Below are 57,056 nucleotides of genomic sequence, written 5' to 3'. Positions count from 1 at the left end.
GCCGGGGGGGATCATCCATACTTCTCTTTTTTTGCCTCGGAAAGTGCCCCAGTCTTGTTGAGCCGAGCGGTCCCGTCCATACAACCAACGACTGGTAAGGCTTCCTACCATCCCAGCCAGCAATTCCTCAGATGACAAAGTTGTGCTGGCCGCGCCGCAGTAATGCGGTCGAAAGCCGACCGATCCTCAGACGAGGATCAGGTCGTTTTCAAGTAGGGCCACTGTGGTGTTCTCAACCGTCAGGTGGCCATCGTCTCCGAAGTCGAAGACCACGTGCGCGCCAAGTTGGGCAGCGTAATCAAAGGCCTCCCCCACCGCGAAGGCAAAGTTATCAAGCGCGATTTTGTCGATGGTGCTTTCAAAATCCTTCACGACATCGGTGCCCTCGCCGCGGTCGAAGTGGAATTCATCCGCCCCTGCCCCGCCGTAAAGCACATCAACACCAGGCCCGTCGCCGCCGTCCAGAAAATCATCGCCCGATCCGCCGTAAAGCGTGTCCGCTCCAGCCCGACCATACAGCCTGTCATCACCACCGTAGCCGCGCAGCATATTGGCATCAGCGGAACCAAGAAGCATGTCGTTGCCTGTGCGCGATCCTGCAGCACTTTCAAAATTGCGGATGGTATCGTTCACGGCCCATGAGCCGCTGACCTGATCGGCCTCCAGATCAATCCGCACGCCATTGGAGCTGTCGTAATAGCTGATGTAATCCGTGCCCGCGCCGCCATCGAAGGATTCGACACCGCCGCCCACGCGCACGTAATCGTTGCCATCGCCCAATTCGACCTTATCGGCGCCGGCACCTGCATAGACCTTATCGTTGCCGCCATATGTGCGAATGACGTTGGCGCCGGATGTGCCGGTAATATGATCCGATCCTGTGCGGGAACCACCAACGCTTTCAAAGCCCGTTACGGTATCGTTGCTGGCCCAAGACCCGCTTGCTGTGCCTTTTTCAAGGTTCAGCTTAACGCCGTTGGAGCTATCGAAATAGCTGATGTAGTCGTTGCCCGCGCCGCCCGAGAAGTTTTCGACGCCGCCGCCCACGCGCACGTAATCGTCGCCGCTGCCAAGGAATACATCGTCCTGTCCCTTGCCGGAAAAGACGCGATCGTTTCCGGCGCCGCCATATAATCTGTCATCGCCGTCGCCGCCATGCAGTTTGTCTGTGCCAGCGCCGCCGAACAGGCTGTCGTTATCCGCCTCACCATGCAGGCTATCGTCGCCAAAGCCGCCATACATGCTATCGGCACCGTCACCGCCGAAAAGGCTATCGGCATCACTGACGATGATCGCCTCACCCACGGGCACGACGGTTGCGCCGTTCATCACTGACAAATCCTTGGTCGCGCCATTGCCGCCAAGGACACGGATTTCCGACACGTGAAGATATTGCCCCGCGTTGACCACGCGGACCTCGCTGAGGGTGATGCCGTCCGGCACTTCGAAAAGATGGGCGCTTTGCCAGCTTGCGCCGGTAATCGGAGCGGACTGTGCGGCAAGAGTGCCGTCAGCGTCATAAAATTCGACAACAACACCGTCGAGCCGGAAGGAACTGCTCGCACGGTTGATCACCTCGACCAGTTGGGCCTCAACCGCCGTATCAAAGGCAATCGACAGATATTCCTGCGCGTCGTTCCACGTGTGGTTGAAAGTATCCACGTTGCCATCAATGGCGAAATCGGCTGTGTAGCTGCCATACTGGCTGGATTGTGTGGCCGTGACATTTGTCGGATCGGTTGCGACAAAATCAATCAACCCGCCCGCGCCGATATCAATGATCTGAGTTGCGGACTGATCTGTCACGGACCAGTGATGCACAGGCGCGGGCCCCGCTGGTGCCGAGAACGCATCTTGGGCAATCGCTGCATCGCTGCGCTGTCCGTCAAAGATACGCATATCACCGATGACGCCTTGGAACGTCTGACGGATATCAAAGCCGCCGCCCAGATTGTCCTGATCCTGCCCAAAGACAAGCGTGCCGCCTGTGCCGATCACGGCACCTGCCTGAAGCGTGCCTGTCCAAGCAACTGCGCCGTCGATATGCACGCGTAGCTGACCCGTGGCAGCCTCCCATCCGACGCTGAGCCGGTGGCTGTTGCCGTCGATGAGCGACAGAGTTTCGATGTCGGTATCGATAATTTCGCCGTTGATCTCGATCCGAAGCATGCCGTCATTGCGGCCCTGCACCAGAAACGTATCGGCGTTGCCTGCTGTTGCATAAGACACGAAAGTCGTTTCGCGCGAGGACATGCGGGTGATGTCCACCATCATGTCAATCGTGAACGCAGGCTGGCTGAGTGCGGTCAACCCTTCGGCCGCAAGATACTGGTCAAACTGGACGGGATCGTTGTTCATCAACACGCCGGTAAAGGCACGCGGATCGGGTGTTGCATCATAGCTGTCAGACCCGCCGATCATCACATCGTCGCCAAGCCCGCCAAAAAGCACATTGTTGGCCGCGTTGCCGCGCAAGGTATCGTTGTGGTCAGACCCGACACCGTTTTCAACCACAGCCCCGTAAGCAATCGACACGTTGTAAACCCGACCATTGGTAGAGCTGAACGCCCCTTCACGCAGGTCCAGATCAACCGCCACGCCAGAGCCGGACAGATCAAGCGTATCGTTGCCAGCCGCATCCCAGATGCTGAAGGCCATGTCGATATTGGACCGTTCGCTGCCTGATCCATTGGTGCGGGTCGAATCGAAATCGTAGGCATTCCCAGCCGTGGCATTAAAGCCGTAGGTGTCATCGCCCGTCCGCGTGGATGTGTTGACGCCATATTCGATCTGGATCGCAAGGATATCGTGCAGGCCCAAGGTCGACAGCTGGCCGAACGATGCGCCGGTGTTGCTTTCGGACCAATAGCTCATGTTGGAGTACTGGCCGCTGTCGTTCCAGTATTCGGCATTATCGACGTAGTTGGACCCACCACCGTTATAGGCTCCGGGATGGTTGAGGCCGAGGGCATGGCCGATCTCGTGCAGCATCAGGTTCTGGTTATAGGTCCCCGGCTCCATCTCCGGCTCCCATCCGACACGGGACACGACAACCTCTTGCCCATTCCAGTAGCCGCCACCGTTCTGACCATCGCGGTATTTGAAGGTGATATCGGGATCATCCAGCGGATCGGCGACCTCATTAAAGACAAGAAGGCCAACCTCTGCATACTGATCAAGGATTTTGCGGGTGTTAATCTGGTTGATCTCTTCAAACGCATTGATCGGGTCGTCAGCGGCTGATCCATCGTAGAAGTAATACGTCACAGCGGTTTTACCGTCGATGATATTACCGTCGTCGGCCCATGTTGATCCCTGACGGGCAAGGTGCTGGGCGGTTTCATACGCGCTCCAGATCGGCTTGTCGTAGGGGTTCAGCGTTTCGTCATCTGACGAAACAGGCGGCTCCATGATAGTTCCGGTGTCTTCCCATTCGCGCGCAAGCGATTCCATGCAAAACTGGCAGCAGCATTGGTCCGTGTCCCAGTGGCTATCAACAACCGTCATATCTTCACCATTCCATTACAGGTTCCGAAAACCGCTATGTACGAATGATGCCAACAACGTGGCAAAGACGGGTCAACACTGCCGCAATCTTGGAAAATTTCATTGTACTTCAAGCCTCTATTTCGGGATTCGCAACAGAACCGCGTCATAGAGATGACTTATTCAAATTCGGGAACAATCGACCAGCCGAAACCATGTGGCGCGGCGTTCGGGCATGACACCGCCGACGAACGACAGATTTCCGCCTAATCGCCTGCCATCTGCGCCAAGGCTTTGGCAAAGAAATCCACATCGCCAAAGTTGCCTGACTTCAGCGCCAGCGCCACATCAAAGCCTGCAATCCTGACCATCGGCACACCCGCCGCGATCCGTGGTCCAATGTCGAGCGCGCGGGCATCCAAGGCTGTCACAACCGCGCCAGAGGTTTCACCGCCTGCGACAACGATCCGCCCGAACCCCGCGTCGACCAAGGCCCGCGCCACGTCTGCGAAAAGTGTTTCGATGGCGCGCGCGGCGGTGTCACTGCCGTGTTTCGCTTGGGCTGCGGCCACGTCATCGGGATCGGCAGATGAATAAACCAGCGGCGCCACGCTTTGCACTAAAATCCAGTTCACGACGGTCTGCGGCGTGATATCGCCCGCGACAATGGCATCCACGGTCACTTCGAGCGCTGGCGCATCTTTGCGAAATGCCGCGACCTGTGCGCGGGTCGCGCGACTGCATGATCCCGACAGGACCACACCGCGTGTTGTCACAGGTGTCCAATGCGGCATGGACGGCGTTGCGCCAAAGTTGGCCGGTAGCCCCAATGCAATGCCGGACCCACCGCAGAGCAGCGGCAGCCCAAGGGCCGCCAGACCGATTGTGCGCAGATCATCGTCGCGGATCGCATCCACGATGACGTGGCCCCTGTCGGGCAAAGCATCACGGATGGCATCCGCACCACTCCACACAGTCGGCGCCGCGATATGCGTCACTGGCCTGTGCGATTGCGCTGCCAGCACGCGACGCAGGTCGGCGTCTGTCATGGGCGTCAGCGGATGGTCTTGCATGCCGCTTTCGTTCAGCGGCACATCCCCGACGAACAACTGCCCCATGTAGACCGACCGACCGTTTTCGGGAAACGCCGGACACACGATCACAGGTCCCGCACCCAACCTGTCGGCAAGCGCATCCAGCACCGGCCCGATATTGCCCTGCGGCGTTGAATCAAAGGTTGAGCACACCTTGAAGATGATCTGTTTCGCCCCTTGGCCAATAAGCCAGTCACACGCGGCTACGGATTGCGCGATGGCATCTGCAACTGGCGCGGTGCGCGATTTGAGAGCCACAACACCTGCATCAACGTCCGACCGCCCTGCATCAGGCACGCCACTGAATTGCGCGACGGTCATGCCCGCCTCGGCAATGGTCAGCGCGATGTCGGATGCGCCGGTGAAATCATCCGCGATGACGCCCAGCTTCATGTGACAGGCCCCACATCAAGACGCGAGATATGGCTGGCAGGCCCTTGCGGAAAGCGCGACCTGACAAGTGGATCATGCCCCGGAACAATCAGCGAGGGCGCGCTTGCCAGCCGCTCAAGCGTGTCAAAGCCGTCAAGCATGTCCTGCAAATCAACGACAATCGGAAACGGTTTGCGGGCCTCTACATTTTCGTAGAAATGCGCCGCGTCAGAGGCCAACACCAGCCAGCCGACAGACGTCATGACCCGCACACATTGCAGCCCGCGCGAATGGCCACCGATGCGGTGCAGCGTGACGCCCTCTGCAATCTGGCTGTCGCCATCGTGAAAGAGCACCTTGCCTGCGTATAACCGTTTGATCGCCTCGCAGACGTGGTCGGCGGTGAACGGCATTTTCAACGTGTCGTGGCACATGCATGGCCCTGTCGCATAAGCCATCTCGGCGGCCTGAAGGTGCAATGTCGCATTGGGAAAGTGGTGCAGCCCGCCCGCGTGATCATAGTGCAGATGGGTCACGATCAGTTGGTCAATATCCTGCGGCGCAATCCCAAGCGGGGCCAGTGCCGGACCGGGCTCCAGCAGAATCGGACGATCGCGGGCCTTTGCCTCGGCGTGATCATAGCCGGTATCGACCAAAATAGTCTGATCCCCACGCCGCAGCACCCACATGAAATAGTCCATCGGGTGTGGCGCGTCGTGATTGTCGTCAAAAATAAAGCTGTCCGCCCGCACCCGTGCGTTGCGATCCGCGTATTTGACCGCAAAAACCTCCCACGGGGTCATGCGATCACCCGCGTAAAGGTTGCCACGTCCTTTTTCAGGATCATCGGGGCGACCATTTGATCAAAGGACTTGAAGTGCGCGCTGTCCAGATGGGCCGCGAAAGCCGCGGGATCGTCGTAAACCTCGTAAAGAAACACCTGCGCGGGGGTATCATCGTTAAAGCAGACATCAAACCGCTGGCACCCCTGCTCAACGCGCAGGGACGTTGCCGCGTTTTCGATCATGGCAGCGTGAAAGGCATCCACCTGATCGGCAGCAATGTCGAACCGGACTGTAACAGCAAACATGGCAGTGTCCTTTCTGAGAGCACCTTTCAGCCCAGCCAAATGCCAGATCGGGTTTGGCGCAACATCTAAATGCAGGATCGGGGTATCTTCGCGCCCGCATTAATGTATACGTTATTGCGAAAGTGGCTCAGATGCAAGGGATCGCGCAGATGCAAGACTACCAGATAGCTGTGTTTCACGGGGATGGAATCGGGCCTGAGATTATGGCCCCGACACTGGATATCCTGCGCGCTATGGCGCAGCGGTCAGACAGCTATCATCTGGCGTTCACCGATGCGCCTGCGGGTGCTGCGCATTACGCCCGCACAGGCGATGCCTTGCCCGCCGCGTCGATGGACACCGCACGGCGCGCTGATGCGATCCTTCTGTCTGCCATGGGGTTGCCCGATGTGCGCTATGCCGATGGCACCGAGATTTCCCCGCAGATTGATCTGCGCAAAGCATTGACCCTATTTGCGGGCGTGCGGCCCGTGACTGTGCGGGCCGGTCAGCCAACGCCGCTGAAACTGCCCGCGGGCAAGGACATCAACTTTGTCCTGATCCGCGAAAGCACCGAGGGCCTTTTCTTTACGCAAGGCACCGGCGAGGTCACCGAGACCGAGGCGCGCGAAACACTGCGGATCACCCGCGACATTTCGGAAAAGCTGTTCCGGTTTGCGTTTGATATGGCGCGCACCCGTAAAGAGGCTGGCGACGGACCGGGACGCGTCACTTGCGTCGACAAGGCCAACGTGTTTCGCGCCTTTGCCTTCTTTCGCGAGATTTTCGACGAAGAGGCCGCAAGAAACCCCGACCTGACAGCCGATCACGCCTATGTTGACGCCACCGCCCTGTGGATGGTGCAAAAGCCGTGGAACTTTGACGTGATGGTCACGGAAAACATGTTTGGCGACATTCTGTCCGATCTTGGCGCGGGCTTGATGGGCGGGCTGGGCCTTGCCCCCTCTGCCGATATCGGGCTCGACAATGCGGTTTTCCAACCCTGCCACGGCTCTGCCCCCGATATCGCGGGGCAAGGGCTGGCGAACCCCTTTGCGATGATCCTATCAGCCGCGATGATGCTGGAGTGGCTTGGTCTGCGCCATGATAACGCCGCGATGGTGGCGGACGGGCGGCGGTTGCGTGAAACCGTCGACCGCATCGTGGCGGCGGGCACGCATCTGACCCGTGACTTGGGCGGCACCGCCACGACAGCAGAGGCGGCACAGGCGGTGCAAGACGCCCTTGATCGCGCATGACTTTGCGCGTTGCCTGTGTGGGTGCGGGCTATTTCGCCCGTTTCCACTACGACAGTTGGGCGCGGATGGCGCGGGCTACATGCGTCGCCGCTTGTGACCATGATTTGTCCAAGGCGCGCGCGACGCGTCTGCCAGCCTACGATGATCTGGCACAGATGTTGGCGGACCAGACACCCGATATTCTTGATATCATCCTGCCCCCTGACGGCCACCGCGCCGCGATCACGACAGCCCTGCAAGCCGGTGTGCAAACGCTGATCTGTCAAAAGCCGTTCGGCACCTCGCTGGTTGAGGCCCAACAACTGACCACGCTTGCCGAAGATGCGGGTGCCACGCTGGTGATCCACGAAAACTTCCGCTTCATGCCGTGGTATCGTGCCATGAAGGCCGACATTGATGCGGGTCTGATCGGTGAGGTGCACCAGATCACCTTTCGGCTCCGCCCCGGCGATGGTCAGGGGCCGGATGCCTATCTGGATCGGCAGCCGTATTTCCAGTCGATGCCGCAACTGCTGATCCACGAGACAGGCGTGCATTGGGTGGACACGTTTCGCTATCTGCTTGGCGATCCCACAGCCGTTTACGCCGACTTGCGCCGGATGAACCCCGCCATTCAGGGCGAGGACGCTGGGTTTGTTATCTTTGACTTTGCAAACGGCACGCGCGGGCTTTTTGACGGGAACCGACTGCTGGATCATGCCGCGGATAACAAGCGCCGCACGATGGGCGAGGCCATGATCGAAGGCACCGCTGGAACGCTCACGCTTTATGGTGACGGGTTGGTGACCTTCAGGGCATTTGGCGCGCTAGCCGAGGAAACACGCCTGCCGCCTGATACCCATGACGGCTTTGGTGGCGATTGCGTGCATCACCTGCAAAGCCATGTGGTCGCAGGACTGCTGGACGGCACGCCGCTGGAAAACATGGCCCGCGACTATCTGAAGGTCCGCGAGATTGAAGACGCGATTTATCGCTCAGACGCGGAAGGGCGCAAGATCACGCTTTAGGCGTCGCGCACGACCAACTGACGCTGCTGGCCCAGACCATCAATCGACAACTCCATCACGTCGCCCTCTTTGAGGTAGACCGGCGTTGGTTTCATCCCCATGCCGACCCCCGGAGGGGTGCCGGTGCTGATCACGTCGCCCGGATGAAGTGTCATCAGCTGAGACAGATGCGAGATAATCTGCGCCACGGTAAAGATCATCGTGCCGGTGTTTCCGGTCTGCATCCGCGTGCCGTTCACATCAAGTGACATATCAAGGTTCTGCGGGTCGGCGATGTCATCGCGCGTAACAAGCCACGGGCCTGTGGGGCCAAAGGTGTCGCAGGATTTGCCCTTGGTCCATTGGCCGGAAAGCTGCGTTTGAAACTGACGCTCTGACACGTCATTCACGATGCAATAGCCCGCGACGTGGTTCAGCGCGTCAGCCTCGTCCACGTATTTTGCCGCCGTGCCGATCACCACGCCAAGTTCAACTTCCCAATCGGTATTGGTCGAATTGCGCGGCAGGCTGACGTTGTCATTGGGGCCGACGATCGCTGAATTGGCCTTGAAAAACAGGATCGGATGATCGGGCTCGGCCATGCCAGCCTCTGCCGCGTGGTCGGAATAGTTCAGACCGATGCACAGAAACTTGCCGATATTGCCGACACAGGCGCCAAGGCGGGGATTTCCCGCAACCTCTGGCAACGTGTCGGGGTCAATTGCGCGCAAGCGGTCCAGCACGTCATCGCCAAGTGCTGTGCCGTTGATATCGCCCACATGCCCCGTCAGATCACGCAGCGCGCCGCTAGCGTCGATCATACCGGGCTTTTCCTGACCTGCTTCACCGTATCTGACCAGTTTCATTGCATCGCTCCTAGTGGCTGTCGCGCGGTGTGAATTTGCGCGAAATGTCCTGATATTTTTCCGCGCCTTTCAGCGTCATCCCTTCGTCAAACCGTCCGACCAGATTGCGGAAGTATTCCTGCCACGGCGTCTGGTTTTCGGGGAAGGCATATCCGCCTGCCGCTTCCAGCTTGGTCGCGCGGTCAGCCAGTTCATCGAGCGGGACCAGCATATCGGCGGTGCATTTGCGCAGATCAATGCGCACGCGGTCGCCGTTTTGCAAAAGCGCAAGACCGCCGCCGTCTGCGGCCTCGGGTGCGGCATTGAGGATCGACGGGCTGCCGGATGTGCCGGATTGCCGCCCGTCACCGATGCAAGGCAGCGCCTTGATACCTTTTTTGATCAGATAGGATGGCGGGCGCATGTTCACGACCTCCGCGCCGCCCGGATAGCCTTTTGGCCCTGCGCCGCGCATGAACAGGATGCAGTTTTCGTCGATGCCTTCCGCCTCATCATCAATCCGGTGGTGGAAATCCTCTGGCCCGTCAAAGACCACGGCGCGGCCTTCCCACGCATCAGGATCGTCTGGGTTGGACAGGTAGCGGTCACGGAATTCCGCGCTGATCACGCTGGTTTTCATGATCGCGCTGTCGAAAAGGTTGCCAGACAGATTGATGAAACCCGCCTGCTCTAGCAACGGGGCATCGACCGTCTTGATGACGTCGGTATTGGTCGAGCGGCGCGCCGCACAGTTGGCCCCCATGCCCTGCCCGTTCACGGTGATCGCGTCGGGGTGCGGCAAGCGGCCCGCTGCAATCAATTCGGCGACCACGGCAGGCACACCGCCCGCCTGCTGATAATCCTCGCCCAGATATTTGCCCGCCGGTTGCAGGTTCACAAGCAGCGGGACGTCATGGCCAATCTTCTGCCAGTCATCATTTGTCAGTTCCACGCCCAGATGCCGGGCAATGCCATTCAGGTGAATGGGCGCGTTGGTGGAGCCGCCGATCGCGGAGTTGATCACAATGGCGTTCTCGAACGCTTCGCGTGTCATCACATCGGACGGGCGCAGGTCTTCCCAGACCATCTCGACGATGCGCTTGCCTGTTTCATAACTGATCTGGCCACGTTCACGGTAAGGCGCGGGGATGGCAGCGGCACCGGGCAGTTGCATGCCCAGCGCTTCGGCCAGTGAATTCATCGTGGTGGCTGTGCCCATCGTGTTACAATAGCCAACAGACGGGGCAGAGGCGGCGGCGATTTCCATAAATTCGTCGGTGTCAATATTGCCAGCCGCCAGTTCCTCGCGTGCTTTCCAGATCACCGTGCCGGAGCCTGCCCGCTCGCCCTTCCACCAGCCGTTCAGCATCGGGCCGACAGACAGCGCAATCGCGGGGATGTTGACCGTCGCCGCCGCCATCAGCAGCGCGGGCGTGGTTTTATCGCAGCCGATGTTCAGCACAACACCGTCCAATGGGTAGCCGAACAACGTTTCGACCAGCGACAGATAGGCCAAGTTGCGGTCCAGCGATGCCGTGGGGCGTTTGCCGGTTTCCTGAATGGGATGCACGGGCACTTCGATGGGTGTGCCACCTGCCGCGATAATCCCGTCGCGCACGCGCTTGGTCAGTTCAAGATGGTGCCGGTTACAGGGCGACAGATCGCTGCCGGTTTGCGCGATGGCGATAATCGGTTTGCCTGATTGCAGCTCTTCGCGGGTTAGGCCGTAGTTCAGGTAGCGTTCAAGATAAAGCGCCGTCATCTCGGCGTTGTCTTTGTTCATGAACCAGTCGCGTGAGCGCAGGTCGTCGATACCGATCTTTTTGGTCATGCTGTCGCACCTTTCGTCAATGGTCAGTCCGTTTGTTTGGGAAAAGAGAAGTCCGGCAACTGGCCAAATGCCATGCGCAGCGCCTCTCCCCAGCCGTTGGAAACGGTCAGATAATATGGATCATCATCTGTGATCCGGCCCTGTCGGCCAATCACGAATTTATCGCGTTCGTAAGTTACATAATCAAGCGGCAGGCCCACGGACAGGTTGGATTTGATCGTGCTGTCAAAGCTGACCAGCAGCAGTTTGATCGCCTCTTCAAAACCCATCTCGGGGTCATAGGCCCGCACAAGGATCGGCTTGCCGTATTTGGCCTCGCCGATCTGGAAAAACGGATTGTCGTCGCTGGCTTCGATGAAGTTGCCCTCGGGGTAGATCATAAACAGCCGTGGTGGACTGCCTGCGATCTGACCACCCAGAAGAATGGTCGCGCCAAAGGCTGAGGCATCCTGCCCGCCGTCTGCGTTGGCGTTGATCACCTCTTTAAGTGTCTCGCCCACTTCGCGTGCGATCTGGAACATGGATGGCACGGTCAGGATCGACGGATCACGGTCTTCGCGTGCTTTTGTGCGTTCATCCAGTAGACCGATCACAGCTTGCGTTGTGGCCAGATTACCTGCGGTCATCATGGTGATGACGCGATCCCCAGGGATTTCCCAAGTGTGCATTTTCTTGGCGGTGGCGATATTATCCAGACCCGCGTTCGTGCGCGTGTCCGACATGAATACCAGCCCTGTGTTCAGGCGCATGCCTACACAATATGTCATTTTGTTTTTGATCCTACGCGGACGCCTGCGGGGTCATTCCCGGGCGCTCCGCCTTAGACAGACCTACTGCTGCTGGACCTGCAATTCAACGTGCAGTTTTTCATTTCCCTGACCAAATCGCATCCCCGATATTGGTGCGGCCTGATTGTAATCCAAGCCGGTGGCAACCCGCACGTAGCGATCATCGGGGGAATAGCCATTTGACACATCAAACCCGACCCAGCCCAGTTCGGGCAGATGCGCCTCTGCCCATGCGTGCGTTGCGGTTTGATCAATCCGGTCGTTCATCATCAGATAGCCGCTGACGTATCGCGCGGGACAGCCAAGTGCGCGTGCGGCGGCGATAAACACATGGGCATGGTCCTGACAGACACCGTGGCCTGCCGCGATCACATCTTCTGCGCCCAGATCGGATTCAGTCTGATCTGTTGAAAACGGGATTTGCCCGCGGATTTGGTCTGACAAATCGTGCAGACATTGCAGATCGGGGTCGCGCCCCTCGAATGGCACGACCAGCTTACTGATACCCCGCCCCGCAGCGGTCAGCGGCGTTGTGCGCCGAAACAGCCAGAGCGGCACGTGCCCGCCCTGCTTGCCCACGACCCCCGCCTTGTTTTCGACATCGACGATACCCTCGCAGGTCACGGTGATCTGTGTGCCACCGGGAACGACGCTGACCAAATCGACGGCGTTGGCGTGTTCGTCCTCAAAGGCCAGTTCATGTTTGCCGCCGTCAACAGTGACAGCCCAGTTCACAATCTCCTGCCCCGCGCGGGACTTTGGCCGCAGACGCAGTTGTTGCAGCGCATAGCTGACCGGTTGGTCATAGGAATAGACAGTTTGGTGCCGGATGTTCAGACGCATATTCTACTCCACAAACCTGTAATCGCGTTCGATCTGCACACCCAGATTGAAGCTTGCTTGCAAGAACGCCGTGATGAACTCGTGCAGGCCTTGTTCAAATATCTGTTCAATCGATTGGCCCATGAAGGTGTCGCAAATCTCGTGGGCCGTGTCATGGCATGGCATGCGTTCGCCGTAGTCCTGCTCAAGATGGCGCATGTTGTCAGCGATCTTGTTATAGCAAAACGCGAGGCTGCGTGGCAGGCGGCGGTCAAGGATCAGGAACTGCGCAATGTCGCGCGGGTCATAGTCGCCCTCGTGCAGGGTCTGATAGGCCCGCGTGGCCGAGTTGGCGCGCAAGATCGCCTCCCACTGCATATTGTCCGAGATTGACCCCACGTGGGCCACGGATGGCAACAGGATATGATATTTCGCGTCCAAAATCCGTGCCACGCTGTCAGCGCGTTCGTAAAATGTGCCGATACGGGCAAAGTTATAGTTGTCATTGCGCAGCATTGATCCGTGCAACGCGCCACGCACGTAAGCCGCACGTTGTCTTACGATTTGCAGCACCTCTGGCAGGTCGGCGGGTGCAATTGTTTGCTTGGACAGCGCATCAAGTGTCATCCAACATTCGTTGACCGCTTCCCACACCTCTCGGGTCAGGGCAGTGCGCACCAGTTTCGCATTCATCCGCGCGGCTTCGACGGCGCAGATCACACTGCTTGGGTTGTTGCGGTCGCGCAGCATAAAGTCGCACACATCGCGCCCGCGCAGTTTGTCATAGGTGGCGTGATATCCCGGCGCCTGCCCCGTCACTTTCAGGATCGAGGACCATTCGCTATCGGCTTGCGAGCTACGCGTGAGTGAAATCCGCAAACCCGCGTCAATCATCCGCGCGGTGTTCTCGGTCCGCTCCATGTAGCGCATCATCCAGTAAAGGCCGCCTGCTGTTTTTCCTAACATGGCTTAATCCTCCAGCACCCAAGTGTCCTTGGTGCCGCCTCCCTGACTGGAATTGACGACAAGCGATCCTTCGGTCAGCGCAACGCGCGTCAGACCGCCCGGCGTGATGTTCACACCCTTGGGCGAGAAAAGCGCGAAGGGGCGCAGATCAACGTGGCGCGGGGCCAGACCCGCCTTGGTCAGGATGGGCACTGTGGACAGCGCGAGTGTCGGTTGCGCGATATAGCCGTCGGGCTTGGCCACCAGTTTGGCGCGGAAATCCGCGATTTCCTTCTTGCTGGCCGCAGGACCAACCAACATGCCATAGCCGCCCGATCCGTGCACTTCCTTCACGACCAGATCGGCCAGATTATCCAGCACGTATTTCAATGCGTCAGGGTCTGAACACCGGTGGGTCGGCACATTTTTCAGTGTCGCCTCTTCGCCGGTGTAGAACTTCACGATGTCGGGCATGTAGGAATAGATCGCCTTGTCGTCGGCAATTCCGGTGCCCGGCGCATTGGCAATCGTGATGCCGCCTGCGCGATAAACATCCATGATGCCAGGCACGCCCAACATGCTGTCGGGATTGAAATTCAGCGGATCAAGGTAATCGTCATCGACGCGGCGGTAAAGCACATCGATCGCCTTGTACCCGCGCGTGGTTCGCATGCCGATCCGCCCGTCAACGACGCGTAGATCGCTGCCCTCGACCAGTTCGACACCCATCTGGTCAGCCAGAAAAGCGTGCTCGTAATAGGCGGAATTGTGGATGCCGGGTGTGAGGACGGCCACAGTCGCCTTACCGTCACAAGCAGGCGGCGCACAGGCAGCCAGCGAGCGGCGCAATTCGCGCGGATAGTTCGACACGCCGCGCACTTTGATGTCCGAAAAGAGTTCGGGGAACATGTGCAGCATCGTTTCACGATTTTCCAGCATGTAGGACACGCCGGAAGGTGTGCGGGCGTTATCCTCAAGCACGAAAAACTCGTCCTCTCCGGTGCGCACAAGGTCCGTGCCGGTGATATGGGTGTAGATGCCACCGGGCGGTGACACGCCGATCATCTGCTGCAAGAACGCATCGTTCTTGGCGATCATTTCGGCGGGGACAATGCCTGCGCGGATGATTTCTTGCCGGTGATAAATGTCATAGAGGAACGCGTTCAGCGCACGGACACGCTGTTCGATGCCAGCCGACAGCTTGGTCCATTCGCGCGCGGTGATAATCCGCGGGATCAGATCAAAGGGGATCAATCGCTCTGCGGCGTCCGCCTCTCCGTAAACATTAAAGGTGATGCCTGTCAGCCGGAACAGCGCCTCGGCCTGTTCTGACTTGCTGCGCAGGCGGGCCACGTCTTCGTTTTGAAACCAGGCGTGATAGTCTGAAAATGGTGGGCGCGGATGATCCGACATGCCGAACATTTCGTCGAAAAATTGAGTTTGTTTGTTCATTCACTGACCGTAACGGGTCTGTGCTGAATTGCAACGCGATTGAATTCTTCCAGACTAAACGCCTGTCGTGAAAGCACAAAATACGATCACAACGCCCGACTTGCACACAGTTTGCGCACGGTGCACCGTAGCCTGAACGCACATCAGCAAAGGAGCGTCACATGCCACTTAAAACCAGCGCCGCCGCGATGGTGGCCAGCGCCCGCGCCCGTATCACAGAAGTCGCAACAGCGGACGCGATTGCGATGGTGGACGATCCTGATGTGGTCATTGTCGACCTGCGCGACCCACGAGAGCGCGACCGGACCGGCACGATCCCCGGCGCGTTTCACTGTCCGCGCGGGATGGTGGAATTCTGGGTCGATCCCGAAAGCCCGTATTTCAAACCGATCTTTGGAGAAGACAAGACATTCCTGTTTCACTGCGCCTCTGGCTGGCGGTCGGCGCTGACCGTGGCCACGTTGCAGGACATGGGATTTGCCGCGTCACACCTCAAAGACGGGTTTGGCAGTTGGGAAAAGGCAGGCGGACCGATCGTGCCGGTGCCGACCAAATCCTAGCGGATACGCCCCTGCCCGTGTTGCAGGATCGCCGCGTCGCTTGCGCCCAGCATGGGTCGCGCAAAGCCGCCATAGGCCTGCGGATCGCCACGCAAATCGGGCATCCGGCGCAATAGCCTGTCCTGCTCATCGGGTTGCAAACTGGCCAAAGCCGCACTTGCGGGATGGAAGCTTTCGGTGGCGACGCCATTTGCGAAAACGATCTCGTGGCGCGGCAACATCATGTGAATATAGGTGACCTGACGGCGGCTGTGATCGCGCATAATGGTCCGGTCATTGACCAGATCGCGCGCGGCGACCAGCACTTCGTCATGGTTAAACAAGGTGCGCGCCTTTGGGCCACGCAGCACCACACGATGATCCGGCGACACCAAGAGGCCTGCATCCGGCACATCCCGATCCAGCGCACCGGCCCGCAAACGCACCGGGGCCAGATCAGGCACCGCCCGCAATCGCGCACCAGACAACTGCTTTTGCCCCAGCCACAGGATTTCGGCGGCGCCGTTGTCTTGCGTTTGGACCAGATCACCCTCAAGCAAGCTGGCAACATCGCGCGGACCGTCCGGCGTCAGGATCATGGTGCCGGGGGTAAAGCAGATCACACCGCCGGGGGCGGCATCTGGCTCGCGCAAGAGCGACGCTGATGCATCCACCCGCACGATCCACAGATCGGTTGCGCGGGGCGGGATATCGCCCGCAAACATGAGCAGCGGTTTGCGCCCTGCCCCCATGCCCACAAGCGTCACAACCCAGATCCGCAGGCCATCGGTCACGGTGAAGTTCTGTGAAAACAACGGATCAACCGGTTCAGGCTGATCCAAGGCAGATGCATCCGCATCCACAGCCCGTAGCAGGCGGCGCACACTTTGTGCGGCACGGCGGCGTATATCAGCCTCGCCCTTGGCCACTCCGAGTGGCAGAACACCTGCCGGGCCGTCCACGCGCACAGCCTCGCCTGTCCAGCGCCAGTTTCCGCCAGCCGCAAGGTCACGCAATGGACCGGAGCGTTGCCCGTCCAGTTCTGTCTGTGACCATGCAATGACGAACGTGCCGCGAAAGCCCGCCTTCATGCCTCACCTCTGCCTCAAGTTGCCGCGTCATTGGTGCGCAGCGTTATTGACGCCAGCTTAGTGGCAAAGCCGTCTTCCGATCAAGCACAGTCAAGCGGTGCAGCCGGAAAGATCGTCAGAAGTTGAAATTAAGCCGCAGTGACCCCACGACCTGCCCTTCGGGCTGACCTTCAAATTCGGGGCTGAGGTATGTCGCGCCATAGAAGACGGCGGCACTGGGCGAGAATTTGTATTCCACCCCGCCGCGTGCGCGAAACCGCATGTCCTCAAGACCCGCGACACGATCTGCGGGCAGAAAGATGCTGTCGACGACATGGGCCATATCGGCCCCTGCGGTCAGCGCCCAGCCTGTGCCCGCATGCTCGGTTGCGCTGTGCAAATGACCAGTCACCACGTCGCGCAACATCAGATCATTGTGGCCAAAACCGCTAAAGCGCAGATCGCTGCCGATGCGCACAAGTGTCTCTGCCCCCGCATCAAGGGACAGAAAGTTCCGCGCTGACAGACGATCCGACACATGCACTTTGGTCGCGGTTTCAGCGTGCAAGTTCAACGCAAACGCATCACCCAGTTGCTGATCGACAAAAGGCGGCTGCGGCAGGCTGTAACGGTCATGGAAATCGCGCTGAATGTCGGACAGGCCGGTTTGCGGGCCGATCGCCGTCACCTCTGCGCCGAAGGTGTAAAGGCGGTCATTCTCTTGCCAATGGGTCAAGACCCCAAGCGACACGGCACCCGCATAGGGCCTGTCGCCGGGAAAATCCGAACCGCCTGATGGTGCGAAGATGTCAGTGCGCAAGCGGAACTCAAGAATATCGCCAAAGGCCCGTGGTGCCGCCGTATAAGGGCCCGATCCGCGCACATGCGAATAGGTGAAACTGCCCGTGCGCCAGCGGTCACCGCGATCACCGAGAAAATCGTTGGTGAACATGCTGCTGTCGCCCAGATGATCCCGCCCTTGCGCAAAGGCAGGTGCGGCCATCACGGCCGAAAGGCCCAAAGCCATGAACAAGGCGCGCATGAAGGTCCCCTTTGCAACAACGTGTCACGGCCATGATTAATCCTGCACCGCGTTTGCCGCTACAGCTTTGCAGCCGTGGCGTTGATATATCGTGTAGCCGTTCAGGAAATGTCACACCCTGCTTGCGGTTGCGGGGCAAAACAGGTCATCTGACCGCAAGGCAGGTGGGTGATGGCAACGCAAAGAATTCTGGTCGCGGGTGCGGGGATCGTCGGAGTGTCGACAGCGCTTTATCTGCAGCGCGACGGCTTTGATGTTTCTCTGATCGACAAGGTCGGACCAGCGGCGGCGGCGTCTTATGGCAATGCGGGTGTGCTGGCCTCTGGCGCGATTGTGCCTGTTGCGGTGCCGGGCCTGCTGCGCAAGGCGCCACGGATGCTGCTGGACCGTGACGAGCCGTTGTTTCTGCGCTGGTCCTATCTGCCCAAGCTGGCCCGTTTCCTGATCCCGTTTCTGCGCAACGGTCAAGCGGCCAAGGCTATCGCGGGCGATTTACACACCTTGCTGCATGACGCTGTTGACCAACATAAAGCGTTGGCGGCAGGCACGCCGGCTGCGGATTTCATCACGCAAGATGACTGGATTTACGGGTACGCCGATAAAAAGGCCTTTGAGAAAGACAGCTTTGGCTGGTCCGTCCGGCGCGCCCATGGTGTGCCATTCGCGGAGATGACCGCCCAAGAGGTCGCCGCGGCTGAACCCGCTTTGGCAGGGCAATTCGGGTACGGTGTGCGGATGCTGAACCACGGACGTATCACTGATCCGGGCGCGTATGTGACGGCCCTTGCAGATGCGTTTGTCGCCGCTGGCGGAACGCTGAAACAGGCCAACATAACCGATGTCATGCTGCGCGACGGTTACTGCGACGGTCTTGTCGCGGATGGTGCGACGCTGACCGCGGAACAATACATCGTCACGCTTGGCGCGTGGTCAGGCGCGCTGGCGCAAAAGCTGGGCATCACCGTGCCGTTTGATACCGAACGCGGCTATCATCTGGAGTATGTCAACGCCGATGTGAAGCTGAACGGCACGGTCATGCACGCAGCTGGCAAATTCGCGCTGAACCCGATGCCGGGCCGTTTGCGGGCTGCCGGTGTGGTCGAGTTTGGAGGTACGCAAGCTGGCCCTTCCGACGCACCATTTGATCTGCTGCGCAGGCAGGTGGCTGCGACATTCCCCAACATGACATACGACCGGATCGACACGTGGATGGGACACAGGCCCAGCACATCCGACAGCTTGCCAGTGATCGGCCACGCGCCCAAGGCCGCCAATGTTCTGTTGGGCTATGGCCACCAACATATCGGGCTGACCGCTGGCCCGAAAACAGGCCGTTGGCTGGCACAACTGGTCGCTGGGCGCGCACCAAACACCGATCTGGGTGCCTACAGCCCTGATCGCAGCGGGCGCAGATCATCAAAGGATGCAATATCATGATTATCGGACACATCGGCGCACGCGGCGGCAGCAAAGGCGTGCCGGGCAAGAACTTCAAAGACCTGCATGGCAAACCGCTGATTGACTGGTCGCTGGATCAACTGATTGCGGCGCGGCAGATCGATCATTTTGTTGTCTCGTCCGACGACCCGCAAATCTACGGGCACGGGATCAAGCGCGGCGGGCTGGATATCGGCTTGCGGCCAGCGCATCTTGCGACCGATGCGGCTGGCAAATGGGGAGTCTGGCAGCACGCACTGACCGAGGTTGAAAAGCAGGTCGGTCCTGCCACCGCGTTTCTGGACCTTGATTGCACGTCGCCGCTCCGCGCACAGGAGGATATCGACGCTGCACTGGCGCTTTTTGCCGATCAGTCGCCGGATATGGTCATGTGCGTGTGCGAGGCGCGGGTGAACCCCTATTTCAATTTGCTGGAACCCGATGAGACAGGCGCTCTGCACGTGTCCAAACCCCTGCCCGGCGGTGTCGTGGCACGGCAAGCGGCGCCCAAGGTTTATCAACACGCAACTGGCACCTATGTGGTGGCCCCCGATTACCTGAAACGGTCCGCCAGTCTGTTTGAAGGGCGCGTCATCGCCTGCGAAGTTGATGCGGATCGCGGCCATGACATCGACAGCCCGACAGATTTCGAAGTGGTGAAAGTGCTGATGGCGCAAAAACTGGGGCTGTAGCGCCTACCAGCCCTGCCAGATCTTTTCAGCCTGCCTGCGTGACTTGTAATCTGCATAGACAGCCGCGCTATCATATTCAGTTGCCACCCAATCGCGCAGCGCAATGCCGGTTTCGGCACGCCGTGCGAGATAGGCGTTCAACACAAAGTCCAGAATACCCGTCTTGGATTTGCGGATGTGGATGTAGCGAAAGCTCAGGTGTTTGCGCGCCTCGGCATCACTGACGTTATGTTTGTCCAACAGGTAAAAAGCAGACGCAATTCCAGTGCGGTCCGCGCCCGATTTGCAGTGCATCAGGAACGGCTTTTCAATCGTATCAAAGGCCGCGAACAGTTCTTGCAATGTCTCGCGGGTGGGCACGACCCGTGCGCCCATAGGCACCACGTGCAGCGCCATGCCCAGCGATTTCAGGCTTTCCACCTCGAACAGGTAATGCGCCCGATTGCCCGGCCCGCGCAGGTTCAGGACCGATTTGATCCCTATGTCGCGATAGGCCTCGAACCGTGCATGATGCGGGTGGTTAGACCGGTAGACACCGGGTGCAATTTCTTCAAAGTTGCGCCACCAGTATCGCAGAATGCCATGATCGACCCACAGGTAATGCCGCCAAGACCGCGCCCGTTCGGCCGGTGTGGAAATATCATTACCAAAGGAGTGGCGGTAATCCCGCTCCCATTGTTTGAATCGATTGTAGAACCCGCGCAGCATTTGCAGGCACTTAGTCCATCACCCGCCCGCTGACAACAAAGCCCAAGCGTTTGCCCCTGCGTCGGAAACCCCCTAAACCCGAACCAAACCGCAATAAGGGGCACGTCATGGAAATCGCAGGTCGCAAAATCGGGCCGAAAGAGCCGCCGCTGGTCATCGCAGAGATCGGGATCAACCATGGCGGCGATCTGGCCGTTGCCAAAGAGATGGTCCGCCTTGCTGCTGGTGCGGGCTGCGAGATGATCAAGCACCAGACGCATATCATCTCTGACGAGATGACCGACGAGGCCAAACAGATTTTCCCGCCCAATGCCGATGTGTCGATCTGGGAGGTGATGGAACGCTGCGCCCTGTCGCTTGAGGATGAGGCCGAGCTGAAGCGCTATACCGAAAGCCTTGGCATCATCTGGATTTCAACGCCGTTTTCGCGGGCTGCCGCCGATTTTCTGGAAACACTCGACGTGCCCGCCTACAAGATCGGATCGGGCGAAGCTGATAACCTGCCGCTCATCCGGCACATCGCGCGCAAGGGCAAGCCGGTGATCATGTCCACGGGTATGCAAACGATTGAGACGATCCGCGCGTCGGTGCAAATTCTTGAGGACGCAGGTGTGGACTATGCGTTGATGGAATGTACAAACCTCTATCCATCCCCGCCAGAGATCGTGTCGTTGCAGGGCGTGACAGACTTGAAAAACGCGTTTCCGAATGCAGTCGTCGGCTTCTCGGACCACTCCATCGGGCCGGAGATGGCGCTGGCGTCCGTGGCGCTTGGGGCGTGTATCCTTGAGCGGCACTATACCGACACACGTTACCGCGTGGGGCCGGATATCATCAACTCGATGGACCCGTCAGAGCTGCGCCACATCATTGATCGCAGCCGCGAGATTCACACAGCCCTGCACAACCCGAAAGCCCGCACGGATGCCGAGGGACCCGTCTATGCGTTTGCCCGCGCATCTGTCGTGGCTGATCGTGATCTGCCAGACGGGCATGTGATCACAGAGGCCGACATCTGGGCCCGCCGCCCCGGTTCGGGCGAAATTGCGGGCTATGAGTTTGACAAAGTGGTTGGCAAAACGCTGACACGGGCTGTCACGCGCAACACGCAGCTGAAGTGGTCCGATCTGAAATGACGCTGACGCGCGCGGACATAGGCGTCTTGCTGATCAATCTGGACCGTGACACGGACAGGCGTGCTGCAATGGAAGCGCAGCTTGACGGGCTGGGCCTGCCTTATACCCGCTTTGCCGCGATTTACGGCAAGGATCATATCGACGAGTTATCCAAGCGCGCCGATGCCGACGCTTACGCCCGCAACATGGGCAGCCCGCTGATCCCTGGAAAAATGGGTTGTTATGCGAGCCACGTCGCTGTGTGGGAGGCGTTTCTGGCCTCTGACCACGACGTTGCGCTAATCCTTGAGGACGACGTGGTATTCCACGATGATTTTCTAGAAAGCCTTGATGTCGCGCTTGCCAATGCCGAAAAGTGGGACACGATCCGGTTCAACTGCATCCGCGCAAAACTGCCCGTCCGGCAGGCCAAACTGGGGCGCTATGATCTGAATGCCTATATCGGACCGTTCACCGGCAATGCGGCCTATTTGCTGAAACGGGACGTAGCGCAGCGCATCCTGCCAAACATCTGGCCGCAGACCCGCGCGTTTGACCACGAATTGAACCGCTTTTTCCGGCACGATTTCCGGCAGATGGGGCTTGAGCCGTTCTCAAGCCACCCCGACGATGGAGGTGACAGCTCGATCACTGGCACGGGCTTTGCGCTGGTCGAAAAGTTCAAGTGGTACAAGCGTTTGCCGCACTATCGCCTGAAGGCCGCCAATTATTTCCGCAGGTTCTTCTATCTCGCCCGCAACGGCATGTGGCCCGGCAGACGCGGCTAGGGCTTGGGCCGTTTCACCTGCATGATATCCGCCCCGTGATGGGCCATGAGCGCTGCGAAGTCGCCTGCTTTGGCGATATGCTGGATGAACCAACCAACAAAGCCGCGGCGCGACATATCAGGTGCCGGATTGGCTACAGCAACATCAGGGAAATGCGTGCGAAGGAACCGGACAGCTGTCGCGCGATAGCGGGCTGGCAACTCACCCTTGTGATCGGCCCAAGGTTTTACCACGCCGATAAAATGCACGATCTGCGTGTCGATCACGTGTTCAAACATCGGGCGCACAATGGCCCATTGCCAGTTCCACGCTGGATGAAGTGCGATCCAATTGTCAGCCAAGGCGAGATTTAGCAGCGTCTGGTCAAAATGGATTTTTGCCGGATCATGATCGCCCGCGATACGGATGCAGGCCGCGCGCACCTCCTGCGCCTCGAAAGCCGCACAGTCGATCAGCATCACGCCGGAATTGAAATACGGCCCCGTGACGCCCAGCGCCGCCTGATCCTTTGTCGGCTTACCGGGCCGCTTCCACTTCACGCTGTCGGATACTGCGGCAACGGGACGATCACCAAGCGGCAGATCAAACACAGCGCCAAGCTCATCGCCAGCCACAATGATATCGCAATCAAGATAGAGAATACGATCGTAATCCCCGCCCAGCGCATCGGGCAAAGCCAGCCGCAGATAGGCCGCGATTGAAAACCGGTCATTCACCGGCAGGCCAGCAAAGGCGTCGCCCACATCAATCTGGCAGAACCGCACGCCCATGTCTTGCAGCACCGGTGGCAGCACCAGCGCGTCAAGCGACGTGATACAAAGATCAAACGCGCGATCCGGGTTGCGCTGCACCAGCGTGTGCAATGTCAGCGCGGCATAGGGCAGATATTTCGCATCACAGCACAGGACGACAGCCTGACGATGTGTGGCGGCGCGGGTCTGGGACAGCACGGAAATCGTCACGGCTCAACCTCTTTGCTTTTGTCTGCGCCTAGCATGTCTTATGACCATTGCCAAAGACAACGAAGGTTGATGCGGCCACATGCCCAAATCCATTCTATTCGTCACCGGCACCCGCGCCGACTTTGGCAAACTGGAACCGCTTGCGATTGCTGCGCGGGATGCAGGCCACGATGTGTCTTTCTTTGTGACCGGCATGCATATGCTGGCGCGTTATGGCCTGACGAAAATCGAAGTGCACCGCCTTCCGGGCGTGTCCGTGTTCGAGTTTCTGAACCAGCGTATCGGTGATCCGCAGGACACGATCCTTGCCAAGACCGTCACCGGATTTTCCGATTACGTGAAAGAGGCGCAGCCCGATCTGGTGGTGATCCACGGTGACCGGGTCGAGGCACTGGCCGCCGCGCTGGTCTGTGCGACCAACTACATCCGCTCTGCCCATATCGAAGGGGGCGAAGTGTCCGGCACGATTGACGAAGTTTACCGCCACTGTAATTCCAAACTGTGCAGCCATCATTTTGTCAGTTCTGACGATGCTGCCAAACGGGTGATGGCGCTGGGCGAGGATGCCGCAACGGTGCATGTCATCGGCTCGCCCGAGCTTGATTTCCACGCGCGGCCCTCTGGCGTGACGATGGATGACGTGCGTGCGCGGTACGACATTCCGTTTGATGAATTTGGCATCTGCGTTTTTCATCCTGTCACGTCCGAACGTGACACCATGGGCCAGCAGGCCAAGGACCTTTTTGACGCGCTCAAGGCGTCAGGCAGATCGTTCGTCGTTATCGCGCCCAACAATGATCCGGGGTCGGACGGCATCTTTGCGCAGATCGAGACGCTGCCAGCCGACAGGTTCCGCGTGCTGCCCTCCATGCGGTTTGCGCATTTTTCCGAACTGATGAAGAACGCGGCTTGCATGGTCGGCAATTCGTCGGCGGGCGTGCGCGAGGCACCGTTTGTGGGCCTGCCGTCACTGGATATCGGGACACGGCAATCCAATCGTGGCAAGGCCGTATCCATCCATGCAGCGCAAGCCAGCGACGCGGAGGCCATCGCCGCATTCCTCAAATCGCAGTGGGGCCAATCAGCGGCGCCCGATACAGGATTTGGCGCTGGATCAGCAGCCGAACGGTTTGCGGCCATTCTGCAAGATGCGTCCTTCTGGGGCGGATCACTGCAAAAGTCGTTCCATGACGCAGACTGATCTGTCGCTTGGCCTGCGCACCTATTTGCAAGCGGCGCGCGCCATCCCCCTCATCGCGCCTTTGGTGTTGCGGCGCAGGAAAGCCAAGGGCAAAGAACTCCCTGATCGCTGGCGCGAGAAAATGGCCAAACCATCCAAGGCGCGTCCTGATGGGACGCTGATCTGGCTGCATGCGGTCGGATTGGGCGAGGTGCTGGCCCTGCGCGGTTTGATCACGCAGATGGCAGACTTCGCACCCGATGCGTCCTTTCTGGTGACATCGACCACAGCCAAAGGCGCGCAAGCTATCGCGGCCAACTTGCCGCCGCGCACCCTGCATCAATTCCTGCCGCTCGACGCACCATCCTATTGCGCGCGGTTTCTGGACCACTGGAAGCCCGACCTTTGCGTCTGGACCGATCAGGATTTGTGGCCCGCCATGGCCGTGGCCGTTGCAGACCGCGCTATTCCACAGGCGATTGTGGCCGCACGGATGGACGCAGCATCACATCAAAAACGCAAACGCGCGGAAAAGCTTTATCGGGCAGTCTATGACCGCATGGCACTGATCGACGCGCAAGATGAAGCGACGCGCGATCATCTGACTGATCTGGGTGCAACAGATGTGCAGGTGCGCGGCAGCCTGAAACCTACCGCCCCGCCGTTGCTGTGCAATCCGGACGATCTGGAAAAGGTGCAATCTGCTGTCGGGCGGCGGTTTGTCTGGATCACAGCGCCGTCCCATCCGGCAGACGAAGCGATTGCACGTGAAGCCCACAAAATGGTGCTGGAGCGGCGACCGGATGCGCTGTTAATCATATCGCCCCGCCATGTTGATCGCGTACTTGATCTGCCACCAGACACGCCGCGCTGGTCTGACGGCGATGTGCCTCGCCCCGACCAGTCGCTGTGGCTGGCCGATACAACTGGTGAGCTGGGCCTTTTTTATCGCATCACCCATTGCGCGCTGATCGGGGGCACGCATGACGACACCGAGGGGCATAACCCGTGGGAGGCGATTGCCCTGAACACTGCCGTATTGCATGGTCCTCGTACTGCCAATTTCACAAACGACTATGCGCGGTTGGACCGCGAACATGCCGCGATTTCCGTCACATCTGCCAAATCACTGGCGGCCTATCTTTGCGCTGACCTGACCGCAAACAGGGTCAACGCGCTTGAGGTATTGCAGACCTATCATGCCAACGTCGCAGCGATTGCAGCGGACTTGCTGGCCTTGACATGTGCCGCAGATGACTGAATTCCCGACACGCCGCCTGCGTTGGTTTTATCCGCTCTACACGCTTCTCTGGGTGATTATCCTGCCATTTGCGCTGGCTTACCTGTGGTGGCGTGGCCGCAAAGATCCGCTTTACAGCGCCCATCTTGGCGAACGGTTCGGCAGCTACGACAGCCATCTGCGCGATGCGATCTGGGTGCATGGCGTGTCCTTGGGCGAGCTACGCTCGGCTGTGCCGTTGATCCGGCTCTTGCTTGACGACGGGGAGATGGTTGTCACCACCCATTTCACCCCGACCGGACGCCGCGAAGCGCAGAGGTCCTTTGCCAAAGAGATTGCTGACGGACGGCTGCAAGCGGTCTGGATACCGCTCGAATTTCAATGGTGCTTTGTTCGATTTTTCCAAGCCTTTCGCCCCAAATACGGGCTGGTCATGGAGATCGAAATCTGGCCCACGATGATCCGTGCGGCCCATAAACACGGCATCCCGCTTTGCGTCTGCAACGCACAATATCCGCGCAAGTCCTTTGAGCGTGACAGGCAACGCTCGCGATGGCGGTTTGATCTGATGGCCGGTTTTGCGGGCGGTTTCGTCAAATCAGACCTGCAGCGCGACCGTTTTGCCGAAGCGGGGATGCGCAATATTCACGTCACCGGTGAACTGCGCTTTGATCAGGCCATTCCGCGCGATCACGTGCTGGCGGGTGAGGCGCTGAAAAAGACAATCGCACGGCGCACGATCACGATCACCAGCGTGGTCGCTGGCGAGGATGAGACTTTCATCCCGATGATCGCTGCCCTGCAAGGCCCCGATGCGCCGCTATTTATTTACGTGCCACGCGCACCGGAGCGTTTTGACGAGACATATATCCGCCTCACCGATGCGGGATTGAAGGTGAAACGTCGCAGCACCGACCTGCCTGCCGACCTTGGCGCAGCGACGATCATTGATGCCGATGTCCTTCTTGGTGACAGCATGGGTGAGATGTATTTCTATCTTGCCCTGTGTGATCAGGCGGTCATAGGCGGCAGCTTTGTCCCAAAGGGCGCACATAACATCTCGGAGCCGCTCGCGCTGTCCAAGCCGGTGGTGTGCGGCCCGCACACATGGACCATCGAGTTTCCATTTGTCGAGGCATTGGCCGCTGGTGCAGCCGCGCAGGTGGATGATGCGGACGCGCTGACCCAATATCTGCGCAGCGGCAAGACACCCTCGGCGCACACTGTCAGCAGTTTTTTCGCCACGCAGGAAGGCGCTGTTGACCGGACCTATCAGGCGATCAAGGTCGCGACAGCTACGGTGCCTGCGAAAAACTGATCCGGAATACGGTCTGCGGCGCATCATCCAGCGTGATGCGCGCGCCTTTGGCTGCCAGAAGCCGCTCAACAATTGCCAGCCCCATACCGGTGCCGCCGCCCTCTCGCCTTGTGGTGAAGTAGGGATCAAAGATGCGGGCGCGATTGCCTGCGGAAATACCGCTGCCATTGTCCGCCACCGAAAGCGTGTCACCGGTGATACCCAGTGTCACCCGTGTCGCGCCGTGTTCCTCTGCGTTCACAATCAGATGCGTCAAAACCGTAGTCGCCAGATCAGCCGAAAGCGGGATCGTGCCATCCTCGGCCACGGTTGCAACGGCTGGCAAAGCCAGATCGGACAGCCTGCATTCGCCGTCCGGCATCAGGTCTTGCGCCTTGGCCAACGCCCTTTGCGCGTCAAGCAGTGCTGAAATGCGGGCCACGGCATCATTGACGCGTGACAGCAGCTTGGCGCGTTCGACATCCGGCAGGTCGCCATCTGACAGCAGTTCGGCGGCACCGCGGATCACCGTCAGCGGCGATTTCAGTTCGTGGGTGACGTGATCGGCGTAGGTGCGCAGCACCGTTTCGCGGGTTTGCAGTGCATCGCTCATTTGCAGGATCGCGCCACCAAGCCCACGCATTTCGCGTGTGCCGTAATGATCCAGCGCACCCGTTCCGCCCTGCCCCGCGCGCACCTGATCGGCGTGCTGGGCCAGCGCACTGATCGGGCGCAGCAAAATGCGCCACAATACCCAACCGACGTAGGCTGCAATCACAACCACACAGAGGCTGACCACGATGACAGCCTCTTGGTAGCCGATGACGGGGAAAAGATACCGCACCGCGACAATCCCGGCGACAGGCAGGCATAGCACAACGCCAATCGTGCAGGCCAGCACCAGCGCCAGCGGCGGGCGCCATTTGCGTGTTATGCCGCCTTGCATGCGCCCATCCGGATGCCGACGCCATGCACCGTTTCAATCGCATCGACACAGCCTGCCTGAGACAGCTTGGCCCGCAAATTGCGCAGGTGGCTGTCCATTGTGCGGTCGCTGACGTGAATGTTCGTGCCATAGATCGCGTCAACCAGCTGCGGACGTGACATCACATGTTCGGGCCGCTGCATCAGTTTGGATAGCAGGTCCATCTCGCGGGCGGTCAGTGTCACCGGTTCATCGGCAATCAGGCAAGCATGGCGATCAGGGTCAAGCGTCAGAACACCGCGCCGGAGCGCCTTTGTCGTGACTGTGCCAGGTGCCGTGCGTTTGAGAATAGCGCGCACCCGCGCAACCAGTTCGCGGGGTGAAAACGGCTTGGCCACATAGTCGTCAGCACCCAGTTCAAGCCCGACCACACGGTCAATCTCGTCTCCCTGTGCCGTCAGGAAAAGGATCGGCACATCGCTGTCGCGGCGGACGGCACGGCACACATCAAGCCCGTCCATTTCGGGCATGCCGATATCAAGGATGATCATGTCGGGCATTGCGCGGCGGACCTCGTCGACCGCAGCTTGCCCGTCGCCAACTTCTGTCACGCCAAAGCCTGCCTGCACAAGGCCAATCCGCAAAATATCGCGAATTTGCGGGTCATCGTCTGCGATCAGAATATGGTGGCTCATGCCTTTGCCCCTTTTGGTTGGGGTGAAGGTATGCGCGGGGCGGGTGCGCAATCAAGCCACCAGCCGTCTTTACGTAAACTCTCTGGTACGCCACGGATCACAAGGTTTTTCATCTGTCCCACTCCTTTTGTTGAGATGACAGATGCCAAAACGGTTGCGCAGGCCCGCCTGCATGTTTGTGCAGTTTTTGTGCAGAAAGCCTTAACCGGCAATCGCGGCGCGGATGGCCTTCATGTTTTCGCCATATGGCGCAGGGTTCTGAACCGATCCGCCACGGAACACGGCAGAGCCTGCGACGAGCACATCGGCCCCTGCCGCCGCAACCAGTGGCGCCGTCGTTGGATCAACACCGCCGTCGATTTCGATATGGATAGGGCGATCACCGATCATGTCGCGCAGACTGCGGACCTTGGCGGTCATATCGATAAACTTTTGACCGCCAAAACCGGGGTTCACGGTCATGACACAGACCAGATCGACCATATCAAGCACATCGGCCACAGCACTTGCCGGAGTGCCGGGGTTCAGCGCAACACCGGCCTTGCAGCCCAGACTGCGGATGTTTTGCAGCGTACGGTGAATGTGCGGACCAGCCTCAACATGGGCAGTAATCACGTCAGCACCCGCATCGGCAAAGCCTTCCAGATACTGATCGACCGGAGAGATCATCAGATGCACGTCCATCACCGTCGTGATATGCGGGCGGATCGCCTTGCAGGTCTGCGCGCCAAAGGTCAGCGCGGGCACAAAATGCCCGTCCATCACATCGACGTGGATCCAATCCGCGCCCTGCGCCTCGACGGCCTCGATCTCGGCCCCGAAATTGGCAAAGTCTGACGCCAGAATGGACGGCGCAATTTTGATGGAACGGTCGAATGTCATGGCGGCAGCCCTCTGGTCATTTGCTTGAGCGGGGCATAGCCTTGGGGCGTGGGTTTGTCACCTTTGTTTGCGCTCACAGGAACTGGCTTTTTGGACAACATCCCACCGATGACGCAGCTGAGGCTTTGCCACAAAGATATTCTGCAAGGCGATGCCATGGCCCAGATCAGCCGCGTCATGCTGACCAACAAGCGGCCCAAAGCGCTGCACGACCATGATTTCTTTGAAGTTTTCTGGGTGCAAAATGGCACGGTGCGGCACCACACGGCAGATGGGTCCGAGACACTGAAAGAAGGCGCTGTGGTCTTCGTCCAGCCCCAGCATACTCACGCCCTACAAGGCAGCGGCGAGGCTGCGATGATCGTGACGGTGACAATACACCCCGCACTAGTGGCGCAGCTTGGTGCGGCACACGAAACCCTTCAGGGCAGTGCGTTTTGGGCCGACACCGATCGTCCCATCATCCAGCAGCGCGACAGTCTGGCGCTGGCCGCACTTAACCGTGCCGCCATCTCATTCGAAGGCTCCCCCGCTGATACGCTGCACACAACCGCTTTTCTGCTGCCGCTCTGCACGGCGCTGATCGAGGACACCGGACTGCCACATGATGCACCCGACTGGCTGCGACACGCCTGCATTGCCGCCCGCGATCCACGCGTTTTCCGGCAAGGCGCGGCGGGATTGGTGGCGCAGACAGGGCGTGCCCATGCGCATGTGACACGGACCCTTAAACGCTACGGTGGCACAACGCCCGCGACCTATATTAATGCCATCCGCATGACCCACGCCGCCCGCGCTCTGATTGGGAGCAGCGACACGCTGGCTGATATCGCCGAAGAGATCGGTATTCCGAACCTGTCGCATTTCCACAAACAGTTCCGCGCCTTTCACGGCCAGTCCCCCGCGCAATTCCGCAGCGCGAAACAACGCAACGTCGCGCAGCCTGAATAACATTTGACCATTTGGTCAAACCTTGCCAAGACAGATGCAAAGTGACACGCTCTCGCGTGACCAAGGAGGGCACCGCTTTGCCAACAGCCACCACCACCGCCACGCAGGCAGCACAATTGCCGCAAGTGCATCTGCCACGAAACGACGGCATGCCGCTTGATCTGGATTGGGTCGCCTCCGTGCAGGCCAATACATCCGCCATCGAACGCCGCGCGGCCACGCTGCCGGGCCGCCGTTCGGTGAAGAAAGACTATCAGGCCGCATGGCTGTGCAAAGCGATCAGCCTGATGGACCTGACCACATTGTCCGGCGATGACACCGAGGCCCGCGTGCGCCGCCTTTGCGCAAAAGCACGCCAGCCAGTATCCCCCGCGATCCTTGAAAAGCTGGACATGGAAGGTCTGACAACGGGTGCGGTCTGCGTCTATCACGACATGGTCGAAACCGCTGTCGCAGCCCTCGACGGCACCAACATTCCCGTTGCCGCCGTGTCCACAGGCTTCCCAGCCGGTTTGTCGCCATTCCACCTGCGCCTGCAGGAAATTCGCGAAAGCGTGGCCGCTGGTGCCAAAGAAATCGACATCGTGATCAGCCGCCGCCACGCCCTGACAGGCAACTGGCAGGCGCTTTACGACGAGATGCGCGAAATGCGCGAGGCCTGCGGCGATGCCCACGTCAAAGCGATCCTCGCAACCGGAGAGCTTGGCACGCTGCGCAACGTCGCCCGCGCGTCGCTCGTTTGCATGATGGCCGGTGCCGATTTCATCAAAACATCGACCGGCAAAGAGCCTGTGAACGCGACCCTGCCCGTCACGCTGACCATGATCCGCGCCATCCGCGCCTATCAGGACCGCACCGGCACGATGGTCGGCTACAAACCCGCTGGCGGGATTTCCAAGGCCAAGGACGCGCTGGTATATCTGGCAATGATCAAGGACGAACTTGGTGACCGCTGGCTGCAACCCGACCTCTTCCGCTTTGGCGCGTCCTCGCTGCTGGGCGATATTGAACGGCAACTCGAACATCACGTGACTGGCGCCTACTCCGCCCAGTGGCGTCACCCGATTGGATAAGAACATGACAGTCAAAGAGATTTTCGAGACGATGGACTACGGTCCGGCACCCGAAAGCGCTGCAGAGGCGCTGCAATGGATCGCCGATAAGGGCGGCATCGCGGGCCACTACATCGACGGCAAATTCGGACCGCTGCGCGATGATTTCCCCTCAACCAACCCGGCAACGGGCGAACGCCTCGCTGGTGTGACCAAAGGCACCGAGGCCGAAGTTGCGACCGCCGTCAAAGCCGCCCGCAAAGCCCAGTCTGCGTGGGCGAAGGACCACCACAAGCGCGCACGTGTGCTTTACGCCATCGCCCGCCAGATGCAAAAGCACAGCCGCCTGCTGGCCGTGATGGAAACGCTTGATAACGGCAAACCCATCCGCGAGGCGCGCGACATCGACGTGCCGCTGGCGATCCGGCATTTCTATCACCACGCTGGATACGCCCAGCTTATGTCCGACGAACTGCCCGACCGCGAGGCATTGGGCGTGTGCGGTCAGATCATCCCGTGGAACTTTCCGCTGCTCATGCTGGCGTGGAAGATCGCGCCTGCCTTGGCGATGGGCAACACGGTCGTGCTGAAACCCGCCGAATACACATCGCTCTCCGCCATGGTGTTTTGCGAGATTTGCACCGCCGCTGGCGTGCCGCCCGGTGTGGTCAATATCGTGACAGGCGACGGCGAAACGGGGGCCGCTTTGGTGGCGGCAGACGTGGACAAAATCGCCTTCACAGGCTCCACCGCCGTGGGCCGCATCATCCGCCAGCAAACCGCTGGATCCGGCAAGGCCCTGTCGCTCGAACTGGGTGGCAAGTCCCCTTACATCGTTTTCGACGACGCTGATCTTGATTCGGCTGTCGAAGGCCTCGTGGACGCAATCTGGTTCAATCAGGGTCAGGTCTGCTGCGCAGGCTCCCGCTTGCTGGTGCACGAAGGCGTCGCGGACCGCTTTTACGCCAAGCTGAAAACCCGCATGAACACCCTGCGCATGGGCAATCCGCTGGACAAGTGCATCGACGTGGGCGCAATCGTGGACCCCGTGCAGCTGGACCAGATCAAGCAGATGGTCGGCGACAATACCGAAGGTGACAACTTCCAGACCGCCGCACCCGAGGGCTGCTTCTACCCGCCTACATTGATCACTGGCCTCTCCCCTGCATCGACACTGATGCAGGAGGAAATCTTTGGTCCGGTCCTTGTCTCCACCACGTTCCGTACCCCTGCGGAAGCGGTCGAGATCGCCAACAATACCCGTTACGGCCTGGCTGCCTCCGTGTGGTCCGAAAACATCAATCTCGCGCTGGATATCGCGCCCAAGCTGGTCAGCGGTATCGTCTGGGTCAACGGCACGAACATGATGGACGCAGCCGCAGGTTTTGGCGGTGTGCGCGAGAGCGGCTTTGGTCGCGAAGGTGGCTGGGAAGGTCTGCAAGGCTACACCAAGCCAAAAGCAGCGCAAAAGCCCGCCAAGCCAATCGCGCCTTACACCAGCGAAGACGGCACGCCTGCCGACCCGCTGGATCGCACTGCCAAGCTTTACATTGGCGGCAAACAAGCGCGTCCCGATGGCGGCTATTCTACACCCGTCTTCAACCCGCGCGGCAAGCTTCTGGGCCACGTGAGCGACGCCAACCGCAAGGATATCCGCAACGCGGTTGAGGCAATGAACGCGGCCAAAGGCTGGGCCAAGACAACCGGCCACCTGCGCGCGCAGATCATCTACTACATTGCCGAAAACCTGAATGCGCGGGCAGATGAATTTGCCGCACGCATCAAATCCATGACCGGCAAATCCGGCACCGCCGAGGTGGACGCGGCCATTCAAACGCTGTTCAGCGCGGCGGCGTGGGCAGACAAATTCGATGGTCAAGTGCACGGTGTCCCGATCCGTGGCGTGGCCTTGGCGATGAAAGAACCAGTGGGCAAAATCGCAGCCCTGTGCGACGACACACCGCTGCTGGGTTTGGTGCAAGCCATGGCCCCCGCCATCGCCATGGGCAACCGGATCACGCTGGTTGCCAGCCATGCGTTTCCGCTGGCCGCTACGGACTTTTATCAGATTCTGGAAACCTCCGACGTGCCTGCAGGCGTGGTGAATATCATCACAGGCGATCCAGCAGCGCTCGCCAGTGACATCGCTAAACACCTCGATCTGGACGCCGTCTGGTCGTTCTCGCCACGTGACTTGGCCGAAACGATTGAGCGTGAAAGCGCGGGCAATCTCAAGCGGACGTGGGTCACCCAGAACCCGACACTGAAAGAAACCCTGCACGCCGCGACCGAGGTCAAAAACGTCTGGATCCCTTACGGCGAATAGGCTTCTTTTGGATGCAAATACTTCGGGGAGTTTGAGGGGCAGCGCCCCTCATCCACCACAAAATCGCGTCGGCGCAGCCGTCCGTTCGGTCAAGCTACTTCCGCTTGTCCTTAGCGCGCCATGTGTTCAGCCAGCGGCGTACACGTCCGCGCCGTTCGGCAACGCCCGCCTGCACCACGTCAAGCTGGTCGCCCGCACTGTCCAGCATTGGATCGACGGACCGTTCGCGAAACTGTGCCCACATAGCCCGCAGAAACACGATGGCGATCATCAGAAAGCCGAAAAAGAAGATGTTGAACCACGGGATGACGCGCACATCGGGGCCGTCCACCTCGCGGATGGCAATCGCATTGGGATAGATCGACGCCCAGCGCACCCGCCAGCCGTAGTGCGTCAGGACCGCCCAACTGTCACCACGCGCGGCATTCGCTGCCTCGGCCTGAAGGTCAGAGCTGTCGAACTTGAAATACGGCGGCCAAATCCAGCCGGTATCCTCGTTGCGGTAAACCATCACGCCTTCGCTGTCGCGCTGGACAAACCCAAGTAGGAACGTGCGTTTCTTTTCGGTATAGATCAGGCGTAAATCACGCGTTGGCTGTTCGGCTGTGCCGCTGTCGGCCTGCGCATAAAAGATGCGGTTGAAGGCCGTGAAATCCTGCCGGATCACTTCGGTGGACGTGATCCGCACCACATCGTGCTGCGGCAGCACATAGTGCAGCATCAGACCAAAGATCAGCAGGACAAACAGACGCAAAAACAAACCGATACGTTGCATATTGGACCTCAATTCGCGTTGGTGATGTAGACAATCGTCGCCACAATCGCAGGCGGGATCACAAAGACAAGGGCAATCAGTTTGGGCCGGAAACTGGCGTTGTATTCCTTGATACCCTTGGCCACGTATTCGGCACGGGTCATGCCCTCAACCGGAGCCTCGTCATAGGCGTTCTCCAGCTTTTCGCGCCGCACAGAGCGGGAATACAGCGAGATCGACAGGTAAACGACACCCAGTGCGATAAAGCCGAAAACGACCAGTCTGACAAATCCCATACCTATCTCCTTCCCACTGCGCCCCACGGACCGACCCGTTCGATCAGGTCAGCGCGCGTGTCAACAGATCCCGATTGGCGGCCCCATGGGCTTGAAGCGGGTTCCGGTTCGGCCATTGGTTCTTCGTGTCCAAAGAGTGCGGCACGCGTGCCTGCCTTGTCCACTTGATATTCGCGGTGCAGAAAATCGGCGACGTAGTCGCGTTTCTGGTCCGGCCAGGTCATGTAGGCTGCGTAAAACGCTTCTTTATGACAGATAAACAGCTGGCGAATATCCAGCGGCGACAGTTCCGCGAGCAGCATGTTCACCAGATCTGCATCGGCATGGTCCTTGGCACGCAACGTATAGAAATAGGCGGGATGCTCTGACGTGATGGTGGGCCACGGACCATCCTCTTCGGCCCAGCGCGCCAATGCCGCCAGCCCTTGCCAAGCTTCGGGCAACAGCGCGGCATAGCGCCGCCCCAGCGTGCGCAGATCGCGCCGTGTGGCGCCGCGCAGATCATCGCCCATGGTGGCGGCCACTTCGGCCACCACGAAATCCATCTTTTGATGCAGGATCGCTGCCGCATCGATGCCCCGCGCTTCGACGATGGGTTCAACAAGATCATTGTCTTGCAGGAACTTGGCAATCTTGGTGCGGTCGGCAAGCGCATAAACCGCCTCGATCGGCAGGTCGCCAACCTTTTCCGGATCGCCTGCCAGAATGGCTGCGGGTTTTTCCACATTGCGGAACACGTAGATGCCGCCGAAATGGGCCGTCCAGAAGTTGTCTTGTGTAAACTCCATCCGTGACAGGTTCACAGGGTTGCGCGTCACATCGCCCGTGTCTTTGGCCAGCCCGATCATCTGACTGATCAGAACATCGTCAAACCACGCATCTTTTTCCGATTTAAAACGGTCGATCATCCGGCCCAATTCAGCAGCCGTTGCGACGGTGCCGTCAGTGGTGTCAGCCTCAACCGTGATGCGGCGGATATCAAACAGCCTGTCGGCGCGATCCGCTGCATAGACCGAATTCACCAGCTCGCCCGCCACGGCATCCCGCGCAGTCAGCGCAAAAAGCTGGGCACGGTTATCGGCGATGAACTGCTTGATGATCCCCCGCGAGGTCGAGAATTTCATATTCAAAAGCGGCGCGGTTTCCTGATCGGTGGTCAGCAAAATGAATTGCCGGTTCACACCCGTCTGGTTGAGGTAGTTATCATCGCCCAGATCATGGCCAACCTCGGGGCTGTGGCCCGAGATATCGATATGAAATTCGGTCAGGGACGTCGTTTTGCCCGTCAGATGCTGCAACGCGCGGTTATAGCGATCCACCAGCACCGGACTGTCCACCCGGATCAGATTGCCGAACATCAGGCCTTTTTCGATCAGTCTGTGCATTGGGCTACCATGTTTCTTGTGTCCAACCCGATGGCAGGCTGGCGACAGACAAAATCAGAATAGGGGCCCAGACAATCGCCGCTGTCAGCCCAAGGTGCCCGAAATACAGGATCGTGGGCGCGATGCCCGGTTCGAACAAGGCAGCTAGAGGTGTCCCCTGCGCCACGTAAAGGCCGAAGAAAAAGATACCGCTGATCACAAACATCAACAGCGTGGCGATGAGGCCAAGCACCATCAGCGGGCGCACGCCCTCGGGCATGACCATCGACAGCAGCTTGGGCACAAGCCAGCCCATCAGCGCCAGAAAGATCATGGGCACGGCAAGGCTGCTCATCCCTTTTGCTCCAGATAGCGGCGCTTGGCCTCTTCCTGACGCTCAAATTCGCGCACCATGTTGGCGATGGCCACCTCGTCGGATTTATCGGCATAGCGGAATTCGCTATCGGCGTAGCGGTTGATTTCTTGGATCACCATATCCACCGTGATCGGCACGCGCAGTTCGGAAATCATCGCCTTCTTTGCGTCGTAGTCCTTGAACAGGAACAGTTCGGGGTTCTCCATCCATTCGTCCGGCAGTTCAAAGTCCATCGCGCGGACCTTTACTGCATCCGTGATGTTCTTGATCGCGCGGCCGGTAAAGCGTTCGTCCGCTTCCTGAATGCCTTTGAGGTAGGTGCCGAGTTTCGCAATCGTGTCCAACTCGCCGATCTGGTCGTGCACGCGGTCAAAAACGCGCATCAGCCCTTCCTCGTGCGGGCGGGCGTGACCTTCGAACGATTTCGCGACAGCCTTCTTGATTTCCTGAGCAGAGAATACTTCGTGTTCCCCCACCGGAATATCGTGGTTCTTGCCCATCAGCAGATAGAGGATGTCGATGTAATCATCCCGCGTCTGCGGCCCGTCCACGAGGAAACGCGCCCCTGCCCGCTGGCGCAGCGCATCGTCCACGTTTTCGGGATAGTTTGAGAACATACCGAACGTACAGTTGCCGCGCACGACCGTATTCGCGCCTGCAAAACTCTCCATCAGCACGGCGGTAATCTCTAGCTGCCCCGCCGATGATTGCCTGTCGCCGCGCTTACCGGCAAGCTGGTCAATGTCGTCGATGGTGCCGAAGCCGATGGCGTGCGGATCAAGGATATTGTTGATAAACGCTTTGGCGTTCTGGCCTGATTTACCCTGATAGCTGTCGATGTTATCGGTGCTCAGGTTCTGGTAATTGAACGCATAGCCCGCCGTCTGGCAGTAGTCGTTGATCAGGCCCGCCATCATCTGGATCAGTGTGGTTTTACCGGTGCCGGGTTTGCCATCCCCCATGAACGTAAAGATAAAGCCGCCCAGTTCGGCAAACGGGTTCAGCCGCCGGTCAAAGTCATAGGCCATGACCATCTTGGCCAGTTTCATCGCCTGATATTTGGCGATGTGGTTGCCCACGACCTCGTTCGGTTTCTTGAACGTCATCGTCAGGGTCTTGGACTTACCCTTGCGCGCAGGGCTGAACCCGTCGACCACAAATTCGTCCTCTTCAACGCGCCAGCTTGCAGCGTTGAACGGCTCAAGCCGCGCGGCGGTGCTGGCACGGCCCGCGACCTTGTCCATCAGCGCCTCGCAAAACGCGAGGATCGTGGCGATCAGTTTCGGTTCTGACGCGGCATGTTTGGCAATGTCCTGATCCAACTCCCACAACGCGCCGTGCAGCGCCAGTTGGCCGTTGTCGGTCAGCACCTCTTCCACATCACCGATTTCGACTGTTTCTTCGGTGGCGTGGCTGCCCAGAAAAAACGACGTGGCAGAGCCGAAAACATAAAGCGTCACCAGCGCCTCTGCCGTCAGCAGTTCGGAAAATTCCGCCCGCTGCCCGTCAGACAGGCCACCTTCAAGATTGGCGCGCTTCATGTCTTTGAGCGCAGTGCGTTCCGCAAACTGTTCGGCCACGGCCAGCGCAATCGCAATGGCGCGGCGCAACCCTTGCTGGACATGGGCCTGAAGTGGCGAGGTCAGGCCGTCACCACCCTCAACCGCTTCGATCCGCGTGGTCAGCTGGATGCCTTCCTTGCGCACCGTGCGACGTGTGGCCAGACCGGGCGTGGTCGACCTGAATGCGCGGCGCGTGCCGACACCTGACGATCGCTCGGGCGTAGCGGACGCGGTTCCCTGCGCCACACGCGGGCTATGATCAAAGCCGTCCAGCAGATCGAGCGCCGCCGCATAATGGCCACGAATTTCTTCCTCGCGCAGTTCCATCTGATCGCTTGTCTGGCTCATTCTCTTAACTCGCTTTTTTCAAAATACTCAAAGGCCGCGCTATCTGTAGCTCAGCACGCGGCCGCTATCGCTGACCACAAACTTGCGCACATCCCGAAATCCTGCCGGATTGCGTTCACGTAGCGCCTGATAAGGGCGTTCGGGCATAATCAGTGACCGCTCCATCCGCGACACACCGGCGTCGCCAGCCGGCCCCTCGAACGGATCGCGGGCGAAAATTTGGCGTTCCACCGATCCGAACCAGCCGGATTTGACATGCTCGGTCCGCTCGGACATCAGATCTTCTTCTGTCCAGACCATCGCCCAGTCTTCCCCGACAGGGCTGTTGGCCGCCTCCAGCACCTCGCGGAGCGGGCCGGACTGGCGGGTAAAGGCATGGCTATACATCGGGCCGATATGGAACCGGCGCAGGCGCACGGGATGCAGATCGTCAAAATCCTCGTCAAAGCCGGTGGCAATCGTCATCAGCTTAAGCCCGTGGATGCTTTGCGCCATCAGATGCGCCTGCACTTCGGGCCAGCGCTGCTGGTCTTTGGGCAGACCGGTGCGACCCGTATCCTCAAGGTCCATCAGATAGATCACGGGCAGGTTCACCGTGCTGTCATAGACCGCCCAATGCACCTGAAAGTGCCGCCGCAGACCTTCGTTCTTGATCCAGATCGCCTCAGGATCATTGCGCGCCCAAAACTGCCCGCCTTTCAGCAACTCTTCGTAGTAAAGCCGCTGGGACAGCGCATATTGCAGCTTGGTCGGGATGGCCTGTTCGCCCACGATGGTGCGCACCATCTGATCCTTGAGCGCATCCGCACTTGGCATCGTTTGTAAGTGCTTTTCAGCCTGAAGCGCATCATTCGCCATCTCAAGCAGTTCTTGATAGACGGGAAAACCGCTTTCGATGCGATCAAATGTCAACTGGCCCGCATGCTCGAACCGGCCCGAGAAATGATACTTATGCGCCAGCGACCGGAACGTCAGGTTCAGGCCCACGATATAGCGGGCAATCGCGGTGATATCGCGCCGGTCCAGCCGGTCTTCGGCCTCCATCGTGGCCGCGACCTTGTTCATATGGCCAGTGATCCGCTCAAACTTGCCAAAATAGCGCCGCGTGATGCGGGTATCTTCAAGCCTGAAGTGATCAAGGGCGAGGTCGGATTTAGCCACGTGCAGTCCCATCTTCATCGTAGGGCGGGGTTTGACCCCGCCTTTGCCGGATGGCGGGGTCAAACCCCGCCCTACCATGCAGCAATGATCTAGGCCTGATCGCCATACTGGTTGCTATCGTGCTTCTCCACGATTTTCTGGAAGCGGCGGATAAAGCGTTCATCCGCTTTCGCCTTCTGCTCCAGCACCTCGCGGGCAAAGACCATGTGATCCTCGTGCGCTTCGAGCATGTCGGCCATGCGGGCGTTCGTCGCGGAACCAATGGCTGCCATCGCGGTCTGCGCCTCTTGGTCTGTCTGCACGCCGATCTCGTTGATCTGGTGGGCAACGTCTTGCTGCTGAGCCGTTTTCAACGACTTGGACAGCGCATCATAGAGGACCACACGCTGCTTGGTATCTGTTTCCAACTTGTTGATCAGGACCATCTGCGTCGCCGCCTGGTTTTGCAGCGAGTCGATCCAGGTTTTGCCCTTTTCGATATAACGCTCAAGCGTCTGGCTTTTCGCAAGCTGCACCTGCTCCTGCTGCACCAGCTCGTTGTATTTGGTGTTCAGCTCGGCCAGTTCGGTTTCCAGCTTGGTGCGCGCGGCGGCGTCCTGCTCGACCGAGATTTTGCCTTCCAGCGCGATAATCTTCGGGTCCATCGCCAGAATGTCGGCGCGCACGGTTTCAAGCTCGCCCACAGTCGTTTCGCGCTCGTCCAGCGTGCCGGTCAGGTTGCTTTCAACCGATGACTTCTGCTCGTTCAGCACGGCCAACTGGTTCTGCAAAAGCTTGGTGATCACGTCGGACTTGGAAATCAGGTCTTGCAGCTTGTCATCAACCGACGCGGTGCGCATCCGCTCTTCACGCATGCTGTCGGCCTTCGCCTTGGAGAAGAAGCCGATAAAGCTTTCCATGCCGGTCTTGGAGCGCATCTCGTCAAAATCGCGCGAAAAGGCGGAGGTCACATCGTCCAGACCCATGATCAGTTCGGCGATATTGGCGTTCATCAATTCGGTGTGGGCGTGCACATCCTCAAGCGAGGCGTTTTCGATATCGACGCTGATATCCGTGCCCTGTGCCATCTTCTGGCGGGCGGTTTCGATCCGGCTTGTCAGCTCGGAAATCTTGGACTGCGCCTCGGCGACCTGCGCCTGGCTTTGCTGAATTTGTGCGTCGAAATCGGCCATATGAAATCCCCCTGAAAGGTCCGTTGTTTTTCTTTATGTAGGAAATGTTACATCACTATACAAATCCACGTCACCCGTATTCAACGGATAACGCGGGCAATTTTTAGGCAGAACCATGGTAAACCCGCGCAGCCACAGACTGCGCGGTTCAGGCGATGATGCAAGTCAGGAAAACCAGCCCAAGGGCGTGGTTTTACCCCTGATCAAAGATGTCGAGATCGTCCAGCGCGGGGTTGTCGGTGCCAAACACCTCTTCCCGGCTCAGGATGGTGGGCGGCAATTCCACGCCACGCTCATAGTTCTCGGGATCAACGCGCAGCGATTCAGCGCGGCTGCGGATGTGCACGGTCATCGGCGTTTCAACCTGTTCGTACAGGTGGATAATATCCTGATTGAACATACGGATACAGCCCGCAGACCCGGAGTTGCCGATCGATTGCAGGTCGTTGGTGCCGTGGATGCGGTAATAGGTGTCGCGGCCACCACGATAAAGGTAAAGCGCGCGCGCACCCAGCGGACTGCTCAGGCCGCCCGGCACACCAGAGCGGAACGGCTCGTAAACCTCAGGCTCTGTGCGCAGCATGTTGGCGGTTGGGGTCCAGCCCGGCCACTTGCGCTTCAGCTTGATGGTGGCACCACCGTTGATGGACCGGCCCTGACGGCCCACACCAACTGGATAGCGGACGGCGGACCCGTCATTGCGCACCAGATACAGGAACTTGGCATAGGGATCGACGTCGATCGTGCCGCCGGGCTGTTCGCCCAGATACTCGCCGGACATGCGGCGGTTGATGCCTTGTGTGAACTCTGGCGGGATGCCCGGCAGGTCATACCCTTCGTCCGCAAGCGGGGCATAGCCCGGCGCAAACGACACTGCAGCACGCGCAGCGGGGTTAGAGGTAGGCACACGGGGACCACAGGCCGCGGCAGTCGACGCGAGCATCATGGCCGTAAAGGATCGGCGGGATAAAGATTTAACAGGCATGGCAGCACCTTAATACAGAATAGCCCCCTTTAGCACACAGATTGCAAAGCGCAAAACGTGACTAGCGAAGGCGTGACCACAAGGACGTGATCGCAACATGTATGCGCAAAACGCGCGAACAGGTCGAAAGTTGCATGATTCTCTGCCGCCGCACAGTCAGGAAATGCTGACCCGCGCGCGGCGGCAAATAATGGCGCACCAACAGGTTATCCGACGACGTTGGTTTCCGGCCCGTAGGGATATTTGGTGATATCTTCGTTGCCATCGTCGGTGATGAACAGAATATCGTGCTCGCGGTAGCCACCGGCACCGGCCTGCCCTTCGGGGATCGTCAGCATCGGCTCCATCGAGATAACCATGCCGGGTTCCAGAACCGTGTCGATATCTTCGCGCAGTTCCAGCCCCGCCTCGCGGCCATAGTAGTGCGACAGCACACCAAACGAATGGCCATAGCCGAAGGTGCGGTATTGCAGCAGATCACGCTCTTCAAAAAAGGCGTTGATTTTGGCGGTAACTTCCGAGCATTTCGCGCCCGGTTGCAGCAGGCTCATCCCGTATTCATGGGCCGCAACATTGGCCTCCCAGATTTTGAGGCTGGCATCATCCACCTCGCGCACAAACAAGGTGCGTTCAAGCGCGGTGTAATAGGCCGAGATCATCGGGAAGGTGTTCAGCGACAGGATATCGCCGACCTGCAATTTCCGTGCAGTGACAGGGTTATGCGCCCCGTCCGTGTTGATGCCGGATTGAAACCAGACCCAAGTATCGCGGTATTCGGCATCGGGAAAGCGTTTCGCAATCTCAAGCTCCATCGCGTCGCGGCCCGCCATCGCCACATCAATCTCTCGGGTGCCCGCATTGATCGCGTCACGGATGGCAAAACCACCCACGTCAGCGACGGCTGCGCCGTGGCGAATGATATCCAGTTCGGCTTGGCTTTTGTGCATCCGCTGCACCATCGTATCGCCAGCAATATCAAGCGTTTTGGACGGTGCCAGAAAGCTGTTGAGCTTGCCTGACTGCACCAGCGTCAGATGGTCGCCTTCGTATCCAATCGCTTTGCCTGATCCGGTCACCGACAGGATTGCGCGCCAGTAATTGTCACGCTCCCAATCGGTATAGGTGATGTTGTCGCCAAAGCCGCGCCGCCACGGCTGGGCTGCATCGATGCCCGCACTGATCGTAACCGTCTCAGTTTTCGTAACGACTTGCGCGTATGGGCGACCAAAGGTGCAATACAAGAAACCCGAATAATACGCGATGTTGTGCATCGACGTCAGCACACAAGCATCGACGCCGCGGTCGGCCATGATTTTGCGCAGGCCAGACAGGCGGGTTTCGTATTCGGCATCGGCAAACGGCAGGGTCTTTTCGCCCTGATGAAAACGGTGGAACTGATTGCGTGTGGACATAGGATTCAGACCTCAAATCAATAAGGTCCCGGCGTTCAGGACGATGGGCCATTGACCCGAGCGGCATTGCTGCCTGTGACGACGCCATCGTCACGGCTCGGGTTGTGCTTAAAGCGCGGCTGGGGCGCGTGGCAAGCCAATTTTCGCACGTGACATTGCACGCCGTTGGCCGCACGATGCGCCGCATGTCGATCTGGACAAACCTTCGCCGCGCCATTCGTGGCCGCCCTGCCCCTGAACGGCCACGCGCGCTGCCTGGCGGCAAGGGCCGCATCCATTTTCTGGCCGGTGATTTCCGTGATGAGGCCGCCGCCCGCGCCTATTGCTATGATGCGATAGGTGATCTGCCAGAAGCGCTGACCCGTGACCAGCCAGAGGCGTTCATTGATACCGATCATGTCGAGGTCAGCTTTGGCACGCACCGCGACAGGCTGTCGGAATTTCTGGATGATGACACGGTGGCAGGCCTGCTGGATGAGATCGACGGACAGAACACGCTGATTATCGTGGCAGAGCCCGCCTTTGGCGGCTTGCCTTACACGCTGCAAGACACTGAAATCCTGACGTATCTCGGGCCACAGGTGGTGGATATATGACCGACAAAGTGAATTTGGCGCAAAAACTTAGCCAATTTGATAACCATTGGTCGCCGCGCATCGTTGCGGGCTACAATGGCAATGATATCATGGTGGTAAAGGTCGAAGGTGAATTTGTCTGGCACAGCCATCCCGACACCGACGACCTGTTTTTGTGCCTTCACGGATCGGTTGATATCGAACTGCGCGACAAGGTTGTCACGTTGCAGGAGGGAGAGCTGTGTGTGGTGCCTGCGGGGGTTGAGCATCGCCCCGTTGCACGCGGTGAGGCGCATCTGATGTTGATCGAACCCAGCGGGACGCCCAATACGGGCGACCCTGATACGGCGGTCGACAAGCCGGTGATCTAGCCCAACAGGATGCGGGTCAGGCTGCTGTCAGGCTCGGCCAGCAATTCCACGATATCAAAATGATGACGTTCCGGTTCGATGTGGCATGCCTCACTCCATGTGGCGGCCAAGCCATTCGCCTGTTCAATAAACGCAGGCCTTTCGTCGGCACCGACAACAACCGTGACGCTGCTTTGCGGGATTGCCTGATGGATCGGACTTTCGGCCTGCGCCTCGGCCTCATCAAGCCCCAGATCGGCGTTCATGGAGGTGCGCAGCAGTGGCGCGAGGTCACCCAGCGGCGAGATTGGCACCGTCTTATCGACGCGGTGCATCCAATCGCCCGCTATCGCAGGGTCCAGCATCCGCGCCACCAGATGACCACCAGCCGAATGGCCCGTCAGCCTGATTGGCCCCGCCACCGTCGCGGCGATTGCCTGAACTGCCGCTGCGATCTGACGTGTAATGTCGCTGATCCGCACATCCGGACACAAATCGTAGGACGGCATCGCAACAGCCCACCCGTGTGCCAAGGGGCCCGCTGCCAGATGCGACCAGCTTGATTTGTCGAAATGGAGCCAATAGCCGCCATGTACAAAGATCACGACACCGCGCGGCTTGCCGTCGGGTTGAAAAAGATCAAACCGCTGCCGGTCTGATGGCCCGTAAGACACATCCAGCGTTGCATTTGTGCTGTCACGAAATGCCTTTGCCGCCGCAGACCACTTGTCGGGATAGGCGTCACCGCCCGCAATATATTTGCCGTTGGCGTAGGCTTCGTCCAGTTCCAATGCAACGCTCCGTCCAGTTGGGTGTTAGGGCTTTACGAAGTGCGGCCCCTTTGACCTTATGGGGCAAACTCTAAGGGAGAAGACCGATGCTTGACCAGACAACCGATCTTGAGAAAATCCTGTCGCGCCCCGACCTGCTGTGCACGCAGGCCTATGTGGCTGGTAAATGGAGCGATGCCAAAGATGGCAAGACATTTGATGTGACAAACCCCGCGCGAGGCGATGTCATCGCCAAGGTGGCCGATCTGTCCCGCAGCGAGATTGGCGATGCCATTGCCGCCGCTGAAACCGCGCAAAAGGACTGGGCCGCACTGGCTGCCAAGGACCGCGCCAAGGTGTTGCGCAAGTGGTTCGACCTGATGATGGAAAACCAAGAAGATCTGGCGCAGATCATGACGGCAGAGCAGGGCAAGCCCCTGTCAGAGTCGCGCGGTGAGGTGGCTTACGGCGCATCGTTTGTGGAATGGTTCGGCGAGGAAGCCAAGCGCACCTACGGCGAAACGATTCCCGGCCACATGGCCGACAAACGCATCACGGTCATCAAGCAGCCCATCGGCGTGGCCGCTGGCATTACGCCGTGGAACTTTCCCAACGCCATGATCGCCCGCAAGGTGGCCCCTGCCCTTGCCGCCGGTTGCGCCTTTGTCGTGCGCCCTGCGTCACTCACCCCGCTGTCGGCGCTGGCGATGGCCAAACTTGCCGAGGAAGCCGGCGTGCCGAAGGGGCTCTTCTCGGTTGTGACGACCACATCGTCTTCCGAGGCCGGTAAGGAATTCTGCGAAAACCCCATCGTGCGCAAGCTGACCTTCACCGGATCAACCGAGGTCGGGCGCATCTTGCTGAAACAAGCGTCCGAGCAGGTGATGAAATGCTCGATGGAGCTTGGCGGAAATGCACCGTTCATCGTGTTTGACGACGCTGACATTGACGCCGCCGTGGAAGGCGCCATCGCGTGCAAATTCCGCAATAACGGCCAGACATGCGTGTGCGCGAACCGGATCTATGTGCAGGCGGGGGTGTATGACGACTTTGCACAGAAGCTGAAAAAAGCGGTAGAGGATCTCAAGGTCGGTGATGGCCTGAAGGAAGGCACCAACCTTGGACCGCTGATTGAGCCCGATGCCGTTGATAAAGTGAAGGAGCATCTTGAGGATGCGCTGTCCAAGGGGGCCAAGGTTCTGACCGGTGGTAAAGAGCACGAGCTGGGCGGTCAGTTTTTCCAGCCCACCATCGTCACCGATGCGACGCAGGATATGAAAGTTAGCACGGACGAAACGTTCGGCCCTTTCGCGCCCCTGTTCAAGTTCACCGACGAGGACGATGTTATCGCAAAGGCCAACGATACGATTTTCGGTCTGGCATCGTATTTCTTCGCCAACGACCTGAGCCGCGTCACAAAGGTGGCCGAGGCGCTGGAATACGGGATTGTGGGTGTGAACACCGGCATCATCTCGACCGAGGTTGCGCCATTCGGTGGGGTCAAGCAATCGGGCCTTGGCCGCGAAGGCAGCCACCACGGCATGGATGACTACATGGAATTGAAGTACATCTGCACGTCGGTCTGACCCGACCCACGCATTAAGCAAAAAAACGGCGGCATCCCCATCGGGTGCCGCCGTTTTTGTATCTGCCACGGCCTCAACCCGTGATTGTGGGCCGGCGGACACGGAATTGGTTAAATGTTTAGGTCATCAAAGATGCATTGTTTTCAAGACGCGGCCACTCACTGACTGCTGCCTAGATGAAGCCATGAAAATTCCTTGTTATCAAAGGTCTTTTCGTGAAATATGCGCGGAATTCGTCAAATTTCAGAGATTCAAAATTCGCGATGCGCCAAATTATCAAACGTTTTTCCTGGGAGAAGAAAGCAGCCGTGTCGTTTCTTGCGCTGGTTCTGCTGATCACGCTGGGACCGTTTGGAACCTACGGTGATCTGACCCTTGGCAAGCGGTTTGTCTACTGGACCATTCTGATGATCGGCATCGGCTTTTTCATGCACGTGTCGATCACTGTCGCGCTTGCGACGCATTATCTGGCTGGCATGCCGCAATGGGTGCGCATGATCTTTGGCGCGATGATCGCGGCCATTCCGAGCCTTGCCATTCTGATTTTCGTCAATGATGTCTACCGCCCCGCGGCGCTGACCGACTTCAACTATTTTGTGAAATGGGCGCAGATTGTCGTGCTGGGCGTTGCGATCGGTGGGCTGGAATATGTCGACTGGAAGATGCCCATCAAACCTGCCCCTCCCGAGATCGTCACACCGTTTCACAAGCGTCTGACGGCTGAACTGGGACGCGATATCGTATCGTTGTCCATGCAGGATCATTACGTCGAAGTCACCACGACGACAGGCAAAGAGATGTTGTTGATCCGCTTTGCCGATGCACTGGACGAGATTGCGGGCCTTCCCGGACAGCGGGTGCACAGATCGCACTGGGTTGCTGCGCGTCATCTGGTCAAGCTGGAACGGGACGGCCCGCGTCATCTGGCAACGCTTTCCGATGGCCGCACACTCCCCGTCAGCGCAACCTACACGAAAGCGGCACAGGCGATGCTGGCCACCCGTGAACTGGCGCTGAACGCCGCCTGACATTTTTTTCGGCACTCACGCCAAGGATTGACGCACGGGCTGCGTCGAACCACCGTGATGCGTATGACAACCAGCGACGAAGACCTTGCCACGGCGGCGGCCAATGGGGACGGACAGGCTTTTGCCAGCCTGCTTGATCGCCACTACGACCGCTTGTTCGCGTTCTGCTTTCGCCTGACTGGTGCGCGGGTGGAGGCCGAGGATCTGTGTCAGGACATCTGCGCCGCCCTGCCCTCCAAGCTGCGTCGCTATGAACGCAAGGCCAAGGTGACAACATGGCTTTACAAGGTCGCGGTAAACGCCGCCCATGATCGCAGACGCAGGCAGGCAACGTATGCAAAAGCCACAACAGGTTGGGGCGATTGGGAAACGGCACGCACTGCGGCCAACGCCGAAACGGCACAAAGCATTGACTGGCTCACGCAAGCCATGGGCCAATTAAACGACGACCTGCGCGACACGCTGGCACTGGTGCTCGATGACATGACACACGCCCAAGCCGCCGAGGTGCTGGGGGTCAGCGAAGGCACGATCAGCTGGCGCGTGTCGGAAGCAAAAAAGGCGCTGCGCGCCCTGCGGGAAATGGAGGATGCACAATGAGTGGTGACGATCTTGATGATCTCAAGGCGATGATGGCCGATGCAACCCCGCGCCCTGATCCTGCACGTCGCGCGGAAAACCTCGCGCTTGCGCAGAAAAATTTCGACGCGCTCCAAGGATCGCAGGATGCGGCGCGTCCCACTTCTGTAACCGCCCCAAGCGGGCTTTGGACAGGAGTGAAAAAGATGTTTGATGCAATGACAACCAAAGGCGGGCTGACCGCAACCACGGCACTTGTTGCGGCCGGGTTCTTGTTTGTAACCCCGATGGGTCAGGATTTGTGGCGCGATGCCCCGCTGGCCGATATTGGCGACGAGGCGAAACTTTCTCTTGGCACACCCGCCGACACCGCACCGGCCCAAACACCCCAAGAACGCGCCATTGATCAAGCTGTGGCAGAGGCAGACGGTTACCTTGCCGATGATCTGGAACGGGCGCGCAACGAGGCCACTGTCACGGCAAACGAAGATGCACTTGTGCCTCAGGCCCCGATGATCGTGGTAGAAACCGAAGTGGCTGACGCCGGTGCCACTGACCGAATGTCCGCCACGGGCCTTCAGTCCGAGGTGATGCTGTCAGAGCCAATGGTCGCGGCACCAGTCCCTGCGGATGTGATCGTGCAACCTGCGCTCGACACCGAAGAGTTTGCGAATGCGGCGCAAAATCCTCTGAAAATCACATCGGAAGAGCCTGTTTCGACGTTTTCGATTGATGTGGATACGGCAAGCTATGCGCTGGTGCGGTCGTCTTTGATGCGCGGCCAACTGCCGCCAGCCGATGCCGTGCGTGTGGAAGAGTTGATCAACTATTTCCCCTACGCCTATCCCGACCCCGCCGCAGATGAGGCCCCGTTCCGCCCGACTGTCACTGTGACGGGCACGCCATGGAACGCGGATACGCAGCTTGTCCACATTGGTCTGCAGGGCCAGATGCCAGCGGTCGAGGATCGTCCGCCGCTCAACCTAGTTTTTCTGATCGATACATCCGGCAGCATGGATGACCCGACAAAACTGCCACTGCTGCGCCAGTCGTTCATGCTGATGCTGGACAACCTGCGCCCCGAAGATGAAGTGGCAATCGTTGAATATGCGGGCAGCGCGGGTCAGGTTCTGGCCCCGACGCCCGCCTCTGAAAAGGGGATGATCGTCGCCGCTTTGATGCAGCTTGGCGCTGGCGGATCAACAAACGGTCAAGGCGGACTGGAACAGGCCTATGCCACTGCCGAGGCGATGGCCGCAGACGGTGAGATTGGCCGCGTGATCCTTGCCACCGACGGTGATTTCAACGTCGGCATGTCCGATCCGGCGGCGCTGACCGACTTCATTGCCGACAAGCGCGACACCGGCACGTATCTGTCTGTGCTGGGCTTTGGGCGTGGTAATCTGGATGACGCCACGATGCAGGCGCTGGCCCAGAACGGCAACGGCACTGCGGCCTACATCGACACGCTGTCAGAGGCGCAAAAGGTGCTGGTGGATCAACTGACCGGCGCGCTTTTCCCCATCGCTGGCGATGTGAAGGTGCAGGTTGAGTTCAACCCCGCTGCTGTCGCTGAATATCGCTTGATTGGCTACGAAACCCGTGCGCTTGCCCGCGAGGATTTCAACAATGATGCGGTGGATGCGGGCGAACTTGGCGCGGGTCACAGCGTCACGGCAATTTACGAAGTGACGCCAGTGGGCAGCCCGGCGCAGCTTTCCGATCCGTTGCGCTATGGCGAAACGACTGTGGCCGGTGACAGTGACGAGCTTGGCTTTCTGAAACTGCGTTACAAAGAACCGGGTGCAGACATCAGCCAACTGCTTGAAACGCCGATCATGGCTAGTGAAGGCGCGGCAAACGCCGAAGCGCAATTTGCCATCGCCATTGCCGGTTTCGGGCAGCTTTTGCGCGATAATCCATACTTGGGCGATTGGTCCTATGCGGACGCGATTGCGCTGGCCAATGCCAATCGCGGAGAAGATGCCTTTGGCTATCGGACAGAGGCTGTGCAATTGATGCGTCTGGCGCAAAGCCTGTCGCAGTAGCCTAGCGCGGTAACCACCCCAGCCCTGCCAACGTTGTGGTCTTGGGGTGGTACTCCGCACTGACCCAGCCGTCATAACCATCCGCGTCGAGCCGATCAAAGAAGTCGACAAACGCAGCCCCCGCAGGTTCGGACCTGTCGGGGGCTGCACCAATCTGGACGTGCCGCACATGCGCACGCGCCCTATCCCATTCTGCCATGACATCGCTATGGATTTTCGCGGCATGATAGGTGTCGAACTGAAAGCCAAGGTTGGGGGCATCGACCTGCGCCAGAATATCTATCGCCTGACCATAATCGTTCAGGAAATACCCCGGTTGATCATCAGGGTTTAGCGGTTCGATTGTAAATGACTGGCTTGGATTTTCTGCCGTGACCCATTTCAGGTTTTCAATGAAACAGGCGTGCGCAGCAGCACCCGATGCCTTGCCCGCCATCACATGCACATGCTGCACCTTCAGCGCCTTGGCGTAGCGCATGACCCGCCGCATATCGCTGCGAAATCGGGCCTGCGCCTCGGGCACGGCGGCAAAGCCCTGTTGGCCCCCTGTATAATTCGGCGGCGGGCTGTTGATCAGCACCATCTGTAACCCTTGGATCGACAGTGCGTCGACAATCTCGGGCACAGGTTCATCGTACGGTGACAGGATCTCAACACCGTCAAAGTTCGCATCCTTCGCCCGCACGAACCGCTCTGCAAAAGGGAACTCGTTAAAAAGCAGCGTGAGGTTTGCGGCAAAGCGCGGCATCAGGTCAGCTCGGCTGCCGGAATGATCGGAAAGAACGTGCCCGCCGACCGCACGCCAAACCATGCGACACCGTCTACCTCTGCCTCTTCGCCGATATCAACAAGACGGTAGAACGACTTGCGGTCAATCAGCGCCTCAAGATTGCTGCGCACCAGAATATAGGGTGACGGCTCTCCGGTTTCAGCATCACGTTCCACACGGATCGGGTGTTCGGCCCCTGCTGTCACCAGGTCACCGACATTTGTCTCGAAAACCAGCGCATCGTCCGCGCGGTTGAAATCAATCGCAACGAAAGGCGCATCGTCGACCGTGATCCCGACTTTTTCCACCGGCGTGACAAGGAAATAGTCATCGCCATCGCGCCGGATAATTGTCGAGAACAATTTCACCAGCGCCGCACGCCCGATGGGTGTGCCCATATAAAACCACGTGCCATCCCGCGCGATCCGCATATCGATGTCACCGCAAAACGGCGGGTTCCACAGGTGCACGGGCGGCAGGCCCTTGCCACCGCTTTCCGCACTGGCCGCCTGCGCAGATGATGCGAGGCTTTCCGCCGATGGAACTTCAATTTTTTGTGCCCCACTCTTTCGTGAGTCTGTTCGTTTTGCCATTGGGGTCATTCGCTATATCTGTTGTTATGCGTTGATATAGTGCAGCCGGAGAAATGTCATGACCACCACCGATGATCTTGTGCCACAGATCGAAGCCCTCGGCGCCCAGCTGGGTCACGCGCGCGCGTCCATCGCGAAACGGTTCATCGGTCAGGACAAGGTGGTTGATCTGACGCTTACCGCGCTGATCTGCGGCGGGCATGCGGTGCTGATTGGCCTACCAGGTTTGGGCAAGACGCGGTTGGTCGACACGCTCTCTACTGTGATGGGCCTGAACGGCAACCGCATCCAGTTCACGCCCGATCTGATGCCAGCCGATATCCTTGGCTCTGAAATTCTGGATACCGATGACAGCGGCGCGCGCGCGTTCCGCTTTGTCGAAGGTCCGATCTTTTGCCAGCTTCTTATGGCCGACGAGATTAACCGCGCCTCGCCCCGCACGCAGTCCGCGCTGTTGCAGGCGATGCAGGAACGCGAAGTGACCGTGGCTGGCGAACACCGCCCGCTTGGCACGCCGTTTCACGTGCTGGCTACGCAAAACCCGATTGAACAAGAAGGCACTTATCCTCTGCCAGAGGCGCAGCTTGACCGTTTCCTTGTGCAAATCGACGTCCCCTACCCCGATCGCGCAACAGAGCGTGACATTCTGATTGCCACCACCGGCGTGGCCGAAGAAGAGGCGACAGCCGTTTTCACAGCTGACGAATTGCTGGCCGCGCAAACGCTGCTGCGCCGGATGCCAGTGGGAGATGCTATCGTTGAGATGATCCTTGATCTGGTCCGCGCCTGTCGCCCTGACGCGGATGCGCCCGAAGTTGTGCGCCAGACAGTCAGCTGGGGTCCCGGCCCGCGTGCGGCACAGGCGTTGATGCTGACCGTGCGCGCCTCTGCCTTGCTGGACGGACGCCTCGCCCCATCCGCCGAAGACGTGATGGCGATGGCGATCCCCGTGCTGGAACACCGTATGGCGCTGTCATTTGCGGCCCGCGCGCGTGGCGAAACCGTGCAAGACGTGATCCGTCAGGTCGCCGCCCAAATCACAAAGGTTGAGGCCGCCGCGTGACGACCCCGCTTGCCCTACGTTCAGATGCCGAGGCGCTGGCCGCCACGCTGCCAGCCCTTTTGGCCGAAGCGGAACACCTCGCCACAACCGTTCTGTTGGGTGACCACGGGCGTAGGCGGGCCGGTATGGGCGATACATTCTGGCAATACCGCCCAGCGCAAGCGGGCGACGACGCCCGCAGCATCGACTGGCGCAGGTCCGCACGCTCAGACGGCAACTTCGTGCAAGACAAGGAATGGCAGATCGCGCAATCGGTGATCCTCTGGGTCGATCAGGCCGCAGCCATGTCGTTCACCTCGACCGACGACCTGCCCACCAAAGCGACCCGCGCCCGCACACTGGCACTGGCCGCTGCGATCCTGCTTCTACGCGGCGGTGAACGTGTGGGCCTGACCGGCCTGCGCCTGCCGCCCCGTCGTGGTGAAGCCCAACTTGCGCGTATGGCTCAAATGCTGTCCGAAGACGACACCACCGACTACGGCAGCCCCGACGCGCAAGGCATGCTGCCCCATTCGCGCGCCCTCTTCGTCAGCGATTTCCTCAGCGATCTCGCACCCGTAGAAGAGGCGCTGACCAAGGCCGCCGATCGTGGCGTGCGCGGCGCAATGGTTCAAATTCTCGACCCGCAGGAAGAAGCATTTCCTTTCGACGGACGCACCATCTTCCAGTCCATGTCCGGCGGTCTGGAGCACGAGACACTCAAGGCGGGAGACCTGCGCGACCGCTACCTTGAGCGCCTTGCGGCCCGCAAAGACGCGTTGACCACACTCGCCGCCCGTACCGGCTGGCAGTTCCACACCCACCGCACCGACGCATCCGCGACTGCCGCCCTTCTGTGGATCTACGGCGCGTTGGAGCGGCAGATATGATTTTGCCCCTGTATCATTTTGCCAAAAATACTCCGGGGTTCGGGGCAGCGCCCCAAGACGCCAGCAATAAGGCGCGCTGCTCATGTGGATGATCGGCCCCATCGCATTCAGCGCCCCTTGGCTCCTTTTGGGGCTCATCGCGCTCCCAATCCTCTGGCTGCTGCTACGTGCCGTGCCGCCTGCGCCCATCCGCCGCCGCTTTCCCGGTGTGGCGTTGCTGCTGGGCTTGGCCGACAATGAAAGCCAAAGTGACCGCACGCCGTGGTGGCTGTTGATACTGCGCCTTCTGGCGATTGCGGCTGTCATCATCGGGTTTGCCGGTCCCGTGCTGAACCCGCAGAACCAGCAGGCAGGCTCTGGCCCGCTTTTGATCATTGCGGATGGCACATGGGCCGACGCCCGCGACTGGGCCGCACGGCAGGACCGCATCACCGCGCTGCTGGATGACGCGGCCCGACAGGGCCGCACCGTGGCCATGACAACGCTGACCAACCTGCCCGCCGAGGGGCTGGTGTTCCAGTCCGCAGATGCCGTGGCACAACGCGTGCCCAACTTGCGCCCCGCCCCGTGGGAGCCTGATCTGGACAGCCTGTCACTGCTGATCGACGGTCTGTCTGGCGACGTTGATACCTATTGGTTGTCTGACGGTATTAAGCGCGAAAGCCGCGATGCGCTTTTGCCAGCCCTTCAGGTTTTTGGCGCGGTCACGGTGTTTCAGACACCCCGCCAGATCATCGGCCTGCGCCCTGCTCGTTTTGAAGACGGCGATGTGATTGTGTCCGCCGTTCGCACCCCCACAGGTGCTGCATTTGCGGCACCGGTGGCGGCCATCGGGCTTGATCCGGCAGGTGTCGAACGCCAGCTTGCCAGCGCCGTGCTTGAATTCGCAGCCGGTGAGGCCGTGGCCGAAACCACCCTCGATCTACCGCCCGAACTGCGCAACCGCATCACGCGGTTCGAGATCACAGGCGCCCGCTCTGCCGCTGCGGTCAGCCTGACCGATGATGCGCTGAAACGGCGCGAAGTGGCGTTGGTCGCAGGACGTGAAGACCGCGAAGGCCTGGAGCTTTTGTCGCCGCTCTTTTACCTGCGCGAGGCGTTGGAGCCGACCGCCGATCTCATTGACGGCACGATGGCGGATATCTTGCTGGCCAATCCTGATGTGATCGTATTGGCCGATGTGGCCAGCCTGCCCGGTGGCGAAACCGCAGACATCCTGAACTGGGTCGAAAGCGGCGGCATGCTGTTGCGTTTTGCCGGTCCGCGCCTTGCCGCGTCTGAACTGGGCCGCACCGAGGAAGACCCGCTTTTGCCCGTGCGCCTGCGCGCTGGCGGGCGTAGCATCGGCGGCGCGATGAGCTGGGGAGAGCCCAAGGCGCTTGCCCCGTTTGATGAGGACAGCCCGTTCTTTGGTCTGCCCGTTCCCGATGATGTAGAGGTCACGTCGCAGGTCGTGGCCCAGCCGGACCCGACACTGGCAGATCGCGTCATCGCCGGATTGGCCGATGGCACTCCTTTGGTGACGCGGCGGATCGTGGGCGAAGGGCAGATCGTCCTGTTCCACGTGACGGCAAACGCCGAATGGTCGAACCTGCCCCTGTCCGGTCTTTTCGTGCAGATGCTTGAACGTCTGGCTGTCTCGACCAGCACCGTATCCCCCGATGCCGCCGATCTTGAGGGCACGACATGGTTGCCCACCGATCTGATGGACGCGACAGGGCGGCTTGATGACGGCAGCACGCGCCCCGGCGTGGCAGGTGAGGCGATTGCGGAGGGCACCCCCGGCCCCGAACTGGTGCCCGGTCTTTATGTCGGTGCGAACCGTCAGATAGCGGTGAATGTGATGCAGAAAGATACGACACTTGCCCCCGCCGTCTGGCCCAATGATGTCATGATCGAAGGGTTGGCCATCGTGCGCGAGACCGCGCTGAAAGGCTGGCTGTTGACCGCCGCACTTACGCTTTTGATGATCGATGTCATCGCGTCCCTGCTGATCGGCGGGCGGATGCGCGGCCCGCGTGCCGATGTTACGGCCGCGCTTGCTCTGGCGCTGCTTTTCACCGCCGTTCCAGCCGATGCGCAAAGTGATGACTTTGCTATCGCGGCCACGTCAGAGGTTGTCTTGGGCCATGTTCTGACCGGCGATGACGAGGTCGACAGCATCGCGCAGGCAGGCTTGCGCGGGGTGTCCGAAACGCTGTTCCGCCGCACCTCGATCGAACCGGCGGCCCCGATGGGCGTGAACCTTGAAACCGACGAACTGGCGTTCTTCCCGTTTCTGTATTGGCCGATTACGGCTGATCAGCCGCTGCCAAGCCGTGCCGCCTATGACAAACTGAACCGCTATCTGCGGTCTGGCGGCATGATCCTGTTTGATACGCGCGATGCCGATACCGCCAGCTTTGGGTCAGGCTCCCCCGAAGGGCGCAAGCTTCAGTCGATTGCGCGTACGCTGGATATTCCGGCACTTGAGCCGATCCCGCAGGATCACGTCCTGACGCGCACCTTCTACCTGCTGCAGGACTTCCCTGGACGTTACGCCAGCCGTGATATCTGGGTCGAGGCCGCACCGCTTGATGCCGCGCAGGCCGAGGGCATGCCGTTTCGCAACCTTAACGACGGTGTGACGCCCGTGGTCATTGGCGGGAACGACTGGGCGCGGGCGTGGGCGATTGATGACAACGGTCGCCGCATGTTCCCTGTGGGGCGCGGTCAGGCCGGTGAACGCCAGCGCGAGATTGCCCTGCGCTTTGGCGTGAACCTGATCATGCACGTGCTGACCGGCAACTACAAATCCGATCAGGTGCATGTTCCCGCCCTGCTTGACAGATTGGGGCAATAGCAATGACCGGCACCCTTCTTTTTGATCCATTGATCCCGTTGGTGGCGCTTTATGTCGTCTGCGGTCTGGTGGTGCTGGGTATCGGTTTGGCCGTGTGGCGACGGTTGCCGGGATGGTGGTTGCGCGGTCTGGCCGGATTTGCCCTGCTTGCGGCGTTGGCCAACCCGTCGCTACAGCAAGAGGATCAGGAACCGCTGTCCGATATCGTGATGCTGATTGTCGACGAAAGCGCCAGTCAGCGGATTGCGGACCGTCCGGACCAAAACGCCGCTGCCATCGCAAATATCACCAGCGAAGTGGCGCGTCTGGACAACACCGAACTGCGGATCGTGACACTTGGTGACGGGGAAGGTGACACCGGCACGACACTTATGACGTCGCTGTCCGAGGCTTTGGCAGAAGAGCCGCAGGGCCGCATCGCAGGGATCATCCTGCTGACCGATGGTCGCCTGCACGACATGGAACGTGCCCCTGCCCTGCCCGCCCCGATCCATGCGCTGCTGACAGGCCAGCCTGACGATTGGGATCGCCGCCTTGTGGTCTCCAACGCGCCAGCCTTTGCTATTCTGGGTGAATCCGTCACGCTCAAGCTGCGGATCGAAGACCAAGGTGCCGCGCCCGACCCTGACGGGTTTGCGCAACTGACCATCGCCATTGACGGGGCAGACCCACTGCCGTTCGAGGTGCCTGTTGGTCAGGAGATT

The 57,056-nt window shown here is 59.5% G+C and carries 52 protein-coding genes (1 of these 52 running past the window's edge); 23 read left to right on the top strand and 29 right to left on the bottom strand.

All coding sequences use genetic code 11. The features are described 5' to 3' along the window. Positions 1 to 186 precede the first annotated feature (186 nt). From V8J84_RS06080 to V8J84_RS06065, 4 genes are all read right to left on the bottom strand, one after another. On the bottom strand, positions 187 to 3,507 hold the full coding sequence (locus V8J84_RS06080) for a M10 family metallopeptidase C-terminal domain-containing protein (RefSeq protein ID WP_339929014.1): 3,321 nt from the start codon (positions 3,505 to 3,507) through the stop codon (positions 187 to 189). 245 nt (positions 3,508 to 3,752) lie between these two features. Beyond that, positions 3,753 to 4,973: a 3-oxo-tetronate kinase gene (gene otnK / locus V8J84_RS06075; RefSeq protein WP_339929012.1), complete on the bottom strand. Its 1,221-nt coding sequence runs from the start codon at positions 4,971 to 4,973 to the stop codon at positions 3,753 to 3,755. Next, positions 4,970 to 5,755, bottom strand: a complete 786-nt coding sequence (locus tag V8J84_RS06070; RefSeq protein ID WP_339929010.1) for an N-acyl homoserine lactonase family protein — start codon at positions 5,753 to 5,755, stop codon at positions 4,970 to 4,972. Before V8J84_RS06070 ends, otnK begins: the two co-directional genes overlap by 4 nt. Beyond that, entirely contained in the window at positions 5,752 to 6,042 is a 291-nt protein-coding gene (locus V8J84_RS06065) for a putative quinol monooxygenase (protein ID WP_339929008.1), read from the bottom strand. The genes V8J84_RS06070 and V8J84_RS06065 overlap by 4 nt, the downstream gene beginning before the upstream one ends. A 149-nt stretch (positions 6,043 to 6,191) precedes the next feature. On the opposite strand from V8J84_RS06065, the gene V8J84_RS06060 reads away from it, so the two are divergent. After that, the gene (locus V8J84_RS06060) at positions 6,192 to 7,280 is read left to right on the top strand and encodes an isocitrate/isopropylmalate dehydrogenase family protein (RefSeq protein ID WP_339929006.1); all 1,089 of its coding nucleotides are present in this window, start codon (positions 6,192 to 6,194) and stop codon (positions 7,278 to 7,280) included. Then, positions 7,277 to 8,287 (top strand): Gfo/Idh/MocA family protein, encoded by a 1,011-nt coding sequence (locus V8J84_RS06055; RefSeq protein ID WP_339929004.1) that lies wholly within the window; start codon positions 7,277 to 7,279, stop codon positions 8,285 to 8,287. The genes V8J84_RS06060 and V8J84_RS06055 overlap by 4 nt, the downstream gene beginning before the upstream one ends. Here the strand turns inward: V8J84_RS06055 and V8J84_RS06050 are convergent. From V8J84_RS06050 to V8J84_RS06025, 6 genes are all read right to left on the bottom strand, one after another. Continuing rightward, the gene (locus V8J84_RS06050) at positions 8,284 to 9,132 is read right to left on the bottom strand and encodes a fumarylacetoacetate hydrolase family protein (protein ID WP_339929002.1); all 849 of its coding nucleotides are present in this window, start codon (positions 9,130 to 9,132) and stop codon (positions 8,284 to 8,286) included. The genes V8J84_RS06055 and V8J84_RS06050 overlap by 4 nt on opposite strands. A 10-nt stretch (positions 9,133 to 9,142) precedes the next feature. After that, positions 9,143 to 10,942, bottom strand: a complete 1,800-nt coding sequence (locus V8J84_RS06045) for an IlvD/Edd family dehydratase (RefSeq protein ID WP_339929000.1) — start codon at positions 10,940 to 10,942, stop codon at positions 9,143 to 9,145. Between the two features lie 23 nt (positions 10,943 to 10,965). Next, complete coding sequence (locus tag V8J84_RS06040; protein ID WP_339928998.1) at positions 10,966 to 11,709, bottom strand: proteasome-type protease; 744 nt, start codon at positions 11,707 to 11,709, stop codon at positions 10,966 to 10,968. A gap of 63 nt (positions 11,710 to 11,772) precedes the next feature. Beyond that, positions 11,773 to 12,573: a transglutaminase family protein gene (locus tag V8J84_RS06035; protein WP_339928996.1), complete on the bottom strand. Its 801-nt coding sequence runs from the start codon at positions 12,571 to 12,573 to the stop codon at positions 11,773 to 11,775. Positions 12,574 to 12,576: 3 nt separating this feature from the next. Next, a complete protein-coding gene (locus tag V8J84_RS06030; RefSeq protein WP_339928994.1) occupies positions 12,577 to 13,518 on the bottom strand; it encodes an alpha-E domain-containing protein in 942 nt (313 codons plus the stop codon). A 3-nt stretch (positions 13,519 to 13,521) separates the two neighbouring features. Further along, the gene (locus V8J84_RS06025; protein ID WP_339928992.1) at positions 13,522 to 14,949 is read right to left on the bottom strand and encodes a circularly permuted type 2 ATP-grasp protein; all 1,428 of its coding nucleotides are present in this window, start codon (positions 14,947 to 14,949) and stop codon (positions 13,522 to 13,524) included. 161 nt (positions 14,950 to 15,110) lie between these two features. Here V8J84_RS06025 and V8J84_RS06020 point away from each other — a divergent pair, with 161 nt between their 5' ends. Then, positions 15,111 to 15,509, top strand: coding sequence for a rhodanese-like domain-containing protein (locus V8J84_RS06020; protein WP_339928990.1), 399 nt, complete (start codon positions 15,111 to 15,113; stop codon positions 15,507 to 15,509). Here V8J84_RS06020 and V8J84_RS06015 read toward each other — a convergent pair. Both V8J84_RS06015 and V8J84_RS06010 read right to left on the bottom strand, forming a co-directional pair. After that, the gene (locus V8J84_RS06015) at positions 15,506 to 16,579 is read right to left on the bottom strand and encodes a Hint domain-containing protein (RefSeq protein ID WP_339928988.1); all 1,074 of its coding nucleotides are present in this window, start codon (positions 16,577 to 16,579) and stop codon (positions 15,506 to 15,508) included. The two genes, V8J84_RS06020 and V8J84_RS06015, sit on opposite strands and share 4 nt — an antisense overlap. A gap of 115 nt (positions 16,580 to 16,694) precedes the next feature. Beyond that, positions 16,695 to 17,600, bottom strand: coding sequence for a lipid A-modifier LpxR family protein (locus V8J84_RS06010; protein ID WP_339928986.1), 906 nt, complete (start codon positions 17,598 to 17,600; stop codon positions 16,695 to 16,697). 171 nt (positions 17,601 to 17,771) lie between these two features. On the opposite strand from V8J84_RS06010, the gene V8J84_RS06005 reads away from it, so the two are divergent. Further along, positions 17,772 to 19,037 carry an NAD(P)/FAD-dependent oxidoreductase gene (locus V8J84_RS06005; RefSeq protein WP_339928984.1) on the top strand — a complete coding sequence of 422 codons (1,266 nt, stop codon included), beginning with the start codon at positions 17,772 to 17,774 and terminating at the stop codon, positions 19,035 to 19,037. Further along, positions 19,034 to 19,729, top strand: a complete 696-nt coding sequence (locus V8J84_RS06000) for an acylneuraminate cytidylyltransferase family protein (RefSeq protein WP_339928982.1) — start codon at positions 19,034 to 19,036, stop codon at positions 19,727 to 19,729. Before V8J84_RS06005 ends, V8J84_RS06000 begins: the two co-directional genes overlap by 4 nt. A 3-nt stretch (positions 19,730 to 19,732) precedes the next feature. On the opposite strand, the gene V8J84_RS05995 is transcribed toward V8J84_RS06000, so the two are convergent. After that, on the bottom strand, positions 19,733 to 20,437 hold the full coding sequence (locus V8J84_RS05995) for a tyrosine-protein phosphatase (protein ID WP_339928980.1): 705 nt from the start codon (positions 20,435 to 20,437) through the stop codon (positions 19,733 to 19,735). A gap of 107 nt (positions 20,438 to 20,544) precedes the next feature. Here V8J84_RS05995 and V8J84_RS05990 point away from each other — a divergent pair, with 107 nt between their 5' ends. After that, the gene (locus tag V8J84_RS05990; RefSeq protein ID WP_339928978.1) at positions 20,545 to 21,573 is read left to right on the top strand and encodes an N-acetylneuraminate synthase family protein; all 1,029 of its coding nucleotides are present in this window, start codon (positions 20,545 to 20,547) and stop codon (positions 21,571 to 21,573) included. Continuing rightward, entirely contained in the window at positions 21,570 to 22,340 is a 771-nt protein-coding gene (locus V8J84_RS05985) for a glycosyltransferase family 25 protein (RefSeq protein WP_339928976.1), read from the top strand. Before V8J84_RS05990 ends, V8J84_RS05985 begins: the two co-directional genes overlap by 4 nt. On the opposite strand, the gene V8J84_RS05980 is transcribed toward V8J84_RS05985, so the two are convergent. After that, positions 22,337 to 23,302, bottom strand: coding sequence for a glycosyltransferase family 8 protein (locus V8J84_RS05980; RefSeq protein ID WP_339928974.1), 966 nt, complete (start codon positions 23,300 to 23,302; stop codon positions 22,337 to 22,339). The genes V8J84_RS05985 and V8J84_RS05980 overlap by 4 nt on opposite strands. 79 nt (positions 23,303 to 23,381) lie before the next feature. Here V8J84_RS05980 and neuC point away from each other — a divergent pair, with 79 nt between their 5' ends. From neuC to V8J84_RS05965, 3 genes are read left to right on the top strand one after another with little or no spacing between them, the layout of a single operon-like run. Continuing rightward, positions 23,382 to 24,503: a UDP-N-acetylglucosamine 2-epimerase gene (gene neuC / locus V8J84_RS05975; protein WP_339928972.1), complete on the top strand. Its 1,122-nt coding sequence runs from the start codon at positions 23,382 to 23,384 to the stop codon at positions 24,501 to 24,503. Then, complete coding sequence (locus V8J84_RS05970; RefSeq protein WP_339928970.1) at positions 24,490 to 25,743, top strand: 3-deoxy-D-manno-octulosonic acid transferase; 1,254 nt, start codon at positions 24,490 to 24,492, stop codon at positions 25,741 to 25,743. Before neuC ends, V8J84_RS05970 begins: the two co-directional genes overlap by 14 nt. Further along, the gene (locus tag V8J84_RS05965) at positions 25,736 to 27,040 is read left to right on the top strand and encodes a 3-deoxy-D-manno-octulosonic acid transferase (RefSeq protein ID WP_339928968.1); all 1,305 of its coding nucleotides are present in this window, start codon (positions 25,736 to 25,738) and stop codon (positions 27,038 to 27,040) included. Before V8J84_RS05970 ends, V8J84_RS05965 begins: the two co-directional genes overlap by 8 nt. On the opposite strand, the gene V8J84_RS05960 is transcribed toward V8J84_RS05965, so the two are convergent. The 3 genes from V8J84_RS05960 to rpe all read right to left on the bottom strand — a co-directional run bounded on the left by V8J84_RS05960 (position 27,018) and on the right by rpe (position 29,521). Then, entirely contained in the window at positions 27,018 to 27,965 is a 948-nt protein-coding gene (locus V8J84_RS05960) for a HAMP domain-containing sensor histidine kinase (RefSeq protein WP_339928966.1), read from the bottom strand. The two genes, V8J84_RS05965 and V8J84_RS05960, sit on opposite strands and share 23 nt — an antisense overlap. Continuing rightward, positions 27,950 to 28,639, bottom strand: coding sequence for a response regulator transcription factor (locus V8J84_RS05955; protein WP_339928964.1), 690 nt, complete (start codon positions 28,637 to 28,639; stop codon positions 27,950 to 27,952). Before V8J84_RS05955 ends, V8J84_RS05960 begins: the two co-directional genes overlap by 16 nt. A 201-nt stretch (positions 28,640 to 28,840) precedes the next feature. After that, the gene (gene rpe, locus V8J84_RS05950) at positions 28,841 to 29,521 is read right to left on the bottom strand and encodes a ribulose-phosphate 3-epimerase (protein ID WP_339928962.1); all 681 of its coding nucleotides are present in this window, start codon (positions 29,519 to 29,521) and stop codon (positions 28,841 to 28,843) included. Between the two features lie 108 nt (positions 29,522 to 29,629). Between rpe and V8J84_RS05945 the strand changes: the two genes are divergently transcribed. The 3 genes from V8J84_RS05945 (at position 29,630) to V8J84_RS05935 (ending at position 33,850) form a co-directional block, all read left to right on the top strand. Next, the gene (locus tag V8J84_RS05945; protein ID WP_339928960.1) at positions 29,630 to 30,472 is read left to right on the top strand and encodes a helix-turn-helix transcriptional regulator; all 843 of its coding nucleotides are present in this window, start codon (positions 29,630 to 29,632) and stop codon (positions 30,470 to 30,472) included. A 149-nt stretch (positions 30,473 to 30,621) separates the two neighbouring features. Then, positions 30,622 to 31,545 carry a deoxyribose-phosphate aldolase gene (deoC, locus tag V8J84_RS05940; RefSeq protein ID WP_339929103.1) on the top strand — a complete coding sequence of 308 codons (924 nt, stop codon included), beginning with the start codon at positions 30,622 to 30,624 and terminating at the stop codon, positions 31,543 to 31,545. Between the two features lie 4 nt (positions 31,546 to 31,549). Further along, complete coding sequence (locus tag V8J84_RS05935; RefSeq protein WP_339928958.1) at positions 31,550 to 33,850, top strand: aldehyde dehydrogenase family protein; 2,301 nt, start codon at positions 31,550 to 31,552, stop codon at positions 33,848 to 33,850. 94 nt (positions 33,851 to 33,944) lie between these two features. Here the strand turns inward: V8J84_RS05935 and V8J84_RS05930 are convergent, their stop codons facing one another. The 9 genes from V8J84_RS05930 to V8J84_RS05890 all read right to left on the bottom strand — a co-directional run bounded on the left by V8J84_RS05930 (position 33,945) and on the right by V8J84_RS05890 (position 43,280). Further along, the gene (locus tag V8J84_RS05930; protein WP_339928956.1) at positions 33,945 to 34,625 is read right to left on the bottom strand and encodes a DUF1523 family protein; all 681 of its coding nucleotides are present in this window, start codon (positions 34,623 to 34,625) and stop codon (positions 33,945 to 33,947) included. A gap of 8 nt (positions 34,626 to 34,633) precedes the next feature. Beyond that, on the bottom strand, positions 34,634 to 34,900 hold the full coding sequence (locus V8J84_RS05925) for a hypothetical protein (protein ID WP_339928954.1): 267 nt from the start codon (positions 34,898 to 34,900) through the stop codon (positions 34,634 to 34,636). A gap of 2 nt (positions 34,901 to 34,902) precedes the next feature. Beyond that, positions 34,903 to 36,285 (bottom strand): DUF6638 family protein, encoded by a 1,383-nt coding sequence (locus V8J84_RS05920; RefSeq protein WP_339928952.1) that lies wholly within the window; start codon positions 36,283 to 36,285, stop codon positions 34,903 to 34,905. Positions 36,286 to 36,289: 4 nt separating this feature from the next. Then, positions 36,290 to 36,619 carry a hypothetical protein gene (locus tag V8J84_RS05915; protein WP_339928950.1) on the bottom strand — a complete coding sequence of 110 codons (330 nt, stop codon included), beginning with the start codon at positions 36,617 to 36,619 and terminating at the stop codon, positions 36,290 to 36,292. Beyond that, positions 36,616 to 38,550 (bottom strand): AAA family ATPase, encoded by a 1,935-nt coding sequence (locus V8J84_RS05910; RefSeq protein ID WP_339928948.1) that lies wholly within the window; start codon positions 38,548 to 38,550, stop codon positions 36,616 to 36,618. Before V8J84_RS05910 ends, V8J84_RS05915 begins: the two co-directional genes overlap by 4 nt. 39 nt (positions 38,551 to 38,589) lie before the next feature. Further along, the gene (locus V8J84_RS05905; RefSeq protein ID WP_339929101.1) at positions 38,590 to 39,723 is read right to left on the bottom strand and encodes a hypothetical protein; all 1,134 of its coding nucleotides are present in this window, start codon (positions 39,721 to 39,723) and stop codon (positions 38,590 to 38,592) included. A gap of 77 nt (positions 39,724 to 39,800) precedes the next feature. Then, positions 39,801 to 40,883, bottom strand: coding sequence for a hypothetical protein (locus tag V8J84_RS05900; protein ID WP_339928946.1), 1,083 nt, complete (start codon positions 40,881 to 40,883; stop codon positions 39,801 to 39,803). A 193-nt stretch (positions 40,884 to 41,076) separates the two neighbouring features. After that, complete coding sequence (locus tag V8J84_RS05895) at positions 41,077 to 41,868, bottom strand: L,D-transpeptidase (protein ID WP_339928944.1); 792 nt, start codon at positions 41,866 to 41,868, stop codon at positions 41,077 to 41,079. 206 nt (positions 41,869 to 42,074) lie between these two features. Further along, a complete protein-coding gene (locus V8J84_RS05890) occupies positions 42,075 to 43,280 on the bottom strand; it encodes an aminopeptidase P family protein (RefSeq protein WP_339928942.1) in 1,206 nt (401 codons plus the stop codon). Between the two features lie 149 nt (positions 43,281 to 43,429). Between V8J84_RS05890 and V8J84_RS05885 the strand changes: the two genes are divergently transcribed. Beyond that, the gene (locus V8J84_RS05885) at positions 43,430 to 43,876 is read left to right on the top strand and encodes a hypothetical protein (protein WP_339928940.1); all 447 of its coding nucleotides are present in this window, start codon (positions 43,430 to 43,432) and stop codon (positions 43,874 to 43,876) included. Further along, on the top strand, positions 43,873 to 44,226 hold the full coding sequence (locus tag V8J84_RS05880; RefSeq protein WP_339928939.1) for a cupin domain-containing protein: 354 nt from the start codon (positions 43,873 to 43,875) through the stop codon (positions 44,224 to 44,226). The genes V8J84_RS05885 and V8J84_RS05880 overlap by 4 nt, the downstream gene beginning before the upstream one ends. Here V8J84_RS05880 and V8J84_RS05875 read toward each other — a convergent pair. Beyond that, entirely contained in the window at positions 44,223 to 44,996 is a 774-nt protein-coding gene (locus V8J84_RS05875) for an alpha/beta hydrolase (protein ID WP_339928937.1), read from the bottom strand. The two genes, V8J84_RS05880 and V8J84_RS05875, sit on opposite strands and share 4 nt — an antisense overlap. Before the next feature lie 86 nt (positions 44,997 to 45,082). Between V8J84_RS05875 and V8J84_RS05870 the strand changes: the two genes are divergently transcribed. The 4 genes from V8J84_RS05870 (at position 45,083) to V8J84_RS05855 (ending at position 50,216) form a co-directional block, all read left to right on the top strand. Further along, positions 45,083 to 46,561 (top strand): NAD-dependent succinate-semialdehyde dehydrogenase, encoded by a 1,479-nt coding sequence (locus V8J84_RS05870; protein ID WP_339928935.1) that lies wholly within the window; start codon positions 45,083 to 45,085, stop codon positions 46,559 to 46,561. Between the two features lie 308 nt (positions 46,562 to 46,869). Further along, positions 46,870 to 47,589 (top strand): LytTR family DNA-binding domain-containing protein, encoded by a 720-nt coding sequence (locus V8J84_RS05865; RefSeq protein WP_339928933.1) that lies wholly within the window; start codon positions 46,870 to 46,872, stop codon positions 47,587 to 47,589. A gap of 63 nt (positions 47,590 to 47,652) precedes the next feature. Further along, on the top strand, positions 47,653 to 48,189 hold the full coding sequence (locus V8J84_RS05860) for an RNA polymerase sigma factor (protein WP_339929099.1): 537 nt from the start codon (positions 47,653 to 47,655) through the stop codon (positions 48,187 to 48,189). Beyond that, a complete protein-coding gene (locus tag V8J84_RS05855; RefSeq protein WP_339928931.1) occupies positions 48,186 to 50,216 on the top strand; it encodes a vWA domain-containing protein in 2,031 nt (676 codons plus the stop codon). The genes V8J84_RS05860 and V8J84_RS05855 overlap by 4 nt, the downstream gene beginning before the upstream one ends. 1 nt (position 50,217) lies before the next feature. Here the strand turns inward: V8J84_RS05855 and V8J84_RS05850 are convergent, their stop codons facing one another. Next, positions 50,218 to 50,964: a hydroxypyruvate isomerase family protein gene (locus V8J84_RS05850; protein WP_339928929.1), complete on the bottom strand. Its 747-nt coding sequence runs from the start codon at positions 50,962 to 50,964 to the stop codon at positions 50,218 to 50,220. Next, a complete protein-coding gene (locus V8J84_RS05845) occupies positions 50,964 to 51,578 on the bottom strand; it encodes a DUF1285 domain-containing protein (RefSeq protein ID WP_339928927.1) in 615 nt (204 codons plus the stop codon). The genes V8J84_RS05850 and V8J84_RS05845 overlap by 1 nt, the downstream gene beginning before the upstream one ends. A 58-nt stretch (positions 51,579 to 51,636) precedes the next feature. Between V8J84_RS05845 and V8J84_RS05840 the strand changes: the two genes are divergently transcribed. From V8J84_RS05840 to V8J84_RS05825, 4 genes are all read left to right on the top strand, one after another. Next, entirely contained in the window at positions 51,637 to 52,641 is a 1,005-nt protein-coding gene (locus tag V8J84_RS05840; RefSeq protein ID WP_339928925.1) for an AAA family ATPase, read from the top strand. Beyond that, complete coding sequence (locus V8J84_RS05835) at positions 52,638 to 53,510, top strand: DUF58 domain-containing protein (protein ID WP_339928923.1); 873 nt, start codon at positions 52,638 to 52,640, stop codon at positions 53,508 to 53,510. The genes V8J84_RS05840 and V8J84_RS05835 overlap by 4 nt, the downstream gene beginning before the upstream one ends. A gap of 82 nt (positions 53,511 to 53,592) precedes the next feature. Continuing rightward, on the top strand, positions 53,593 to 56,352 hold the full coding sequence (locus V8J84_RS05830; protein WP_339928921.1) for a DUF4159 domain-containing protein: 2,760 nt from the start codon (positions 53,593 to 53,595) through the stop codon (positions 56,350 to 56,352). 2 nt (positions 56,353 to 56,354) lie between these two features. Beyond that, a protein-coding gene (locus V8J84_RS05825) for a hypothetical protein (RefSeq protein ID WP_339928919.1) crosses the window boundary here: on the top strand, positions 56,355 to 57,056 show its start. Its footprint extends 1,368 nt past the window's final position; only the first 702 of its 2,070 coding nucleotides appear in the window; the start codon lies at positions 56,355 to 56,357; the stop codon falls past the right edge of the window.

Source organism: Yoonia sp. 208BN28-4 (genome assembly GCF_037543925.1).
Classification (GTDB): domain Bacteria; phylum Pseudomonadota; class Alphaproteobacteria; order Rhodobacterales; family Rhodobacteraceae; genus Yoonia.
This window is presented reverse-complemented; position numbering and strand designations above follow the sequence as displayed.

Bases quoted from the DNA above. Each gene is read 5' to 3' on its own strand.
- V8J84_RS06080 (WP_339929014.1), bottom strand. From the start codon at position 3,507: ATGACGGTTGTTGATAGCCACTGGGACACGGACCAATGCTGCTGCCAG.
- otnK (WP_339929012.1), bottom strand. From the start codon at position 4,973: ATGAAGCTGGGCGTCATCGCGGATGATTTCACCGGCGCATCCGACATC.
- V8J84_RS06070 (WP_339929010.1), bottom strand. From the start codon at position 5,755: ATGACCCCGTGGGAGGTTTTTGCGGTCAAATACGCGGATCGCAACGCA.
- V8J84_RS06065 (WP_339929008.1), bottom strand. From the start codon at position 6,042: ATGTTTGCTGTTACAGTCCGGTTCGACATTGCTGCCGATCAGGTGGAT.
- V8J84_RS06060 (WP_339929006.1), top strand. From the start codon at position 6,192: ATGCAAGACTACCAGATAGCTGTGTTTCACGGGGATGGAATCGGGCCT.
- V8J84_RS06055 (WP_339929004.1), top strand. From the start codon at position 7,277: ATGACTTTGCGCGTTGCCTGTGTGGGTGCGGGCTATTTCGCCCGTTTC.
- V8J84_RS06050 (WP_339929002.1), bottom strand. From the start codon at position 9,132: ATGAAACTGGTCAGATACGGTGAAGCAGGTCAGGAAAAGCCCGGTATG.
- V8J84_RS06045 (WP_339929000.1), bottom strand. From the start codon at position 10,942: ATGACCAAAAAGATCGGTATCGACGACCTGCGCTCACGCGACTGGTTC.
- V8J84_RS06040 (WP_339928998.1), bottom strand. From the start codon at position 11,709: ATGACATATTGTGTAGGCATGCGCCTGAACACAGGGCTGGTATTCATG.
- V8J84_RS06035 (WP_339928996.1), bottom strand. From the start codon at position 12,573: ATGCGTCTGAACATCCGGCACCAAACTGTCTATTCCTATGACCAACCG.
- V8J84_RS06030 (WP_339928994.1), bottom strand. From the start codon at position 13,518: ATGTTAGGAAAAACAGCAGGCGGCCTTTACTGGATGATGCGCTACATG.
- V8J84_RS06025 (WP_339928992.1), bottom strand. From the start codon at position 14,949: ATGAACAAACAAACTCAATTTTTCGACGAAATGTTCGGCATGTCGGAT.
- V8J84_RS06020 (WP_339928990.1), top strand. From the start codon at position 15,111: ATGCCACTTAAAACCAGCGCCGCCGCGATGGTGGCCAGCGCCCGCGCC.
- V8J84_RS06015 (WP_339928988.1), bottom strand. From the start codon at position 16,579: ATGAAGGCGGGCTTTCGCGGCACGTTCGTCATTGCATGGTCACAGACA.
- V8J84_RS06010 (WP_339928986.1), bottom strand. From the start codon at position 17,600: ATGCGCGCCTTGTTCATGGCTTTGGGCCTTTCGGCCGTGATGGCCGCA.
- V8J84_RS06005 (WP_339928984.1), top strand. From the start codon at position 17,772: ATGGCAACGCAAAGAATTCTGGTCGCGGGTGCGGGGATCGTCGGAGTG.
- V8J84_RS06000 (WP_339928982.1), top strand. From the start codon at position 19,034: ATGATTATCGGACACATCGGCGCACGCGGCGGCAGCAAAGGCGTGCCG.
- V8J84_RS05995 (WP_339928980.1), bottom strand. From the start codon at position 20,437: ATGCTGCGCGGGTTCTACAATCGATTCAAACAATGGGAGCGGGATTAC.
- V8J84_RS05990 (WP_339928978.1), top strand. From the start codon at position 20,545: ATGGAAATCGCAGGTCGCAAAATCGGGCCGAAAGAGCCGCCGCTGGTC.
- V8J84_RS05985 (WP_339928976.1), top strand. From the start codon at position 21,570: ATGACGCTGACGCGCGCGGACATAGGCGTCTTGCTGATCAATCTGGAC.
- neuC (WP_339928972.1), top strand. From the start codon at position 23,382: ATGCCCAAATCCATTCTATTCGTCACCGGCACCCGCGCCGACTTTGGC.
- V8J84_RS05970 (WP_339928970.1), top strand. From the start codon at position 24,490: ATGACGCAGACTGATCTGTCGCTTGGCCTGCGCACCTATTTGCAAGCG.
- V8J84_RS05965 (WP_339928968.1), top strand. From the start codon at position 25,736: ATGACTGAATTCCCGACACGCCGCCTGCGTTGGTTTTATCCGCTCTAC.
- V8J84_RS05960 (WP_339928966.1), bottom strand. From the start codon at position 27,965: ATGCAAGGCGGCATAACACGCAAATGGCGCCCGCCGCTGGCGCTGGTG.
- V8J84_RS05955 (WP_339928964.1), bottom strand. From the start codon at position 28,639: ATGAGCCACCATATTCTGATCGCAGACGATGACCCGCAAATTCGCGAT.
- rpe (WP_339928962.1), bottom strand. From the start codon at position 29,521: ATGACATTCGACCGTTCCATCAAAATTGCGCCGTCCATTCTGGCGTCA.
- V8J84_RS05945 (WP_339928960.1), top strand. From the start codon at position 29,630: ATGACGCAGCTGAGGCTTTGCCACAAAGATATTCTGCAAGGCGATGCC.
- deoC (WP_339929103.1), top strand. From the start codon at position 30,622: ATGCCGCTTGATCTGGATTGGGTCGCCTCCGTGCAGGCCAATACATCC.
- V8J84_RS05935 (WP_339928958.1), top strand. From the start codon at position 31,550: ATGACAGTCAAAGAGATTTTCGAGACGATGGACTACGGTCCGGCACCC.
- V8J84_RS05930 (WP_339928956.1), bottom strand. From the start codon at position 34,625: ATGCAACGTATCGGTTTGTTTTTGCGTCTGTTTGTCCTGCTGATCTTT.
- V8J84_RS05925 (WP_339928954.1), bottom strand. From the start codon at position 34,900: ATGGGATTTGTCAGACTGGTCGTTTTCGGCTTTATCGCACTGGGTGTC.
- V8J84_RS05920 (WP_339928952.1), bottom strand. From the start codon at position 36,285: ATGCACAGACTGATCGAAAAAGGCCTGATGTTCGGCAATCTGATCCGG.
- V8J84_RS05915 (WP_339928950.1), bottom strand. From the start codon at position 36,619: ATGAGCAGCCTTGCCGTGCCCATGATCTTTCTGGCGCTGATGGGCTGG.
- V8J84_RS05910 (WP_339928948.1), bottom strand. From the start codon at position 38,550: ATGAGCCAGACAAGCGATCAGATGGAACTGCGCGAGGAAGAAATTCGT.
- V8J84_RS05905 (WP_339929101.1), bottom strand. From the start codon at position 39,723: ATGGGACTGCACGTGGCTAAATCCGACCTCGCCCTTGATCACTTCAGG.
- V8J84_RS05900 (WP_339928946.1), bottom strand. From the start codon at position 40,883: ATGGCCGATTTCGACGCACAAATTCAGCAAAGCCAGGCGCAGGTCGCC.
- V8J84_RS05895 (WP_339928944.1), bottom strand. From the start codon at position 41,868: ATGCCTGTTAAATCTTTATCCCGCCGATCCTTTACGGCCATGATGCTC.
- V8J84_RS05890 (WP_339928942.1), bottom strand. From the start codon at position 43,280: ATGTCCACACGCAATCAGTTCCACCGTTTTCATCAGGGCGAAAAGACC.
- V8J84_RS05880 (WP_339928939.1), top strand. From the start codon at position 43,873: ATGACCGACAAAGTGAATTTGGCGCAAAAACTTAGCCAATTTGATAAC.
- V8J84_RS05870 (WP_339928935.1), top strand. From the start codon at position 45,083: ATGCTTGACCAGACAACCGATCTTGAGAAAATCCTGTCGCGCCCCGAC.
- V8J84_RS05860 (WP_339929099.1), top strand. From the start codon at position 47,653: ATGACAACCAGCGACGAAGACCTTGCCACGGCGGCGGCCAATGGGGAC.
- V8J84_RS05855 (WP_339928931.1), top strand. From the start codon at position 48,186: ATGAGTGGTGACGATCTTGATGATCTCAAGGCGATGATGGCCGATGCA.
- V8J84_RS05850 (WP_339928929.1), bottom strand. From the start codon at position 50,964: ATGCCGCGCTTTGCCGCAAACCTCACGCTGCTTTTTAACGAGTTCCCT.
- V8J84_RS05845 (WP_339928927.1), bottom strand. From the start codon at position 51,578: ATGGCAAAACGAACAGACTCACGAAAGAGTGGGGCACAAAAAATTGAA.
- V8J84_RS05840 (WP_339928925.1), top strand. From the start codon at position 51,637: ATGACCACCACCGATGATCTTGTGCCACAGATCGAAGCCCTCGGCGCC.
- V8J84_RS05830 (WP_339928921.1), top strand. From the start codon at position 53,593: ATGTGGATGATCGGCCCCATCGCATTCAGCGCCCCTTGGCTCCTTTTG.